Source organism: Nocardiopsis suaedae, from assembly GCF_027706745.1.
GTDB lineage: Bacteria > Actinomycetota > Actinomycetes > Streptosporangiales > Streptosporangiaceae > Nocardiopsis_A > Nocardiopsis_A suaedae.
Genome location: NZ_JAQFWP010000067.1, coordinates 1 through 41,382 on the forward strand (window position 1 = coordinate 1; position 41,382 = coordinate 41,382).

Sequence of the window (41,382 nt, forward strand, 5' to 3'; positions counted from 1 at the left end):
GGATCCCTCGCATCCGTCCCGGCCGGCACGTGCCGATACCGGCGGCACGTCCGACACCCCGGCACCGCCGGCCCGCCCCCTCCGACCCTCCCGGCCCCCGTCCCGCCGACACGCCGACAGCCACACGAGCCGACACACCAGCCGCCACACGCTCCGGGCCGCGGCCCGCCATCCGCGCCCCGGGGCCCCGGCCGCGTCCGCCCGCGGCCCCGCCCGTACCGACGACCCCGAGGACAGGAGAAGGCCACGTACGAGAGCAGCGACCCGAGGCGTTCCAAGGGGGCTGATGGGGGCTGTGCATCCCGCCCGCATCCGCACTGTCGTCCAAGGAGTCGACCCCATGGATCCTGCCGGTAGAGCACCAGGCGGAGTACCCGAGGACGGCGCCGCGAGCGCCGCCGAGCAGCCGCACGCGCCGCAGACCGAGGCGCCCCATGTCCCTCCTCCCCGACCGCCCGCCGAATCCGACGGTGACGGGCACGCGCCCGCGGCCTCCGCGCAGGAGGAGTCCGCGCCCATCCGCCTGGAGGCCCCCGGCACCGGCCTCCGCGACACCTGGAAGGCGATGGGGCCCGGTATCGCCGCGGCGATGACCGGCATCGGCGCCAGCCACATCATGCACGGGCCCACCGCGGGCGCCCAGTTCGGCTACGCCCTGCTGTGGGTGGTGCCGTTCGCCTACATCATGAAGTACTGCGCCTTCGAGTTCGCGCACCGCTACACCCTGGTGCGGGGCGAGAGCATCATGGAGGCCTACGAGCGCGTCGGCAAAGGGCGCGGAATGTGGCCGCTGTGGTACCTGGGCGGCCAATCGCTCGTGAACACCTTCGGCATCGCGGGACGCGCCCTGGGGTGCGCGGCGATGCTGTGGGCGGCGTTCCCGATCATGCCGCTGCCGTACTGGGCGGTGCTGGTGCTGGTGTCCTGCGTCGGCGTGCTGTGGCTGGGCCGGTACCAGGCCCTCGAAGCGGTGGTGAAGGTGGCGATCATCGTCTTCGCCGCCGCGGTGATCGTGGCGTTCCTGCTGCAGTCGCCGCCGCCCGGGGAGTACCTGCTCCGGCTGGCGCCCGCGCTTCCGCCCGCCGGGGCGATGCTGCTGTTCAGCGCCATGTGGGGGTACTTCCCCACCACCGTCGAGGTGGCGCCCATGCAGTCCAACTGGGCGGTGGACAAGAAGAGCGGCATGGTCCGGGTGCGCGAGCTGCGCGCGCAGGGCCACAACGTCGAGGTGGCGCCGGACTACATGCGCAACCACCTCAAGCTGATGCGCCGGGACATGAACATCTCCTACATCATCTCGGCGCTGACCGGAATGGCGTTCGTGATCGTCGGGGCGGTGGTGCTGAACCCGCTCGGCGTGGTGCCCGAGTCGCAGGAGATGGGCTCGACCATCGCGAGCATCTACACCGACACCTTCGGCGCGTGGATCTTCCCGGTGATCATCGCCGGCGGCGTCGCGGCGCTGTGGTCCACGGTGTTCACCTACTTCGACGGCCAGGCCCGGGTGTTCGAGGAGTGCGTCGTGCGGATCCACCGCGCGTGGGACGCCCCGCGCATCCGCAAGGGGCTCTACCGGGGCTTCCAGGTGCTGTGGGTGGTCACGGGCACGGCGATCATCTTCGGCCTGCCCGAGCCGATCCTGGTGGTGCAGATCGCCTCGGTGCTGGCGCTGTTCTTCGCCCCGGTGCTGTACTGGCTGAACATCCGGGCGCTGAAGGACTTCACCGGCGAGGAGCGCGACCACCTGCCGTCCCGGTTCATGCTGGCCTGGGCCTGGGTGGGGATGATCGGCCTGGCGGCGGTGAGCCTCTTCTTCCTGTACACCGAGTTCCTGTCCTGACCCGCCGACCCGGCCGCCGCCCGCCCGGACCCACGGTCCGGGCGGGCGTCCCGGCTGTTCGGGGCGGGGCCGCTCCCGGGCCGGGTCAGCCGCCGTCGGCGCAGTCCCCGGCCGGGCGGTCCTCGATGTAGCCCCATTCGACGAGGGAGTCGGCGCCGAGCCGGCCGTCCCCTTCGGCCTCGGGGACGAGTGCGGGGTCCAGGAGGATCTGCTCACCGCCGCCGGGCTGCTCGAAGGCGGGGGCGATGGGGCCGATCTGGGCCTTGAAGGGCTCGGTCACCACGTAGCACCGGTAGTTGTGCTCGGGGCCGCCCTCCCAGGTGTTGAGCGCGTCGGGCGGCAGGGAGCGCTGCTCGAAGGGGGCGCCCGCGGGGGCGAGGTAGCTGCCCCAGGGGGAGCCGAAGCGGTCCAGGGCCCAGCCTTCGGCGACCTCCTCGACCTCCTTGACGGGTTCGCCGTCCTCGACCTGGAAGCCGCCGTGCGGCGGGTAGTCCCACCCCTCCCAGGGCTCACCGGTGTCGGGGTCGACCCCCCGCTCCCAGTGCCGGGCGAGGAAGGCCACGGGGTTGAGGGGGCCGAGCCGGTCGTAGTCCTCCACGAGGTCGCCCACGACGCCGTCGTCGGGGACCTCGTCGGGCCCCAGGCGCGGGTCGCCGCACAGGTAGGCGTCACGGTCCTCCTCGGACGGCGGCGAGCCGGGCACGGGACAGGGGCTGTCGAAGCCGGGGCCGGGAGGCGCCGCATCGTCACCGGTGACCGCGGCCCCGGCCGGGGCGGCGGCCCCGAGCACGGCCGCCACAGCGGCGGAATCAAGGACATGACGGCGGATCAGGGCCATGCGGTCTCCGTTCGACTACCGATCTCTCAGGACGTAGAGCAACGGTAATACTACTGAGAGTTGCTCACCTCGGTGGCACATGATCGGAATCGGCGCCGGTACCCTCCACTTCCGCAGAACCCCGCCCGCGGTGGACGAATCCCCGCTAATGTCACCGAGCGTGCCATCACAACGACACGACGCGGCCAAAGATCTGGCCGCCGACTCCCCCCAGACCATCGCGCGGCTCGTCCGCATGAAAGCCGACGTCGAGATCCGTCCGGACGCGCCGTTCCGGATGGAGAAGAACGAAGTCAACGACCGACCGTCAAGCGACCTCTTCCCGGACATCGTGTTCTCGCAAGGGTTTCCCTCGCACCCCTCGGGCATCTTCGTGGTGGAGGTCCAGCACGAGAAGGACGAGGGAAAACGCAGGCAGATCCCGCGTTATGCCGCAGCGCTCTGGCTGTTTCACCGGTGCACGACGATCATCGCGGTGTTCAGTCCAGATCAGGCGGCCGCCGACTACTACTCCCAGCCCATCGCGACCGAGCTGCCCGGATATACCTTCCCCCCAGTGGCGGTCGGCCCGAAGGACATCCCTATCGTCGAAGACGTCGACACCGCCGCAGCCGACCCGGCGTTGGCGGCGTTGAGCGTCATGGCGCACGGGTACGCCCCCGGGGTGCTCGACACCTTCATGGAAGGGCTGACGCGGCTCGAAGCCGATGACTCCTCGAAGTACTATGAATACGCGTACCGCCTCGCGTCACAGCAGGTCAAGAACAACCTGGAGGCCGCAATGTCATCATCAGCCTGGCCCGTGTACAGCCCCTTCGCCAAGGAGCACTTCTCCAAGGGACGCGAGGAAGGTGTCATCGAGGAGCGCGCCTCCGCGATCCTCGACATCCTGCATGCGCGGGGCAAGGCGGTCGACGACGGCGTCCGTGACCGCATCACGGCCTGCACCGACGGTGAGAAGCTGAGGACGTGGCTGTTCGCGGCCGCGACCGTCGAGAAGACCGAGGACATCTTCGAGGCCTGACCCGCCCTTTCGGCGGGCGCCCCGCGTTCGGCAGGGCGCCCGCCGACCGCCGTCAGGACTTCTTCGCCTTCGCCGCCGCTTTCATGGCCTTCTTCGTCTCGCGGACCTCGTTCAGGGTCTGGTCGTCGACCACGTCCGCGATGGACCGGCGCGCACCGTCCTCGCCGTAGGCGCCCGCGGCCTCGCGCCAGCCCTCCGGGCGGGCGCCCATCTGCTTGCCCAGCAGCGCCAGGAAGATCTTCGCCTTCTGGTCGCCGTAACCCGGCAGGGCCTTGAGGCGCTTGAGGACCTCCTTGCCGTCCGGACCGCCCTCGGTCCACACCGCGTCGGCGCGTCCGCCGTACTCCGAGACGATCGCCCCGCACAGCGCCTGCACGCGCTTGGCCATCGCCCCGGGGAACCGGTGCACCGCCGGGGTCTGCGAGAACAGCTCGGCGAAGGCCTCGGGGGCCTGCCCGGCGATCTCGGCGGCGTCGAGGCGGTCGCGGCCCATCCGGTCGGCGATCTTCTTCGGCCCGGCGAAGGCCGTCTCCATCGCCACCTGCTGGTCCAGGAGCATGCCGATCATCAGCGCCAGCGGGTCCGACGACAGCAGCGCGTCGGCGCCGGCGTCCCCGGTCAGGTGAAGCTCGTGTTCCATGGGCCCGATCCTCCCACCGGCCGGTGGGCCGCGCGCGCGGCGGCGCGCGGCGACCGTTCCGTCCCGGCGTGTCGCCGATGCCGTGATTCGGTCCGCCGAAACCTGCGCCTCGCCCGGCGGGGCCGGGGTCCGCAGTGTCCCGATTCGACCACCGCACAAGGCGAGCCGCGACACACCCCCGACCTCCCCCTCTTCACATTGGGTAGTCATTCCGCTACTGTTCGTCGTGACCAAAAGGGGGCCGACCGCCCCTGACCCTGTCTCTCGTATGAGGAGAACCCGTGAAGAAGTTCCTCGCGGTCGCGGCCGTCGCGGCCGGCGCCCTGATGGCCACCGCGCCCGCGGCCTCCGCCGGCGACAGCTACGCGCTGATCAACGGCGACGTGCTGCCCTGCACCGTGGCGCCCTGGAACTGGGAGGGGCCGCTGAACATCCTGTCGCCCAGCGGCGACTACAACGCCTGCCAGAAGATCGGCGTCACCCACGGCGGCTGACCCTCGCACCGAGGCTTCCTCCGCGCGGTGGACGCTGCGAGGTGGGACGAGAGCGGAGCCGGGAGCGGCGCACCCCCTTCCGGCTCCGCGCTCCGCACCCCGGGCGGCCCCGCCGCGCCGACGGCCCGACCGGCCGTGAACGATCCGCACCACCGGACTCGAACGGAGTGACCACCATGAAGAAGGCCTTCGCGGTCGCCGCCCTGACCGCCGCCGCGTTCGGCGCCGCCGCCCCCGCCTACGCGGGCGGCTACGGCGGCGACGGGCACCACCACAACGGCGGCGGTGACAGCTACGCGCTGATCAACGGCGACGTGGCGCCCTGCGCCATCGCGCCCTGGAACTGGGAGGGGCCGCTGAACATCCTCTCGGTGACCGGCGACTACAACGCCTGCCAGAAGATCGGCGTCACCCACGGCGGCTGAACCGCCCGCCGTACCGGCGCGCAGAGGGCCGGGGAGCAGCGCTCCCCGGCCCTCACCGCGTCCGGCGCACCCGGCGGGTCAGGCGTAGCCGCCCTCAAGGCGCGGACGGACCGCCTCGTCGAACGCGGCGGCGAAGGTGTCGCCCGGGCACTCGGTCGCCATCCAGTCGCGGTGGCGCGTCACGCCCATCTGCACCGACGACTCGCCGTTGACCGGGTTGACGTACTCCACCTCGCTGTTGGGCGGTACTCCGGTCCGCTCGCAGAGCAGCCGCAGCACCGTCACCAGCGAGTCCACCGCCGCGTCGGTGGGCATGGCGCCGGTGAAGTCGCCCATCACGCAGATGCCGATGTTGCCGCTGTTCATCAGGTACACGTGGCCCGCGGTCACCGACTCGGCCGACCCCGGCGAGGGCGGCTCGGCGAAGACGGGCAGCCCGTCCCCGCCCGAGTAGCGCCCCTCGTAGACCCGGCCGTCGGGGTCGATCAGCAGGTGGTAGCCGATGTCGCCCCAGTTCTGCGTGACCGCGTGGTAGTGGTAGATGCCGCGCACGTCGGCGGCGTAGTCGCCGCTCAGCTCGGTCGCCGTGTGGTGCACGGTGATCGTCTGCACGGGGTAGTACGCGGTGGGCCACACCTCCTCGCCCGAGTCGTCGAAGCGCAGCGACTCGTCCGCCCCCCAGCCCGCCCGGGTCAGGTAGGCCAGGTCCTGGGCCCCGGCCGCGCCCATGTCGGTGCGGAGCCCGCCGGTGCGGCGGCCCCCGATGCGCACCCGCGGCCCGTCGGTGACGTTCAGGGCCGTGCTGCGGGCGACGCCTCCCTCGCACCGGACCTCATAACCGGTGCAGCCCCGCGGCGCCGCGGCCAGCGCGGCGGTCGCGGGCTTGTCGTCGCGACCGCCCTCGACGCGCACCGGGCGCCACGGGGTCAGGCCCTCTCCGGTCGCGAACCGCACCTCGGCGGCGCCGCCCGACTCCGGTTCCACCGCCACGTAGTCGACCCCGATGCCGGGGCGCACCGTGCCCCGGCCCGCCGGGGCGGCCTCCTCCAGCACCCGGGGCACGCTGTCGGCCCCGGTGTCCGCGGGCGCCCGGCCCTCCTCGGCCTGCGCCGTACCGCCCGCCGCCGCGGCCAGGGCCGCGCCGCCGACGCCCGCCTTGACGAACTCACGCCGTCTCACCTGGTTCTCCGTCCGTGTGGGGAATGCACGGGGTTCCGCGGCCGGGCCGCGGAACGCGCTTACCCTACAGCCGGGCCCCGTGTGGCGGGAGGGGCCCGATCGCGCGCGGCCCCTTGACGGGGCGGGCGCCGCGGGTGAGGCTCCTGGCGTCGGAGCCGCGCGTTCGAGGAGGCACGCGAATGACCGCTGGATGGACCGAGGGCTGCCGCCGGATCGGCGGGGGCGCCCACCCGGTGATCGCCCTGCACGGGTGGTTCGGGTCCGGGGAGGCCTGGGCGCCGCTCTGGCCGCACCTGGACCGGGACGCCTTCACCTACGCCTTCCCCGACTACCGCGGCTACGGCCGCCGCAGGGGCGAGTCCGGGGAGTTCACCCTCGCCGAGGCCGCCGCCGACGTGCTCGCCCTGGCCGACGCGCGGGGCTGGGACCGGTTCTCGCTGGTGGGCCACTCGATGGGCGGCATCGTGATGCAGCGGGTGCTGGCCGACGCCCCCGACCGGGTGCGGGCGATGGTGGGGGTGTCACCGGTGCCCGCCTCCGGGGTGCCGTTCGACGCCGAGACGCGGGCGGTGTTCGACGGCGCCGCCGACGACCCGGCGCTGCGCCGGGCGATCGTGGACATGACCACCGGCAAGAGGCTGACCGGCGTGTGGCTGGACGCGGTCGTGGCGCACTCGCTGGAGAACTCCGACCGCGAGGCCTTCGCCGCCTACCTGCGGGCCTGGGCCGACACCGACCTGCACGAGGAGATCGAGGGCAGCCCGGTGCCGGTGCTGGCGGTCGCCGGGGAGCACGACCCCGCCCTGGGCGCCGACGCCCTGCGGCCCACCTTCGGCGCCTGGTACCCCTCGGCCGAGATCGAGGTGCTGGGCAACGCCGGGCACTACCCGGCCGACGAGGTGCCGGTGGCGCTGGCCACCTCCATCGAGCGGCACCTGGCGGGCCGCACGTGAGCGCTCCGGCGCCCGCCCCGGACGTGTTCGACCCGCGGGTGTTCGCCCGCGGCGTCCCGCACGCCGCGCTGCGGCGGCTGCGCGAGGACGACCCGGTCTCCTGGCAGTCCGAGCACGAGGTGGGCGGGTGGCCGGCGGGCCCCGGCTTCTGGGCGGTCACCCGGCACGCGGACGTGCGGCACGTGCTGCGCACCCCGGAGGTGTTCTCCTCGCACGCGGGCGCCACCCAGATCCGCGATCCCGACCCGGACGACCTGCCGTTCATCCGCCGGACGATCCTGAACATGGACCCGCCCGAGCACATGCGGCTGCGGCGGCTGGTGACCCCGGCGTTCACCCGCAGGCGGCTGGAGCGCTTCACCGACACGGTCACCGCGCGCGCCCGCGCCCTGTTGGAGCCGGTCGCCGAGCGCGGCCGCTGCGACCTGCCGGTGGAGGTGACCGACGACTTCCCGCTGAGCAACCTGGCCGACCTGCTCGGCATGCCGCCGGGCGACCGGCACCTCATGCTGGAGTGGACCAACCGGGTGATCGGCTACCAGGACGATGAGCACGCCGAACCGGTCCTGGACGCGGACGGGCGCCCGGTCGACCCCCGCTCCCCCGCCCGGCTCCGGGACATGTTCGACTACGCGGACGAGCTGGCCGCGGCCAAGCGCCGCCGCCCGGGCGAGGACCTGGTGACGGCGCTGGTGAACGCCGAGGTGGACGGGCGCGGGCTGGCCCCCGAAGAGCTGCGGATGTTCTTCTTCCTGCTGGTCATCGCGGGCAACGACACGGTGCGCAGCGCCCTGCCCGGCGGGGTGCTGGCGTTGGCCGACCACCCCGGCGAGCACGCCCGGCTGGCGGCCGACCCGGGCCTGGTGCCGTCGGCGGTCGAGGAGATGCTGCGCTGGCACCCGCCGGTGCTGACGTTCCGGCGCACGGCGGTGCGCGACACCGAGCTGGGCGGTCGGCGCATCCGGGCCGGGGACAAGGTGGTGGTGTACCACTGCTCGGCGCACTTCGACGAGCGGGCGTTCGCCGCCCCCGACCGGTTCGACGCGGGGCGCTCGCCCAACGACCACCTGGCGTTCGGCGACGGGCCGCACCTGTGCCTGGGCGCGCACTTCGCACGGCTGCAGATGCGGATCTTCCTCACGGAGATGCTGCGCATCCTGCCGTGCCCGCAACGCGACGGCCCGGTGAAGCGCCTGACGTCGAATTTCATCAACGGCATCTCGCACCTGCCGCTGCGCTGGGAGGGAGTGGGGTAGCGGCGGGGGCGGCCCGTGGGTCGCCCCCGGCTCGATCCGGTCGCGGGGGATCACGCCGCCCCCAGCGGTGCGGCCGGGCGCGACATGGCCGCCGCTGCCCCGATGAAGGCCTGGCAGCGGGCGAACTCCACGGCGGTGAACGGCACCCGCTCGCGCCGAAGCAGGATGTGGCCTCCCCCGGGGACGGACAGGCACAGCGCGGTCCCGGCCGGCTCGTCGGGGGCCGTCCCCTCCGGGGGCGCGGCCACGTGCTCGGCCCCGTCCGCGCCGCACAGGTCGGCCAGCGCCTCCGCCAGCGGCACCCCTCCGGCCACCGCCGCCACCAGGGAGAGCGCGCGTCCGGTGGTGTCGCGCAGGTCGCGCACGTCGGCGGGCTCGACCACGGGCGCGTGCCCGCCCGCGCGCGCCACCGCCGCGCGCAGCCGCTCCGGCCCGACCGGTCCGGGCGCGGTGAGGAAGAAGTCGTCCAGGGCCTCTCCCGCTCCCGGGTGGACCTGCACCAGCCGGATGTCCGCGCCCAGCTCGGCCATGCGGCCGGTGAGCGCGGCCAGACCGCCGGGCAGGTCGTCCACGGCGACGCGGAGCCGCCACAGCCGCTCGCCCGGAGGGCGCGCGCCCGTTCCCGGTGCGGCGCGGCCGCGGCGGGCGCGGCCCGCACGGGCCTGTCGGCGGTGGCGCAGCCAGCGGTGCATCGAGGCCCCCGCCACGAGGGCGGCCCCCAACGCGATGAGCAGCGCTCCCCCGCCCTCGCTGTGCCCGAGTGAGAGCACCAGCAGGTGCGCCGCTCCCCCGGCGAGCAGGAGCGCGCCCAGTTCCAGCGCCTCTCTGCCCATGAAGCCGAAGAGGCCGTGCGGAGTTCCGCCGCGCGCCCCGTACGGAGTGCGGTCGGGATCAGGTGCGTGTGCCGTCTCGACTGCGTCCATGACGGCGATGGTGCCCGCCGCAGGTTGCGCCCCGTCGACGCCCGGTGACGCCGCTGTTACCCCTGGCTGTGAGGCCGCTCACCCCGCCTCGGCCGCACCGGGCGCCGCGGCCTCCTCCGCCGTGGCGGTCTCCAGGTCCGCCCGCAGCCACCGCTCGACCTCCATCACGTGCATGGTGGCCGCCGCGCGCGCCGCGTCGGGGTCGCGGGCCAGCAGCGCCTGGTAGATGCGCTCGTGGTCCTGGCGCAGCCGGGCCGCCTGGCCGTCGGCGCAGTGCCCCCGCCACACCCGCGCGTTGAAGGTGCGCGAGGACAGCCCCTCGTTGATCGCCGCCAGCGTGGCGTTCCCCGTGATCTGCACGATCGCCTGGTGGAAGGTGAGGTCGGCGGCGACCGTCTCGCGCCCGCCGCTGCCCGAGGAGATCCGGTCCAGGATGGCGCCGACCCGCTCCAGCTGGGCGTCGGTGGCGCGGGCGGCGGCCAGCGCGGTGGCGGCCGGCTCCAGCATCCGGCGCACCTGCAGCACCTCGATCAGGGTGTCGCCCTGGGAGATCTCGGCCAGCACCGAGAAGGTCTCCAGCAGGTCGGCCGGGCGCAGCGAGGACACGTACACCCCCGCGCCGTGCCGCACCTCCAGTACGCCCAGGGTGGTCAGCGTGCGCACCGCCTCGCGCATGGAGCTGCGCGAGACCTCGAACTCGTGCGCCAGGTCCCGCTCGGTGGGCAGGCGGTCGCCGGGGCGCAGCCGCCCCTCGGCGATCATCGCCTTGATCCGCTCGATGGGGCGCCGGGTCACCGGCATGCGCGTCGCGGGCGGCGCGGCGCTCGGGCCGTCGGTCGGGCTCACGCGGGGTCCTCTCAGGGGCGGCGGGCCGGGTCGGCCCGCGCGGATGCGTTCTCCTCCGCCCATCTTGACACCTTCGCACCCCTGCACGTAGAAGTGATCCGACCACTTCGCCCACATGACGCCGACCACACCGTCATCTACCGGCCCGATCCCGGGACATCGGCGGACGGACAGCACCGAACTGATCAGACCAATCGACGCGACCGCGCGCCGCCCCCCGGCCGCGGTCGCCGCCGACGGAAAGGCCTGCACCGTGAAGCTGCTGAGAATCGGACCGCCCGGGGCCGAACGGCCCGCCGCCCTGTCCCCCGAGGGCGTCCCCCTCGACCTGTCCGCGATCGCCCCCGACATCGACGGCGACTTCCTGTCCGGAGGCGGCCTGGAGCGGGCCCACGCCGCGCTGGAGGCCGGGGAGCTGCCGGTGCTGCCCGGGGCCGCCGGCGCCGGGACCCCGGAGGGGCCCCGTGTGGGCCCACCGGTCGCCCCGCACGGCAAGATCATCGGCATCGGCACCAACTACGCCGACTACGCGGCCGCCACCGGCGCCGAACCCCCCGAGCGGCCCATCGTGTTCATCAAGCCCACCGACACCGTGGTGGGCCCCTACGACCCGGTGCGCATCCCCCGCGGCTGCGCGGCCACCGACCACGAGGTGGAGCTGGCCGTGGTGATCGGGCGCACCGCCCGCTACCTGGAGACCGACGCCGAGGCCGAGGCGGCGGTGGCCGGGTACGCGGTCGCCAACGACGTCACCGAGCGCGAGCACCAGTTCGGCCACGGCGGCCAGTGGGGCAAGGGCAAGTCCTTCGAGACGTTCACCCCGCTGGGCCCGTGGCTGGCCACCCCCGACGAGCTGGGCGCGGGCGGCACCGCCTCGCTCGGGCTGCGCACCCGGGTCAACGGGGAGCTGGTCCAGGACGGCTCGACCGCGAAGATGCTCTTCGGCGTGCCCTACCTGGTGCGGCACCTGAGCCGCTTCATGGCGCTGCGCCCGGGCGACGTCGTCATCACCGGCACCCCCGCCGGGGTGGCCATGACCCGGCCGGACACCCCCTACCTGCGCCCCGGCGACGTGATGGAACTGGAGGTGGACCTGCTGGGCGGCCAGCGCCAAGTGCTGGCCGCCGCCTGAGCGGGGGCGGGCAGGACGGGCCGACACGCCCTCCCGCCGCCGGGCCGGCGCCCGGGCCCGCGTCTAGGGTGAGCCCGGCGGACGCCTCCGCCCGCCCGGTCCCGTTCAGGGGCCGGGCGGGCGGGCGCGGGGGTCCGCACAGGCCCACGCCCGAGTGTCGGCACCGAACCGACCCCGCGGGCCGTCCCACCGGAGCGGCCCTGGAGATGAGGGAGCGCATGCGGATCGCCCTTTTCGTCACCTGTGTCAACGACACGCTGTACCCGGGCACCGGGCGCGCGGTGGTGAGGCTGCTGGAGCGGCTGGGCCACGAGGTCGTCTTCCCCGAGGACCAGACCTGCTGCGGCCAGATGCACTACAACTCCGGGTACCGGCGCGACGCCCAGCGCCTCGCCGTGCGCTTCGTGCGCACGTTCGAGGACGCGGACGCCGTCGTCGCCCCGTCGGGTTCCTGCGCGGCGATGATCCGCGACAACTACCCGCGCCTGGGCGAGGACGGCAGCCGCCTGCAGCGCGCCACCGCCGAGCTGGGGCCGCGCGTGTACGACCTGTCCGAACTGCTGGTGGACGTGCTCGGCGTCACCGACGTGGGCGCCTACTTCCCGCACACCGTCACCTACCACCCCACCTGCCACGGGCTGCGGATGCTGCGCCTGGGCGAGCGGCCCTACCGGCTGCTGCGCAACGTGCGCGGGCTGACGCTGGTCGACCTGCCCGGGTCCGCCGAGTGCTGCGGCTTCGGCGGCACGTTCGCGGTGAAGAACCCCGACGTTTCGGCGGCCATGGGCTCGGACAAGGCCCGCAACGCCGCCTCCACCGGCGCCGAAGTGCTCTGCGCCGTCGACAACTCCTGCCTGATGCACATCGGCGGGACGCTCAGCCGTGAGCGCGCGGGCATGCGCGTCGTGCACCTGGCAGAGATCCTCGCCTCGACCGAACGGGAGCCCGCCCTCGCATGAGCAGCGCGACATTCGTAGGGATGCCCGCCTTCCCCGACGCCGCACGCGGCGCCACCGCCGACGCCCAGCTCCGGCACAACCTGCGCAAGGCCACCGGCACCATCCGCGGCAAGCGCGGCGAGGTGGTGGAGGAGCTGGACGACTGGGCCGAGCTGCGCGAGGCCGGCCGCGCGCTCAAAGACCGAACCCTGCGCCACCTGGACCGGTACCTGGAACGCCTGGAGGAGTCGGTGACCGCCGCGGGCGGCACCGTGCACTGGGCCTCGGACGCCGATGAGGCGCGCGCGATCGTGACCCGGCTGGTGCGCGCCACCGGCGAGCGCGAGGTGGTCAAGGTCAAGTCGATGGCCACCCAGGAGATCGAGCTCAACAACGCCCTGGAGGCCGAGGGCATCACCGCCTACGAGACCGACCTGGCCGAGCTGATCGTGCAGCTCGGCGAGGACCTGCCCTCGCACTTCCTGGTGCCGGCCATCCACCGCAACCGCGCCGAGATCGGGCGCGTCTTCCGCGAGCGGATGGGCGAGTGGGGGGTGCCCGCCCCCGAGGGGCTCGGCGACGACCCGCGCGAGCTGGCCGAGGCCGCCCGGCGGCACCTGCGGCAGAAGTTCCTGGACGCCAAGGTCGCGGTGTCCGGGGCGAACTTCGCCGTGGCCGACACCGGCAGCCTGGTGGTGCTGGAGTCCGAGGGCAACGGGCGGATGTGCCTGACGCTGCCCGAGACGCTGATCTCGGTGGTGGGCATCGAGAAGCTGGTGCCGAGCTGGTCGGACCTGGAGGTGTTCATGCAGCTGCTGCCGCGCTCCTCCACCGGCGAGCGGATGAACCCCTACAGCACCGTGTGGACGGGGGTGACCCCCGGGGACGGGCCGCAGGAGTTCCACCTGGTGCTGCTGGACAACGGGCGCACCGACACCCTCGCCGACGAGGTGGGGCGCCAGGCGCTGCGGTGCATCCGCTGCTCGGCGTGCCTGAACATCTGCCCGGTCTACGAGCGCACCGGCGGCCACGCCTACGGGTCGGTCTACCCCGGTCCGATCGGAGCGATCCTGACCCCGCAGCTGCAGGGCGTGCAGGGGCCGGTGGAGAAGGCGCTGCCGTTCGCCTCGTCGCTGTGCGGGGCGTGCTACGAGGTGTGCCCGGTGGCCATCGACATCCCCGAGGTGCTGGTGCACCTGCGCGAGAAGGTGGTCGACGGCAAGCGTCCGGGCCCGGAGAAGGCGGCCATGGCGGCGGCGGAGTGGGTGCTGGAGGGGCCCAAACGTCTGCACGCGGCCCAGCGCGCGGCTTCGGCGCTGCGCGGGGCGGTGCCCCGGAGGCTGCCCGGCCCCGGGGCGGCCTGGACCGACACCCGGGACGTGCCCGACATCCCCGAACGGCCCTTCCGCGACTGGTGGCGGGAGCGGTCCCGGGACGGCCGGGGCGGAGAGGAGCGGCGATGAGCGGCCCGCAGGGTTCACTGGGTTCGCGTGAGCGCGTATTGGCCAAGGTGCGCGCCGCGCTGGCGGACGTCCCCCGGGGCGAGGACCCCGGTGACGTCCCGGTGCTGCGCCGGTACGACAGGACCCACCGCCAAGGGCCCGCGCTGGACCTGTTGGTGGACCGGCTGGAGGACTACAAGGCGCAGGTGCACCGGGTGGCCGAGGACGGGCTCCCCGGGGCGGTCGCCGAGGCGCTGGCGCGGCGCGGCGCCGCCCGGGTGGCGGTGCCGGGGGACGCGCCCGCGGAGTGGTTCGCCGACAGCGCCGTGGAGGTGCTGCGGGACTCCCCGTGGGAGGAGCGGGTGCTGACCGTGCCCGAGCTGGACGCGGTGGACGGCACGGTGACCGGGTGCGCGGTGGCGGTGGCCGAGACCGGCACCATCATCCTGGACACCGGCGAGCACCAGGGGCGCAGAGCCCTGACGCTGGTGCCCGACTACCACCTGTGCGTGGTGCGGGCCCGCCAGGTGGTGGACTCGGTGCCCGAGGCGGTGGAGCGGCTGGAGCCCGCGCTGCCGCAGACGTGGATCAGCGGCCCGTCGGCGACCAGCGACATCGAGCTGGAGCGGATCGAGGGCGTCCACGGGCCCCGGACGCTGGAGGTGCTCCTCGTCGAGTAGGCGCTCCCCTTCCCTCCCCGCTCAGGCGGGGCGGGAAGGGGCCCCGCGCCGGGCGCCGTCACGGTACGCGTGCGGTCCAGTCCCGCGACCCGAACTTGGTGACGGCCAGTTCGTGGGCGGTCTCCAGCTCCTCGCCGGTCAGAGTGTCCTCGGTCAGGCCGTTGCGCTCGCGGAACGTCGCCACCATCGCGTCCATCACCTGCTCGCGCGAGAGCCCCGTCTGCCGCCGCAGCGGGTCCACCCGCTTCTGGGCGCTCCTGGTGCCCTTGTCCGACAGCTTCTCCCTGCCGATGCGCAGGACGTCGGTCATCTTCTCGGCGTCGATGTCGTAGGCCATCATCACGTGGTGCAGCACGGCCGACCCGTGCGCCGACACCCGTTTCTGGGCCGCTCCGGCGATCTTGCCGCCCTTGGAGGCGATGTCGTTCAACGGCTGGTACCAGGCGTCCACGCCCAGGTCGCCGAGCGCCCCCAGCACCCAGTCGTCCAGGTAGGCGTAGCTGTCGACGAACGGCATGCCGTGCACCATCGCCTCGGGAACGTACAGCGAATAGGTGATGCTGTTGCCCGGCTCCTGGAACATGGCGCCCCCGCCGCTGATGCGCCGCACGACCGTCACGTCGTGGCGCCGGGCCCCGTCCGGGTCGACCTCGTTGCGCAGGGACTGGAAGCTGCCGATGACCACCGACGGGCGGTCCCATTCCCAGAACCTCAGGGTCGGGTCGCGGCGACCGGAGGCCACCTCCCGGGTGAGGACCTCGTCCAGGGCCATGTGCACCTCGGGGGCGTGCGGCCCGTCCTTGATGAGCTGCCAGTCGTAGTCGCTCCAGGTGGTGGCGTGGGCCAGCGCGCGGCGCACGGCGACGCCCACGGCCTCGGCCGAGAACCCGAACATGACCGTGCCCTCGGGCAGGGTGCTCTCGATGCGCCCGGCGAGCGCCTTGGCGTCGGTGTCGGCCGGCGCCCCTTCGAGCGCGCGGTCGATCTCCTCGAGCGCCTCGTCGGGTTCGAGGAAGAAGTCCCCCGCGACGCGGACGTGCCGCAGCCGCCCGTCCTCCACCTCGAAGTCGACGACGACGAGCTTTCCGCCCGGAACCTTGTACTCTCCGTGCACTGGCCACTCTCCCGTGCCGCGGCGCGCGGCCGCCCCATTGCGACTGGGCAAAGACTATGCGCCCCGCCCGCCGGGGCAGGGGCGCCGCGACGTGAGGTCTCTCGCTCCCTCAGCGGGAATCGGCCGGGGGTTCGGCGCCGATGCTGCGGAGGACCGCCGCCGCCTTCAGGAGGGTCTCGCGGTGTTCCTCTTCGGGGTCGGACATCGCGGTGATGGCTCCGCCGGTGCCCAGGCGCGCCCGGTCCCCGTCGCACACCAGGGTGCGGATGACGATGCTCAGGTCGGCCGTCCCGTTGAAGCCGAGGTAGCCCAGGCAGCCCGCGTAGGGGCCGCGCGGGCGGTGTTCCAGGGCGTCGAGGAGGGCGACGGTGCGCTCCTTGGGGGCGCCGGTCATCGATCCGCCGGGGAACAGGGCGCGCAGGCAGTCGACGGCGCCGCGGTCGGCGCGCAGGCGCCCTTTGACCGAGGTCACCAGCTGGTGCACGGTCGCGTAGGACTCCACGCCCATCAGGCGCGGCACCTGGACGCTGCCGGGGCGGCACACGCGGCCCAGGTCGTTGCGGATGAGGTCGGCGATCATCAGGTTCTCGCCGCGGGTCTTGGTGTCGGCGGCCAGTTCGCGCGCGGCCTGCGCGTCGTCGCCGGGGTCGGCCCGCCGGGCGGCGGTGCCCTTGATGGGCTTGCTCTCGGCCCAGCCGTGCGCGTCGACGTCCAGGAACCGCTCCGGGGAGGCGCTGAGGACGGTGCGGTCCCCGCTGCGCAGGTAGGCCGCGTAGGGGGCGGGGTTGTCCCGGCGCAGGCGCCGGTAGGCGGCGAGGAGTCCGCGGGGCTCGCCGGGGGCGGCGGCCTCCATGGCGTAGGTGTAGCAGGCCTCGTAGCTCTCGCCGTCGAGGAGCCAGGAGCGGACGGTGTCCAGGTCGTCCAGGTAGCCCCGGCGGGTGACGGAGGCGGCGGCCGCCCCCTGGGGGGCGGGCGGCGGCGGGGGCGGCGCGGGGCTCACGGCGCGCAGCCGCGCCTCGTAGCCGTCGAACCAGGCGGCGGCCTCGGCCGCGGTCCCGCCGGTGTGCACGAGCCAGGCGGCCCCGGTGAGGTGGTCGGCGGCCAGGAAGCGGCGGACGGTGAGGAACTCGGCGTCGGGGCCGCGCGGGTCGGGGCGCACGGGCCCGGCCGAGGAGGTGCCGTCGGCGGCGCCGTACCCCAGGTAGCCGACGAGGCCGCCGAGGAAGGGCAGCGGGAAGGCGGCGGGGTCGACGCGGTCGGCGGCGGTGCGGCGGGCCAGCTCGTCGAAGAGGCCGCCGTCGAGGGGGCGGGCGGTTCCGCCGCGCACCTCCTCCAGGCGGGGCGCGCCGGGCCCCGCGCTGTAGCGGAGTAGAGGGTCACGGCGGGTGTCGACGGAGCCGAGGAAGCTGTAGCGGCCCATGCCGTAGGCGGTGCGGGCGCTGTCGAGCCAGAAGGCGTGGTCGTCGTCGGCGTGCAGGGCGGTGAAGACGTCCTCGGCGGCGACGTGCAGGTCGACGGCGCGCACGTGGACGTCGTGGACGGGGGCGGGAGCGGGGGCCTCCGACGCGCGGGGCGCCGCCTGCGGCCGGGGCCGCTCCTCCGGTGGGCGCGCCGCCCCCGCGGCCGCGGTGTGTTCCGTCGGGGCCGCGGGCAGGGCGAGGAAGTTGGCGATGAGCTCGCGTCCGTACTCGGTCTCGACCGATTCGGGGTGGAACTGGACCCCGTGCACGGGCCGGGTCCGGTGCCGCAGCCCCATCAGGACGCCGTCGGAGGCGCGCGCGGCGGCTTCGAGGCCGGACGGCAGCGGCTCGGGGACGGCGAGGGAGTGGTAGCGCACACACCGGAACCCCTGGGGCAGCCCGGCGAAGACCCCGCGCCCGTCGTGGGCGACCTCGTCGACGCGGCCGTGCATGACGCGGGGGGCGTGCTCGGCCTTGCCGCCCGCGAGCGCGGCGAGGAGCTGGTGGCCCAGGCACACCCCGAGGACGGGGCCGGGGAAGGCCTCCAGCAGCTCGGGAAGGCGGCCGATGTCGCCGGGCACGTGCGGACTGCCGGGGCCGGGCGAGACGACGAGGTGGGTGTGGCCCCCGGCGAGGACGTCGGCCGGGTCGAAGGCGTCGTTGGGCACGGTGTGCGGCTCGGTCCCGGCGACCTGCCAGATGAGCTGGTGCAGGTTGAAAGTGTAGGAGTCGTGGTTGTCCACGAGCAGGACGCGCGGCGCCGCGTCGGGAGGCGCCCCGCTCCCGGACGGATGGTCGCGCATGCCGGGCCTTTCGGTGCGGCCGCGCAGCGCGCGGCCGGGTCGCTATCGGGCGGTTGGGAGGTGTTTCCACGATATCGACCCGGAACGGGCGCCCGGGAGTCGGCTCGGAAACGTCGGCGCCGGGGGGCGGCACGCGGGCTGATCGGCGCCCTTACGGCGAACGTGCCGCCGACCGCCGCACGGGTCCGGCGACGGCCATCATGGCCGTATGTGCGAGAAGAGCGGAACGGGCGGCGACACCGACGGCGCGTCCGAGGGGGCCCAGGCCGGGCGGGAAGGGACGAGCTTCCGCCTGGCGGCGTATGCGCTGTGCATCGACGGCGGGAAGGTGCTGCTCACCCGTCATGTGTCGGGGAACTGGACGCTTCCGGGCGGCAGGGTCGAGCACGGCGAGGACCCGTTCGACGCGGTGACGCGGGAGGTCGAGGAGGAGACCGGATACGGCGCGCAGGTCGAGCGCCTCCTGGGCGTGGATTCGCGGGTGATCCCTCCGGCCGTGGCACGGGCGGGGGTGGCGCACCAGAACGTCGGCGTCTTCTACCGGGTCCGGGTCGGCGGCGACGGGCAGCGCTCAGGGACGGGCTCGGGGCCGTCTCCGGTGGAAGACGCGGACACCGTCGAGACGGCGTGGACTCCCTTCACCGATGTCCCGAGCCTCCCCCGTTCGTCGCTGGTGGACGTCGGGATCGAACTCGTGCGGACCCTTCCGGCGTCCGGACACGTTCCTCCCGTCCCCGTCGGCGGACTCGTCGACCATTGACGCCGCGGAATCCGCGCACGGCGTGGGCCCCGGGCACCGTGCGGTGTCCGGGGCCCCTCCGCGTTGATCTCGGGAGAAACGACGCTACCGGCCAACTTTTAGGGGCGTTTTCCCCGAGATCAACGATGCAGGGCCGCCGATCCGCGCTGGGTCTTTAGAGCAGGGACACCGCCTCGGTCAGGACCGAGCGCAGGATCTGCTCGATCTCGTCGAACACCGCCTGGTCGGCGACCAGGGCCGGGGCGAGCTGGATGACCGGGTCGCCGCGGTCGTCGGCGCGGCAGTACAGGCCCGCGTCGAAGAGCGCGCCCGACAGGAAGCCGCGCAGGATGCGCTCGGACTCGTCGGCGTCGAAGGTCTGCCGGGTCTCCCGGTCCTTCACCAGCTCGATGCCGTAGAAGTAGCCGTCGCCGCGCACGTCGCCGACGATCGGCAGGTCCTTGAGCTTCTCCAGGGTGGATCGGAACGCCGCCTCGTTCGCGCGCACGTGCCCCGTCAGCCCCTCGCGCTCGAACACGTCGAGGTTGGCCAGGGCGACCGCCGAGGAGACCGGGTGGCCGCCGAAGGTGTAGCCGTGGGTGAAGGCGGTGGAGCCCCCGCGGAACGGCTCGAAGATCCGGTCGGAGGCGATGGCCGCGCCGATGGGGGCGTAGCCGGAGGTCATGCCCTTGGCGCAGGTGATGATGTCGGGGGTGTAGCCGTAGCGCTCGCAGGCGAACATGTGGCCCACCCGCCCGAAGGCGCAGATGACCTCGTCGGACACCAGCAGCACGTCGTACTTGTCGCAGATCTCGCGGACCGCCTGGAAGTAGCCGGGGGGCGGCGGGAAGCAGCCGCCGGAGTTCTGCACGGGCTCCAGGAAGACGGCGGCGACGGTCTCGGGCCCCTCGTTGAGGACGGCCTGCTCGACCTGGCGGGCGGCCCAGCGGCCGAACGCCTCGGGGTCCTTGGACATCCCGGTCTCGCCGGTGATCTCGTCGGCCCGGTACAGGTTGGTGTTGGCCACCTTGCGGGCGCCGGGGACGAGCGGCTCGAAGACCTTCTTCAGGTCGGGGACGCCGGTGATGGACAGGGCGCCGTGGGTGGTGCCGTGGTAGGCCACCGAGCGGCTGACGACCTTGCGCTTCTCGGGGCGGCCGGTGAGCGAGAAGTACTGCTTGGCGAGCTTCCAGGCGGTCTCCACGGCCTCGCTGCCGCTGGTGGTGAAGAAGACCCGGTTCAGGTCGCCGGGGGTCTGCGCGGTGAGGCGCTCGGCCAGCTCGATCGCGGCGGGGTGGGCGTAGCTCCACAGCGGGAAGTAGGCGAGGTCGGCGGCCTGGCGCGACGCCGCCTCGGCGATCTCGCGCCGCCCGTGCCCGGCCTGGACGACGAAGAGGCCGGCCAGGCCGTCGATGTAGCGGCGGCCCTCGGCGTCCCAGATGTGGACCCCGTCGCCGCGGGTGATGACGGGGACGCGGGCGCCGTCCTCGAAGGTCGAGTGGCGGGTGAAGTGCATCCACAGGTGGTCCCGGGCGGCGTCCGAGAGTCTCCGGGCGTCGCCTGGGGTCGCTTCCTGCGCGGTGTTCGTGCTCATGGCCCCTTGCCCATTGTCCGATTCGGGTGCGGTGCCCCATGATCAGCACGCACACCCCGATTCGTCAACTGTTTCAGGGGTGAATCTTGAGATAGGCAACTGATAACGAAGACGATCAGCGAGTTCTTAACGGTTTTCGCACTCCTAGCCGGAAGGAGGCCCGGGGTGCTCCGGGCCCGGGGCCGCGACCTCGGCGACCGCGAACGCGTGCCCGTCCAGGCCGACCCGGCCGCCCCGCACCCGCGGGTCCGAGGAGGCCAGCAGCACCCGCTCGACCGGGGCGTCCAGCACCGCATCGGCCGGATGCGGCCGCAGGTTGCACGCCACCCGCAGCGGGCCGCGGTGCAGCACCAGCACCCGGCCGTCGTCGGAGGCGCGCACGGTGAACCGGTCCAGGCGCGGGTCGGCCAGCTCCGGGCGGGCGCGGCGCAGCGCGATCAGCTCCCGGTAGGCGTCCAGCACCGCGCGGTGGGGGTCGGCCCCGCGCTCGGCCCAGTCCAGGACGGAGGACTCGCGCGCGGCCGGGTCCATGGGGTCGGGCACCGCGTCGGTCCACCCGTGCGCCGCGAACTCCCGGCGCCGCCCCCGGCGCACCGCCTCGGCCAGGCCGGGGTCGGGGAAGGAGGCGAAGAACCGCCAGGGGGTGGAGGCCGCCCACTCCTCCCCCATGAACAGCATCGGCGTGTAGGGCGAGCACAGGACCAGCGCCGCCCCGCACACCAGCAGCGCGGGCGGGACCGACGCGGACAGGCGGTCGCCCAGGGCGCGGTTGCCGACCTGGTCGTGGGTCTGCAGGTAGGCCAGGAAGCGGGCACCGGAGTCGGCGGAGGGGTCGACGGGGGCGCCGTGGCAGCGGCCCCGGAACGACGAGTACCCGCCGTCGTGCAGGAAGGTGCGGCGCAGCGTGCGCGGCAGCGCGGCGGGGCCGGCGAAGTCGGCGTAGTAGCCGTGGGTCTCCCCGGTGAGCGCGGTGTGCAGGGCGTGGTGCAGGTCGTCGGACCACTGGGCGTCCATGCCCAGCCCTCCGGCGGAGCGCGGGCGCACCGTGCGGGGGTCGTTGCGGTCGGTCTCGGCGATCAGCGACAGCGGGCGGCCGAGCCCGGCGGCGAGCGCCTCCACCTCGGCCGACAGCTCGGGCAGGAGCGGGAGGGCGCGGGTGTCGTGCAGCGCGTGCACCGCGTCCAGGCGCAGTCCGTCCAGGTGGTAGTGGCGCAGCCAGCCCAGGGCGTTGTCGAGGACGTAGCGGCGCACCTCGTCGGAGCCGGGTCCGTCGAGGTTGAGGGACGGCCCCCAGGCGGTGGCACCGGTCGAGAAGTAGGGGCCGAAGCGGGGCAGTGTCGCCCCGGAGGGGCCCAGATGGTTGTAGACGACGTCGAGGACGACGCCCAGGCCGCGGGCGTGGCAGGCGTCGACGAAGCGCTTGAGCCCGTCGGGGCCGCCGTAGGGCTCGTGGACGGCGTACCACAGGACGCCGTCGTAGCCCCAGCCGCGCTCGCCGTCGAAGGCGTTGACCGGCATCAGCCCGACCAGGTCGACCCCCAGGTCGGCCAGGTGGTCGAGGCGCCCCACGGCGGCGTCGAAGGTGCCCTCGGCGGTGAAGGTGCCGACGTGCAGCTCGTACAGGACCGACCCGGGCAGGGCGCGGCCGCGCCAGCCGCCGTCGGTCCAGGGGAAGGCGGAGTGGTCGTAGGCGCGGGAGGGGCCGGTGACGCCGTACGGCTGCCACGCCGACCGCGGGTCGGGCAGCGGATCGGTGTCGTCGCCCAAGAGGAAGGCGTAGTCCGTGCCGGGGGCGGGAGGCGGGCCGCCGAGCACCCACCGGCCTCCCGGCCGCGGTTCCATGTCCCGGTCCTGCCCGTCGGCCCGCAGGCGGACCCGGTCGTACTCCGGGGCCCACACACCGAGCCGGTCACCAGCGCCGTTGTCCACGGGGTGCCCGTACCCGCCGACGAGCGCGGCCACGCGGGGCCGGCGCCCCCTACCGGGGCCGGTACACCCCGATGCGGAAGGAGGCGGTGACCTCGACCGGGTCGGGCAGCGCGTCGGCGCGGCGCTCCAGCTCGCCGGGGGCGAGGTGGCGGGCGCTGGGGCCCATGCCCGCGACGGTCAGGGCGTCGGGGCGGGGCAGGCGCATGGGGTAGGCGACGTCCTCGCCGCCGGTGCGCTCGAACCGGGCCGAGAGCGTGTCCTCCAGGCGCTCCTCCTTGCGGGCGTCGACGGAGACGAGGCCGAGGGCGCCGACGAGCTCGCCCAGGTGGTCGGCGCCCGGGGTGACGACGACGAGGGCGCCGCCGGGGCGCAGCACCCGGTGGAACTCGTCGGCGCCGCGCGGGGCGAAGACGTTGAGCAGGACGGACACGGTGCCGTCGCGCAGCGGCAGGCCGCGCCAGGCGTCGCAGGCGGCGGCCCCGGCCCGCGGGTGGGCCTTCGCGGCCCGGCGCAGGGCGTATTTGGACAGGTCGAGCCCGATGCCGAGGGCGTCGGAGGAGCGGTCGAGGACGCGGGAGAGGTAGTAGCCGGTACCGGCGCCGACGTCGGCGGCCAGCCCGCCGCCGACCAGGGCGGGGGCGGCGGCCTCGGCGATGCGGGAGGCGAGGGGGGCGTAGTGCCCGGCCTCCTGGAAGCCCTGCCGGTCGCGCACCATGTCGGCGGTGTCGGCGGTCCCGGTGGGCCGGGCACCGGTGAGGAGCCCGGCGTACCCCTCTTTGGCGACGTCGAAGGAGTGCCCCGAGGCGCAGCGCAGGGCGTTGCCCTCCGGGCGGATCGGGTGCCCGCAGTGAGGGCAGGCGAGGGAGCCGAGGACCGCCGGGGGCATCCGGAGCCGGTCCAGGACAGGGTGGTGCCGGTCGTCGTCGCGCGAGGTAGCCATGATCGCCGTCCACTGTAGAGCGTGGAGGCCGGGGCCAGGCCCACCCGGCGGCGCCGGGGTGGGCTGGGTCCCGCTCACGGAGCGTGGCCAGGAGGCGGGTCGGCGAGGTGCCAGGCGGAGGGCAGCGACGACGAAGGGGAGCGGCCCGTGCGGCAGCGCTGTCGGATGGCGGGCGTGTGCGGAGTCACCGGAGGGGCGGCGACCACGCGTCCTCCGTGCGATCGACAACGCAGCGGATAGGGCCGCCGACCTCTGTCGTCGCCGCCCCGCGCCCTGGCGCCCACCATCCGGCCGGAGACAGTGGGCGGGGCACCCGCTGGTCCGTCGCCGTCTTCGCCCCTGGCGCTGAGGACCCGACGGCCGGGGAGCAAGGCCCGGGAACCGCCCGTGTCCGGCTTCGCCCGGCCCTCCGCTCACTCCCTGCGTTCCAGCAGGGCGACCGGGTACTCGGCCAGCACGTCCGCCAGCCTCGGGGCCGCGGGGCGGCTCCCGGCCGGGGACTCCACCTCGCGCCCGCTCAGCAGGTCCCTCCACCGGCCCGGCCCCGACGGGAGGGGCAGGACCGTGTCGCCCCATCCCCCCGCCTCCGCCAGCCCGGCCGGGAGCCGCGTGGCCACGGCCGCGACCGCGCCGCCCGGCCCGCGCGCGAAGGCGACCGCGTGGCCCGCCGCCGCGCCCTCCGTGCGCAGGGGCAGGTAGCCGCGCAGGTCCCTGCGGCGGCGCAGGCGCAGCGCCTGGCGGACCACGTGCATCTTCGCCTCGCCCGACGCGTCCACCGGGGGCCGCCTGCCCGACTCCAGCCGTTCGAGCACCACCTCCCGGGCGGTGAAGTCGACCGGCCGCCGGTTGTCCGGGTCGACCAGCGACATGTCCCACAGCTCCGTGCCCTGGTACACGTCCGGCACCCCCGGCATGAGCAGGTGCACCAGCTTCTGCCCCAGCGCGTTGGCCCACCCGTGCGCCCTGATCCGGGCCACGAACCCCTCCACCGCGCAGGCGGTGCGCCCGTCCGACATCACCCGCTCCGGCCAGGTCCGCACCTCCTCCTCGAACGCCGGGTCCGGGTCGGTCCAGGACGTGGCCAGCTTCGCCTCCCGCGCCGCCTTGAGCAGGTGGTCGCGCAGGCGCGCCGCGCTGATCGGCCACGCCCCCACCAGCGTCTGCCAGGCGAGCAGGTTCAGCGAGGGCTCGCTCAGCCCGCACCGGGCGGTCCCCTCGCGCACCAGGTCCGCGAAGGCATCGGGGACCTCGGCGATCACCGCCAGGCGCGCCCGCACGTCCTCCGACCGCTTGGTGTCGTGCGTGGACAGCGCGGTCATCGCGTGCGGGCGGGACGCCTCCCGGCGGGCCTGGGCGGCATGGAAGGCGTCCACGGACACCCCGAACTCCGACGGGTCGCCGCCGACCTCGTTGAGCGCGATGAACCGCGTCGCCCGGTAGAAGGCGGTGTCCTCCACCCCCTTGGCCATCACCATGCCGCTGGTCTGCTGGATCCGCACGGCCGCCTCGCCGCCGGGGTCGGCGCGGACGACGCGGTCGATCCGGCCCACCTCCGCGGCGGCGTCCGGGGCGCGCTCCCCGGCGCGCCGCACCGCCTCCGCCCAGCGCCCCTCCCCCTCGGGCAGGTAGGTGCGGTAGACGGGGAAGGCGGCGAGCAGCTCGGCCACCGCACGGAAGGCGGCGGGCGAGGGGGCGGGGGCCGGAGCCGACGGGCCGCCGGAGCCCACGCGCCCGTCGGCGCGGTCCAGCGCACCGGCGATCCGGCGCGTCTCGGCCGCCAGCGCCTCCACGGCGGCGCGGCGCTTGCACTCCTCCTCCACCGGCCCCGGGTCCCCGGGCGCCCCCAGCTCCTCCGCGAGCCGGGTGAGCGGCGCCTCGCCCTCCGGGTCGACGAACACCCCGCACACCTCGCGCAGGGCGTCGTATCCGGTGGTCCCCTCGACCGGCCAGGTCGGCGGCGGGTCCTCCCCCGGCGCCAGGATCTTCTCCACCGCGATCCACCCGCCGAAGCGCGCCCGCAGGCGGCGCAGGTACCCCCCGGGGTCGGCCAGCCCGTCGGGGTGGTCCACCCGCAGCCCGGCGACCTCCCCCTCGTCGGCCCAGCGCAGCACCTCCCGGTGGACCCGCTCGAACACCCACGGGTCCTCCACCCGCAGCGCCGCCAGCTCCGAGACGTCGAAGAAGCGCCGGTAGGACATGGCCTCGCGGGAGCGGCGCCAGGACACCAGGCGGTAGTGCTGGGCCTCATGCACGCGCGCCGGGTCCGACCGGTCCCCCTCCGGCGCCGTCCCCGGCGCCACCGGGTAGCGGCGCCCGTCCAGCTCCAGGGCGCCGTCGCGCAGCTCCAGACGGTCCAGGGCGGCGGCACCGCCGTCGCCGTCGTCGGGCAGCACCGGCAGCTCCAGCGGGCCGCGCCGCCAGTCGATGTCGAAGCAGCGGGCGTGCCCGGCTCCGGGCCCGTCCCGCAGCACCTCCCACCACCAGGCGTTGGCCTCGGGCACGGCCACCGACATGTGATTGGGCACGATGTCCACCACCAGGCCCAGCCCCAGGGCGCGCAGCCGGGCCGACAGCGCCGCGCGCGCCTCCTCCCCGCCCAGGTCGGGGCAGACCCGCCGGGGATCGGTCCAGTCGTAGCCGTGCGTGGAGCCGGGGGCGGCCAGCAGCGGCGCGGTGTACAGCGCGCCCACGCCCAGCCGGTGCAGGTAGGGGGCGGTGTCGGCGGCGTCGCGGAGACCGCCTGCCGGGCGCATCTGCAGGCGGTAGGTGGAGGACGGCGCGGTGTGCGTGCTCATCTGCACTCCTACGTGCCCCGGCGCGCGCCCCCGGTAACCGTCCGTACGGCCCCGCGGCTAGGGTGTGTTCATCGGAGGCTTTTCGATCAGCGAGCGGCCGTCGCCCCTATTGCGCCGGCTTCGCCACCATGGCGAAGCCGGCGCAATAGGGGCGTGGCCGCGAGCCGAAAACGATCCAAGAAACACACCCTGCGCTGGCCGCACCGGCCGGCGCCGCCGGCCCCAGCCCGACCGACCGCCCGCACGGAAGGCCGCACGTTGCCCGACGCATCCGACCGCCTCAGCCCCACCGTCCTGCTGCTGAACGGCCCCAACCTGAACCTGCTGGGCCGCCGGGACCCCGCGCACTACGGCTCCACGACGCTGGCCGACATCGAGCGCCGGGTGACCGGGCTCGGCGCCGAGCTGGGGGCGCGGGTGCGGTGCGCGCAGAGCAACCACGAGGGCGAGCTGGTCGACCTGGTGCACGGGGCCGCCGAGCTCGACGGGATCGTCATCAACCCGGGCGCCTTCGCCCACTACAGCATCGCGCTGCGCGACGCGGTGGACGCGGTGGACACCCCCTGCGTCGAGGTGCACATCTCCAACGTGTACGCCCGCGAGGAGTTCCGGCACACCTCGGTCACCGCGCCGGTCATGCAGGGCTACATCGCCGGGTGCGGGGTGGTCGGCTACGAGCTGGGCCTGCGGGCCGTCCTGGCCCGGATCGCCGAGGCCGCGGACGCCGGTTGACCCGCGCCCGGACGGGGTGAGCCCTTCCCCACACCGGCCCGGTTCGGCAGCACGCGCCACCTGTTGTTAAATTCTTCGACGTCGTTCGTTCAGCCGCGCCCGCGCACCGTACCCGGGGCCGCCCGGCGGGCCGTACCGTGCCCGCAGGGGCGGCCGCCGGGACGCCGCCCCGCCGAGGCGCCCACCTGTGGGGAGAAGAGCACAGCCATGCGCATGCGCCCGTCCACCCGCCGCGCCTGCCTCGCGGCCGCCGCCTCGGGGGCCCTCGCCCTCACCGCGGCGTGCGGCAGTGACAACGCCGTGCGCGGCAACAACCCGATCCCCGTCCCCGACGACCTGTCCTGCTTCGAGGGCACCCTGGACGGGGCCGGCTCCAGCGCCCAAGAGAACGCGATGACCACGTGGATCGCGGGCTACCAGACGGCCTGCCAGGACTCGCTGGTCTTCTACGACGCGATCGGCTCGGGCGGCGGGCGCAGCCAGTTCCTCGACAGTGCCGTGGCCTTCGCCGGGACCGACGCCGCCCTGGACCCCAAGGAGCACGAGGAGGCGGTGGCGCGCTGCGACTCCTCGGCGGCGGTGAACATCCCCGCCTACGTGGTCCCGATCGCGGTGGTGTTCAGCCTGGAGGGCGTCGACGAGCTGGACCTGTCGCCGGACACCATCGCGGGCATCTTCAAGGGCGACATCACCCGGTGGGACGCGCCGGAGATCGCCGAGGACAACCCGGACGCCGACCTGCCGGACAAGCGCATCACCCCGGTGTCGCGCTCCGACGAGTCCGGCACCACCGAGAACTTCACCGAGTACCTGCACAGCGCCGCGCCGGACGTGTGGACCTACGAGCCCGGCGGCCAGTGGCCGCTGCCCCCGGTCGAGGCCGCGCAGGGCAACAGCGGCATCGCCGAGGCGGTGGAAGGCGGGAACGGCACCATCGGCTACGTGGAGGCCTCCCACGTGGGGCACATGTCGGCCGCGCGGGTGGGCGTCGGCGAGGAGTTCGTGGAGCTGGCGCCGGAGTCGGCGGCCAAGGTGGTGGCCGAGGCGCCCCGGCGCGAGGGCTCGGGCCGCTACGACTACGCGCTGGAGCTGGACTACGGCACCACCGAGTCGGGGGTCTACCCGATCGTGCTGGTCAGCTACCAGGTGGCGTGCCTGGACTACGAGGACCCCGACCAGGGCGAGCGGGTCCGGGACTTCCTGAGCTACGTGATCAGCCCCGAGGGCCAGCAGGCGGCCTCCGACGAGACCGGGTCGGCGCCCCTGCCCGAGGACATCCGCTCGGACCTGCAGACGACGCTGAACGCGATCAACACGGGCGCGGGCCGGACGTCCGACTGAGGCGCGTGCCGCCCGGCCCGGGTCCCGCCCCCGGGGGGGGCGGAAGGGCCCGTGGGCGGGCTCAGCGCATGAACCGGAGCGGGGCCGCGCATGCGGCCCCGCAGGCGCGGGCCGCCCTGGCCGCTGACGCGCGCGCGGCGGCGAAAAGCGCGCGGATCCGTCCGTCACCCGATTCCGCGTCCGCGCTCTGCTCGCCGTCGTCCCCCTCGTCGAACTCGTCCCGGCCGGGTCCGACCACCGGCCCGTCGCCCTCCCGCTGGCGCCGGGGGCGGGCGTCCGCGCTCTGCTCGCCGTCGTCCTCGTCGCCGTACGCGTCCTGCTCGGCGGCCCCGACCCCCGTCCGCAAGGGCTCCGAGCGGTAGTGGCAGGCCTCGGGGTCGGTGAGGTCCACCAGCGTCCCCTCCCCGGCCTGGATGCGGTAGCGGCCGTACACCTCCGCGACGGCGTCGGCCAGCCGCTCCCCCTGGCACCGCTCCCGAAGGGCGCGGGCCAGCGCGCGGGTGCGCCACAGCCGGACCCCGGCGCCGGGCGTGGGCGCCGACTCGGGGACCAGTTCGACGACGCCGGCGTGCGCGCGCTCGGCGCGGTCGGTCAGCAGCCCCAGCGTGTCGGGGGACAGTCCCCAGGCCACGGGGAGCTGCAGCAGGTAGGGCGAGGGGAAGCCGGTCCGGGGCGGGTCGGGGACGAACCGGACCCGCGCATCCGCGAGGTAGGCGGCCTGGACCAGGCGCAGTTCCAGCAGCGCCTCCTCCGAGACGCGCTCCCCCTCCCAGTCGGCGACCAGGTCCACGCCGATGTCGGGCTCGCCCGCGTCCAGGAGGCGGTCGACGCACCCGCGCACCATGTCGTAGTCGGCGCCGCCGATGTCGACGACCGCGCGGACACGGGGCGGGCGGGTGCGGTCCGCGTCCGCGGCGGGCAGCGCGGTCCCGGCCTCGCCCGTCGACCAGGCGGGCGCATCGCGGTCGGGCAGGAAGAGGGCTCCGGCGGTCCAGAGGCGGTCGGCCAGCTCCGCCTCGCCGAGCGGGCCGTCTCCGGCGGCGGCCCGGAACAGGGCGGTGCGCACGGCGCAGGCCGAGCGGGTGAAGGCCCGGCAGGCGCGGTCGTCGGCCCCGGCGAGGTCGCCGGTGGCGTCCAGCAGGGCGTCGCGGTCGGCGCAGGCGCCGTCGCCGCCCAGGGCGTCGGCCATGCCGCCGGACAGGGCCATGACCGCCGTGTCGGCGGCGTCGGCGGGGACCTCGCGGGCGCTGAGCACGTCGGCGAGGGTGACGCAGTCGGGGCGCATGTGGTGCCAGCGGGCGTGGGTCTCGGCGTAGAAGGGGTCGACGATCATGCCGGCGTCGAGCAGGCAGAGGATGTCGCCCCCGGCGAGGCGGGTGCCCAGGGCGCACGCGGCCGCGGCCCCGGTCCCGGCGGGGACCCGTTCGACGCGGACGCTCTCCCCGGGGTCCTCGGGCAGGGCGACGCCGTCCGCGGCGATGACGAGGACGTCGAGCAGGTGCGCGGGGTAGGTCTGCACGGACAGCGCCGCGAGCGTCAGGTCCAGGCGTTCCCCGCCCAGGGCGGTGACGACGGTGCTCACGGACAGGCGCGGCGTCCAGCACCCGGGATCGGGCGGGTGGAGGCCGGTCCAGTCGTTGCGGTGGACCCGCGCCGGGCCCCGCCGGCCACCTTCGGCGGGGCGCACACCGGCGGGCTGCGACTCGGAGTGGCGATGCGGCAACACATAGTCACTATACCGGCACGGAGCGTCATATTCGCAGAAGGCACGGAAGACATGCCCCGATTCCCGCCCATTCGCAGCCCCGAGCACCGCCCCATCGCATTCGCCCCGCCCGTCCGGGACGGTCGCGCCCTCTGGAGTAGGACCCCCGATGATCTCGGGAAAAACGACGCTACCAGCGCGTTTTTGGCGTCGTTCCTCCCGAGATCAACAACGGGAGGGGACCGACCGCGTCGACCTGGCCGAACGGACACCACACCGCTCCGGAGGACACCCCCGGACGACCGCGCCCGATCGGCCGGAGGGGTATTCCGGCCGGTCCTTCTCCGATGTTCCGGGCCGTCTTGGGCGGACGTCGGACAAAAAGCTGGAATTCCACGTGGCAACGGAGGGTGTCCGCGCCCTCTGTACAGGTGACGGGTGCGGCGCCGCGCCGCCTCCCCGCTCCCGTCGGTGTCCGAGAGGAGCCGGAATTGCCACGACCGCACCCGCCCCGGCGTCCGTCCGCGATCCGCCACCACCGCATCCAGGGCGCCTGGTCACCGCACCAGGTGGTCCGTCTGGCCCAGCTCACCGCCGAGGTCCTGGCGGGAGAGCGCGCGCCCGTCCAGGTGGAGCCCCTCCTCGAACCGCGGCCGTTCTCGATGCTCTGCCGGAGGGCGGGCGCCTTCCGCGAACGTACCCGGCCGCGGGTGCTGCGGACGTGGGTGCGCCCTCAGGGTCCGTCGGTGGCCGAAGCGGCGGCCCTGATCGGGTGCGGCCGGCGCCGCCGCGTCCTGGCCTTCCGCGTCGCGCGCAAAGAGGGCATGTGGGTGTGCACCGACCTGGAGACCGACGTCGGTAAGAGCTAGGCGGCCCACAGCACGCGATACAAAAGGGGCCGCCCCCGGTCCATGGAGCCGGAACCGGCCGACGGCGGCGGCGCGTACGTCGATGCGCGCCGCCGGGCCACCACGCATCGAACGGAGAAGGCCGCAGGCCGTGTCCTCTGGCGCGGTGCCGTTTCCCTCGGGCCGGGCCGGCACCGCCGGCCCGCCCCCTTCCGTTGTCGATCTCGGGGGAAACGACGCCACAACCGCGCTCGCAGCGTCGTTTCCCCGAGATCATCGGGGCTTCGGGCCAGAGGGTGCCCGCACCGGCGGCCACGGCCGCCGAAAGTTCCACCGCTCCAGAGGACACCACCGGGCCGCGCCGCATCAGCGGCGCGATGCTCCCGGCCGGGCCTTCCCGTGTTCGGCTTCGCGGGTGGGGCGGGTCACCGGGCGGTGGTGCCCGTGTCGCCGCCGAACGGCATACTGCTGGGTGTGACTCACCGCTACCTCGACCTCCCCGTCCCCATCGGCCTTGCCCACCGGGGCGGCTGGCTCCGTGACGCCTCCGGGAACGTGCGCACCGAGCTGGAGAACACCGCGGCCGCCTTCCGGTACGCGGTCGAACTGGGCTACCGCTACCTGGAGACCGACGTGCACGCCACCCGCGACGGCGTGCTCGTGGCCTTCCACGACGAGACCCTCGACCGCGCCACCGACCGCGGGGGCGCCATCGCCGACCTGCCCTACGCCGAGGTCGGGCGCGCGCGGGTGGGCGGCAGCGAGCCGGTCCCGGTGATGGAGGAGCTCCTGGACGCCTGGCCCGAGGCGCGCTTCAACATCGACGTAAAATCCGACGCCGCCGTGGAGCCCCTCGCCGACGTGCTGCGCCGCACCGGCGCCGGGGACCGCGTCTGCCTGGGCTCGTTCGACCAGCGCCGCCTCGACCGGGTCCGGAGGGTGATGGGCCCCCGCGTGGCCACCTCCTGCGGCCCCGTCGACGTGGCCCGCCTGCGCGTCGCCTCGCTCCATGCCGCCCTGGCCCCGCTCGCCCGCCGCGGCGTGCAGTGCGTGCAGATCCCCCTGCGCATGCGCGGCTTCCCCGTGCTCAGCCGCGACCTGATCGCCACCGCACACCGCCTCGGCATGCAGGTGCACGTGTGGACCGTCAACGACACCGCCGTCATGGAGCGCCTCCTGGACGCCGGGGTCGACGGCATCGTCACCGACAACACCACCGGGCTGCGCGACGTCCTGGCCGCCCGCGGCGCCTGGCCCGCCCCGCGGCCCAACGGGGCGGCCGCCGTGCCCGCCGCCCCCGCCGCCGACCAGGACGGACCCCGCCCCAGATGACGACCGCCTCCCCCGACCCCGCCCCCGGGAACACCCCCTCCCCCGACCCCGCCCAGCGCAAGCGGGAGCAGCGGGGCTGGTACATGTACGACTGGGCCAACCAGGTGTTCATCACCTCGGTGGTCACCGTGCTCATCGGCCCCTACCTGAGCGGCCTGGCCTGCGCCGCCGCCGGGGCGCCGGACACCACCGTGTGCACCGGCGGCCCCTACTACGTGTATCCGCTGGGCATCAAGCTGCACGCCAACGCCCTGTACCCGGCGGTCACCACCACCGCGATCCTGCTGCAGATCATGCTGCTGCCGGTGGTCGGCGCGATGGCCGACCGCTCCCGGCACAAGAAGCGGTGGCTGTTCTGGCTCGCCTTCACCGGCTCGGTCGCCGTGAGCGCCCTCTACCTCGCCGGGGACCGGTGGCTGCCGGCCGCGGCCCTGTTCCTGGTGGCCAACGTGGTCTACGGCGCCTCGCTGGCGGTCTTCAACTCCTTCCTGCCCGAGATCGCCACCCCCGACGAGCGCGACCGGGTCTCCAGCACCGGGTGGGCCCTGGCCTACCTGGGCGGGGCCACCATGCTCGCCGCCCACCTGGCCCTCGTGCTGATGGCCGACGACCTGGGCCTGGGCCAGGCCGACGCGGTGCGCATCGCCTTCGCCTCGGCCGGGGTGTGGTGGGCCGGGTTCACCGTGCTGGCGCTGCGCCCGCTGCGCAACCGCTACACCGACCTGGCGCTGTCGGCCCGCCGCCCCACGCCGAAGCTGACCGTGGTGCAGTTCGCCCGGACGGTCAAGGGGATGCGCCGCTACCCGCAGACGCTGCTGTTCCTGCTGGCGTTCATCCTCTTCAACGACGGCATCCAGGCGGCCGTGCGCTACGCCGCCCCGTTCGCCACCCAGGACCTGCGCATCGGCCAAGAGGTCATGATGGGCACGATCCTGATGATCCAGTTCGTGGCGTTCGGCGGGGCGCTGGCGGTGGGCCGCCTGGCGCGGGTGACCGGTCCGAAGAACGCGGTGCTGGCCACGCTGGGCGTGTGGTGCGTGCTGGTGACCCTGGGGTACCTGCTGCCCGCGGGCGAACCGGTGCTGTTCATGGCGCTGGGCGTGGGCATCGCCCTGGTGCTCGGCGGCTCCCAGGCGCTGGCGCGGGCGCTTTTCTCCCAGCTCATCCCGCACGGCCGGGAGGCCGAGTACTTCGCGGTGTACCAGATCAGCGACCGGGGGTCGACGTTCCTGGGGTCGCTCGCGGTGACGGTCGCGGTGACCCTCACCGGCGGCTACCGGGTGGCGATCTTCTCCCTGATCGCCTTCTTCATCCTGGGCGGGTTCCTGCTGTGGAGGACCGACTTCCGCAAGGGCATCCGCGACGTGGGCAACGAGGAGCCCGAGCGGGTCTGAGGCGCGCCGCGTCCCCGGGCCCGGCGGGGCCCGGGGACGCGGGCGGTGCTGGCGGTGCTACTGCTTGACGGCGCCCCTGGTGATGCCCTCGACGAAGCTGCGCTGGAACACCACGTAGACCACGACGATGGGGGCGATCACGATCAGGCTCGCCGCGGCGAGCAGCGGCACGTCGGTGCCGTACCGGCCCACGAACAGCCCGAGCCCGGTGGGCGCCGTGCGCATGGACGGGTCCTGCAGCATCACCAGCACCAGCAGGAACTGGTTCCACGACCACATGAACACCAGCACCGTCAGGGTGGTCACCGCGGGCCGGGACACCGGCAGCAGCACCCGCCACAGCACCGTGCCGTCGCGCGCGCCGTCCATGCGCGCCGACTCCACCAGCTCGCGGGGCACCCCGGCGAAGTGGGACTGCATCCAGTACACGCCGAAGGGCAGGAAGAGCGCCACCTCGGCCAGCACCACCCCCGTGTAGGCGTCGGTCAGGCCGACCTCGCGCAGGTTGTAGTAGAGCGCGATCACCAGCAGCTCGACCGGGACGGTCAGGCCGAGCACGAACCCCAGGGACAGGACCCGCCCGCCCCACACCCCCAGCACCGACAGCGCGAACCCGGCCATCGTCGCCAGCAGCACGGTCAGCGGCACCACCGCCCCGCTGACGATGAGGCTGGAGAGCATCAGGTCGCCGAACCCGCCCTCCCGCCAGGCCAGGCCGAAGTTCTCCCAGGACCACCGGTCGGGCACCGACACCCCGTCCACCCGGCTCCCCGACGGGTGCAGCGCCGCCAGCACGATGCCCGCGAAGGGCAGCAGCACGGCCAGCGCCATCAGGTTCAGCAGCGCGTAGCGCAGGGCCTGCCCCGCGGCGCTCGGCCTCATGCGTCCTCCTTGGCCAGTAGCCGGATCCCGCCGACGAACACCACGACGAGGACGGTGAGCACCACGGCCAGCGCCCCGGCCGCGCCGATGTCGCCCTCGTTGAACGCCAGCCGGTACACCAGCAGCCCGGGCACGTTCGTCGCCCCCGCCGGTCCCCCGTTGGTGGTGACGAACACCAGGTCGAAGCTGGCCAGCGCCGCGATGGTGGTGATGACGCCCGCGATGGAGACCTCCCTGCGCAGCCCCGGCAGGGTGATGCTGAGGAAGCGCCGGGCCGGGCCGGCCCCGTCGATGGCGGCCGCCTCGTGCAGGGCGGGGTCGACCCGCTGCGCGCCGCTCATGAAGAGCATCATGCACAGCCCGCTCATGATCCAGGTGCCGACCACCCCCAGGGCGGCCAGGGCGAACCTCTCGTCCCCCAGCCACGCCCGGGTGAGGTGGTCGAGACCGGCCAGCGCGAAGGCCTGGTTGACCATCCCGTCGTCGCTGTACATCCACCGCCAGGTGGTGCCCACCACCACCAGCGGCAGGACCTGCGGCAGGAAGAACACGACCCGGTAGAAGGCGGTCCCGCGGCGCACCCCGCCCGCGAGCAGGGCCGTCATGAGCAGTCCCAGCAGGATGGGCAGGACGGTGAAGAAGACGATGAGCACGAGGGCGTTGAGGACCGCCCGCCCCAGCATCGGCTCGGCCGCCACACGGGCGAAGTTGTCCAGGCCCGCCCAGGCCGGCGGCGCCACTCCGTCCCATTCGAGGAAGGAGAACTGCAGCGTGCTGACCGCCGGGTAGACGGTGAAGGCCAGGTACACGGCCACGGCCGGGAGCAGGAAGAGCCACCCGCGGCCGCGCCCGCCGCGGCCGGTCCGGCGCGCACCGCCCGGGGCGCGGGCGCCGGTCACGGCGGGGTCACCCATGTTCGCCCTCCCATTCCTCCTGGAGGGAGCCGAGGAACTCCTCCTCGGTCCTGACCCCGGCCACCAGCCCCTGGACTCCGGGGGTGAGCCGGTCCAGCATGCCGGGGGCGGCGTAGTCGGGGAACGGCACCAGCCCCTCCTCTTCGATGACCCGGGCGAAGCCCGCGTCGATGTCGCCCATCACGCCGCCTCCACCGCCCGCGGCCTCCGGGTCGACGGGCATGAACCCGCTCTCGGCCTGGATCCGGGCGGCCTCGGGCGAGCCGAGGTAGTCGAGGAACGCCGCGGCGGCGTCGGGGTGGTCGCTCTGGGAGGAGACGGCGTAGGAGACGCTGGAGCCGGACGCGACCGGCACCGGCCCCTCGGGGCCGGGCATGAGGAAGAAGCCGACGTCCTCGCCCATCTCCTCGGCCAGCGCCGCGGCGGCCCAGTTACCGGTGATCAGGAAGGCGCTGCCGCCCGCGGCGAAGTCGGCCTGGGCGTCGATGTCGGAGGTGGCGTTGGCCCCCTCGGACAGGTAGCCGCGCTCCGCCCAGCGGGTCAGGGTGGCGGCCGCCTCTTCGGCCGCCGGGGTCTCGATGGTCGCTCCCGGGGCGCCGTAGACCCAGTCCCGGTAGTCCTGTTCGTCGCCGGTCACGTTGAGCAGGGCGTTCCAGATCTGGAAGCCCCCGACCTCCAAGGCGCCGTTGCCGATGGGCGTGGTCCCCTCGGCGTGCACCTCCTCCAGGGCGTCCTCGAACGCGCCGAGGGTCCGCGGCGGCTCCTCCACCCCGGCCTCGGCGAGGAGGTCCCTGTTGTAGAAGACGCCCAGGACCGACAGCGACCCGGGAACGGCGTACAGGCTGCCGCTGCCGAACCGCTCGGCGTCCGGGTCGGTGCGCAGCGGGTCCATGGCGCTGGAGGGGAACGCCTCCTCCCACCCGTAGGCCGCGGAGTGCTTGTCGAGGTTGAGGATGAGCCCGGCCGGGACCAGGGAGTTCATCGCGCCGGTGTTGTACTGGGCGATGTCGGGCGGGTCGTCGGAGGACATGGCCAGCTTGACGGTCTTCACGTAGTCGCTGAACTGGGTGCGCTCCAGCTCGACGGTGACGCCGGGGTGGCGCCGGGTGAAGCCGTCCACCAGGGCCTGGGTGGGCGGGTCGTCGGTGTAGGCGAGCCTGAGGGTGACCGGTTCGCCGGTGAGGGCGGTGGAGACGGTGTCGGGCACGTCGTCCTCGCGCACGCTCGTGGACAGCACGGCGCACGAGCCGGTGAGGACCAGGACCGCCGCTCCCGCGGCGGCGGAGGCCGCCGGGTGCCGCCGGCGACGGGTGATGGGCATGCTCCCCCTCCCTGCGGATCCCCCCTCTTACCCGCTCGTCGTTCGGATCGATTACGTACCGTACGAAACCCGTTGCACCGCCGACAAGGGCGCTCCCCTGGCCGGGAGCGGCGGCCGGATCCGTTCGGCGCGGGCGGTGGTTCCGACCGGGGCCCATGGGGTAACAGGAGGGCCAGGTGGCCCTCCGCCACCGACAGGACCGACGACGGGACCACTGGGGGAAGGGACGGCGAATGCTGTTCGGCAAGGAGCATGTGGAGCGGTACCAGGAGACCGACGGCGCCGAGGGCCATGACTGGAACGGCACCACGGTCCTCATCCTGACCACCACGGGGCGGTCGTCGGGGCTGCCCCGCAGCACCCCGCTGATCTACCGGTCCTCCGGGGACGCCTACGCGGTGGTCGCCTCCAACGGGGGCGCGGCCGACCACCCGCAGTGGTACAAGAACATCCAGGCCGACCCCGAGGTCGGGGTGCAGGTGCTCGGCGACCGCTTCACGGCGCGCGCCCGCACCGCCGGCCGGGAGGAGAAGGAGCGGCTGTGGCCGGTACTGGCGGCCACCTGGCCCGACTACGACAACTACCAGGCCAAGACCGACCGGGACATCCCCGTGGTGATCCTGGACCGCGTCTCCTAGCGCCCTGCGGGGCGGCGCCCCGCTCCTCCGCGCGCGAAGGCGGCCCCGGTGTGCGCGTCGACGGCCGACCCTTTATCATCGCACGGTTGGACCGCGGTCGTCCGGGGAATCTTTGAGACGGACCGGAGCGTTACATCCACGAAGACCGCTAGAGCGCCTGGAGGCATGTACACGATGGCCGAGCGAGCACTTCGCGGCACGCGGCTCGGGGCGACGAGCTACGAGAACGACCGCAACACCGACCTGGCACCGCGCCAGGAGGTGACCTACGACTGCCCTCGGGGTCATCGCTTCTCCGTCACCTTCGCGACCGAGGCCGAGATTCCGTCCAACTGGGAGTGCCGCTTCTGCGGCGACACCGCCCTGATGGTCAACGGCGAGGAGCCTCAGGAGAAGAAGGCCAAGCCCGCCCGGACGCACTGGGACATGCTGCTGGAGCGCCGCAGCATGGAAGAGCTCGAAGAGGTCCTGGCCGAGCGCCTTGAGCTCCTGCGGGCGCGCCGGCGCGAGGAGCGGGAGCACATGGAGACGGTGGCGGCGCAGCGCAAGAGCGCCTGAGGAGGGAGTGCCGAAAGGCGCACGGCGGCGGATGCGCCGCCTGTCGTTCCGCGTGAAGGGGCGGCGGCCCGGTGGACCGGGCCGCCGCCCCTTCACGTGCCCTGCGGACCGGGGCGGGGGCCCGGTCAGCCGGTGCCGTCGCTCCCCGCCCCGAAGGGGTCGGCGGTGATGCCCACCAGGTCGGCCACCGAGTCCATCACCTTCGTGGGCCGGTAGGGGAACAGGTCGGCGGTGTCCCGGTCGGAGATGCCCGACAGCACCAGCACCGTCTTCAGGCCCGCTTCGAGCCCCGACCGCACGTCGGTGTCCATCCGGTCGCCGATCATCAGCGTGGACTCGGAGTGGGCGCCGATGGCGCGCAGCGCCGAGCGCATCATCAGCGGGTTGGGCTTGCCGACGTAGTAGGGGTCGCGCCCGGTGACCCGCTCGATCAGGGCGGCGATGGCGCCGGTGGCCGGGAGCGAGCCCTCCTGGCTGGGGCCCTTCTCGTCGGGGTTGGTGGCGATGAACCGCGCCCCGTTCTCCACCAGCCGGATGGCGCGGGTGATCGCCTCGAAGCTGTAGGTGCGGGTCTCGCCCAGCACCACGTAGTCGGGGTCGCGGTCGGTCAGCACGTAGCCGACGTTGTGCAGGGCCGTGGTCAGCCCCGACTCCCCCACCACGTAGGCCGACCCGCCGGGGCGCTGCTCATCCAGGAACCGGGCGGTGGCCAGCGCGGAGGTCCAGATCGACTCCTCGGGGATGTCCAGGCCGGTGCGCTTGAGCCGCGCCCGCAGGTCCCGAGGCGTGTAGATGGAGTTGTTGGTCAGCACCATGAAACCGATGCCGCTGTCGCGCAGCTCGGAGACGAAGGCGTCGGCGCCGGGGACGAGGTGCTCCTCGCGCACCAGCACCCCGTCCATGTCCATGAGGTAGTTCCACCGCGGTTCGTTGCTCACGCCTCAATTGTCCCCCGAGCCACGAGTGGATGCGCCGGGGACACCCCGAAAGGCCTGGTTCGCCCGATTGGCGGGCGGTGGGGGCGGCCTCAGCCGGCGGTGCCGGGCTCCTCGGTGGGGTCGACGACGCGGCCCTGGATGACCCTCCCCTTGCCGGGGCGGCCGGCCCCCTCGCCCGGGGCGCCGGACGCACCCGAGGCGCCGGACCCGTCGGAGGGGGCGGTCACCACGGTCACGCCCATCGCGCGGGCGCGGCGGTCGGCCCAGGCGGAGAAGGCCCAGCGCAGCGCGGGGCGGGTGAACGGCAGCGCCAGCAGCCCGCCCACGGCGGCGGTGATGAACCCGGGGATGAGCAGGAGGATGCCGCCGACCATGAGCATCAGGGCACTGAGCATGCCCTCGCGGGAGCGGGACGACTCCCCCTCGCGCAGGGCCTTGGCCATGGCCTGCGGGTCGCCCCCGGCGTCCCGGTAGGCCTGGGCCTGCACGCGCAGGGACTCCTCGAACTCGCGGAAGGCGCGGGTGCCGGCGCGGCGCAGCACCAGCACGCCGACGACGGTGAAGGCGAACAGCAGCGCGATGGTCCAGGGCACGCCGATCCGGCCGCCGACCGCGATCATCAGCCAGATCTCGGCGAACGGCAGCGCCATCAGCGCCAACACGATCAGCAGGGGCATGGGCACCATCCTCGGCGTCGCGGTCTTCGTCCGTGACAACGCATGCGGGCGGCGCGGCGTTCCCGCTCCGGGCCGCCCCCTGCCCGTTCACACCCGGTTCTCACCCTGCGGCGCGGCCGCCCGGCCGGCGGACCGGCGGCGGCGCGCCGCCACGGCGGCCGCGGCCAGGGCCCCCAGGGCCAGGGCGGACAGGGCCGCCTCGGGCAGGGCGCCCAGCCGGGTGGCGGGTGTCAGCCCCTCCTTGGCGGGCAGCTCGGCGACCTGCCAGGCGCGTTCGGCTTCGGGCGAACGGTAGGCCACCGTGCCGTCCGGGTCGACGAAGGCGCTCACCCCGCTGGTGGAGGCGACCACGGCGGGGCGGCCGTGCTCGACGGCCCGCAGCCGGGTGATGGCGAGCTGCTGGTCGGACTGGCCGGTGAAGTTGTAATTGGCGTTGTTGGTGGGCACGGCGATGATCTGCCCGCCCCCGGCGACCGCCTCGCGCAGCGGCCGGTCGAAGGCCACGTCGAAGCAGATGGCGGTGGCCAGCGTGGTCCCGCCGATGGGCAGGTCGCCCGGCTCGGTGCCGGGGACGCCGTCGCTGCCGACCTGCCGCAGGCGGCTCACGAAGCGGGTGAAGAACTCCCGGTAGGGGATGTACTCGCCGAAGGGCACCAGGTACCGCTTGGTGTAGTAGGCGCCCGGCCCCTCCCCGGGGGTCCACACCACGCTGCGGATCTGCCGCTCGGTGCCGTCCTGGCTGTAGCGGGTGATCCCGAACAGCAGCGGCGCGCCGATGCGCTCGGCGGCCCGGTCGATGAGCGCGGCCGCCTCGGGGTCGGCGTAGGCGTCCAGGTCGCTGGCGTTCTCGGGCAGGACCACCAGGTCCGGCCGCTCGGCCTCCCCGGCGTCCACGGCCTCGGCGAGCTCTTCGACGGTGTCCACGTGGTTCCGCAGCACCTGCATGCGCTCGCCGAGGATGTCCATCTCGCCGACGTTGGGCACGTTGCCCTGGATCAGGGCGACGGTGACGGTGTCGCCGGTGTCCGGGGCACCGATGCGGGGCGCCGCCATACCGGACAGGGGGACGGCGACCGCACCGGCCAGCAGGGCGGCGGGCACCGCGAGGGCGCGTGGGCCCACCCCCCGGGTTCGGGCGCGGATCGCGCCCAGAACGGCGGCCAGCAGCAGCGTGCCGCTCAGCGCCACGGCGAAGGAGGCCAGCGGCGAGGACCCCAGGGCGGCGTAGCCGGAGAAGGGGGTGTCGGGCTGGGCGAAGGCGAGCTTGCCCCAGGGGAAGCCGCCGAGCGGGAAGCGGGCGCGCACCGCCTCTTGGAGCACCCACATGGCGGCGGTCCACACGGGCCATCCGGGCAGCCGGGAGAGGGCGGCGATGCCCATGGCCATGGGGGCGAAGTAGACGGTCTCGGCGGCGGCGATGAGCAGCCACACGTCGGCGCCGAAGACGTTCTGCCACTGGATGAGCGGCACCATGAGCACGGCGCCGGAGAGCAGGCCGAGCCAGGCGGCGCGGCGGAGGCGGACGCCGATCAGCGCCGCTCCGAGCAGGGCGACGGCGAGGGGGCCGAGCCACCACAGCCCGTAGGGCGGCAGGGAGAGGAGCTGGGCCAGTCCGGCCGCGGCGGCGGCCGCGGCGCGCAGCAGGGTGGTGCGGCCGGGGCGGGGGCGGCGCGCGGAGGGGGCGGGGTCCGGGGCGGTCCCGGCGCCCTCGGCGTCTCCGGCGTCGGAGCGGGTGCCCTCGGCTACCACGTGCGGCTCGCTTTCCACCTGCGTCCCCGGGGCCCTGCGCCGGGGCGGGGAGGGCGCGCGGCCGGTCGGCCGTCGGCGCCGGGACGTCTGCTCTGCGGGGAGGGGGATGGCGCACCGGGGCCTATGTCCCGGTACGGCGCAACAGTACCACTCGCCCCCGCGGGGCCTCGGTGGGCGCCGCAGGCCCGGCGGGCTCCGGGCGGGGCTCGGGAGGGGGTGCGGGTCCGGCCGGGGTGCGCCGCGGGGAGGACCAGGGACCGCCGGCCCGGAGGGACGCCCGGCGCGGGGGTGCCGCGGCCCGGAGTCCTCTGGCCTCCCCGCGCCTTCCGCCGTGCGGCGGGCGTCCTCCCGGACGGCCGCCCCGGCGGG

Annotated in this window: 36 protein-coding genes; 18 read left to right on the forward strand and 18 right to left on the reverse strand. The window is 74.4% G+C overall.

Annotation, left to right across the window (positions count from 1 at the left end; all coding sequences use genetic code 11):
• The first annotated feature begins 340 nt into the window (after positions 1-340).
• Positions 341-1,840, forward strand: a complete 1,500-nt coding sequence (locus O4U47_RS25675) for an Nramp family divalent metal transporter (protein ID WP_270680548.1) — start codon at positions 341-343, stop codon at positions 1,838-1,840.
• Between the two features lie 85 nt (positions 1,841-1,925).
• Here O4U47_RS25675 and O4U47_RS25680 read toward each other — a convergent pair whose 3' ends face one another.
• Positions 1,926-2,678, reverse strand: coding sequence for a TNT domain-containing protein (locus O4U47_RS25680; protein ID WP_270680549.1), 753 nt, complete (start codon positions 2,676-2,678; stop codon positions 1,926-1,928).
• Between the two features lie 160 nt (positions 2,679-2,838).
• Here O4U47_RS25680 and O4U47_RS25685 point away from each other — a divergent pair, with 160 nt between their 5' ends.
• Complete coding sequence (locus O4U47_RS25685; protein WP_270680550.1) at positions 2,839-3,702, forward strand: hypothetical protein; 864 nt, start codon at positions 2,839-2,841, stop codon at positions 3,700-3,702.
• Between the two features lie 52 nt (positions 3,703-3,754).
• Here the strand turns inward: O4U47_RS25685 and O4U47_RS25690 are convergent, their stop codons facing one another.
• The gene (locus tag O4U47_RS25690; RefSeq protein ID WP_270680551.1) at positions 3,755-4,342 is read right to left on the reverse strand and encodes an HhH-GPD-type base excision DNA repair protein; all 588 of its coding nucleotides are present in this window, start codon (positions 4,340-4,342) and stop codon (positions 3,755-3,757) included.
• Between the two features lie 281 nt (positions 4,343-4,623).
• Here O4U47_RS25690 and O4U47_RS25695 point away from each other — a divergent pair, with 281 nt between their 5' ends.
• Together O4U47_RS25695 and O4U47_RS25700 are read left to right on the forward strand one after the other, a co-directional pair.
• Positions 4,624-4,836 carry a hypothetical protein gene (locus O4U47_RS25695; protein WP_017625397.1) on the forward strand — a complete coding sequence of 71 codons (213 nt, stop codon included), beginning with the start codon at positions 4,624-4,626 and terminating at the stop codon, positions 4,834-4,836.
• A 176-nt stretch (positions 4,837-5,012) separates the two neighbouring features.
• The gene (locus O4U47_RS25700; RefSeq protein ID WP_270680552.1) at positions 5,013-5,261 is read left to right on the forward strand and encodes a hypothetical protein; all 249 of its coding nucleotides are present in this window, start codon (positions 5,013-5,015) and stop codon (positions 5,259-5,261) included.
• Positions 5,262-5,339: 78 nt separating this feature from the next.
• Here the strand turns inward: O4U47_RS25700 and O4U47_RS25705 are convergent, their stop codons facing one another.
• Entirely contained in the window at positions 5,340-6,440 is a 1,101-nt protein-coding gene (locus O4U47_RS25705; RefSeq protein WP_270680553.1) for a peptidoglycan recognition protein family protein, read from the reverse strand.
• Between the two features lie 179 nt (positions 6,441-6,619).
• On the opposite strand from O4U47_RS25705, the gene O4U47_RS25710 reads away from it, so the two are divergent.
• Both O4U47_RS25710 and O4U47_RS25715 read left to right on the forward strand, forming a co-directional pair.
• Complete coding sequence (locus tag O4U47_RS25710) at positions 6,620-7,393, forward strand: alpha/beta fold hydrolase (RefSeq protein WP_270680554.1); 774 nt, start codon at positions 6,620-6,622, stop codon at positions 7,391-7,393.
• Positions 7,390-8,649, forward strand: coding sequence for a cytochrome P450 (locus O4U47_RS25715; protein WP_270680555.1), 1,260 nt, complete (start codon positions 7,390-7,392; stop codon positions 8,647-8,649). Before O4U47_RS25710 ends, O4U47_RS25715 begins: the two co-directional genes overlap by 4 nt.
• Positions 8,650-8,699: 50 nt before the next feature.
• On the opposite strand, the gene O4U47_RS25720 is transcribed toward O4U47_RS25715, so the two are convergent.
• The gene (locus O4U47_RS25720) at positions 8,700-9,572 is read right to left on the reverse strand and encodes an ACT domain-containing protein (RefSeq protein WP_270680556.1); all 873 of its coding nucleotides are present in this window, start codon (positions 9,570-9,572) and stop codon (positions 8,700-8,702) included.
• Between the two features lie 78 nt (positions 9,573-9,650).
• Positions 9,651-10,373, reverse strand: a complete 723-nt coding sequence (locus O4U47_RS25725; RefSeq protein ID WP_270680579.1) for a FadR/GntR family transcriptional regulator — start codon at positions 10,371-10,373, stop codon at positions 9,651-9,653.
• A 298-nt stretch (positions 10,374-10,671) separates the two neighbouring features.
• On the opposite strand from O4U47_RS25725, the gene O4U47_RS25730 reads away from it, so the two are divergent.
• The 4 genes from O4U47_RS25730 to O4U47_RS25745 all read left to right on the forward strand — a co-directional run bounded on the left by O4U47_RS25730 (position 10,672) and on the right by O4U47_RS25745 (position 14,610).
• Entirely contained in the window at positions 10,672-11,550 is an 879-nt protein-coding gene (locus O4U47_RS25730) for a fumarylacetoacetate hydrolase family protein (RefSeq protein ID WP_270680557.1), read from the forward strand.
• A gap of 218 nt (positions 11,551-11,768) precedes the next feature.
• Positions 11,769-12,509: a (Fe-S)-binding protein gene (locus O4U47_RS25735; RefSeq protein WP_270680558.1), complete on the forward strand. Its 741-nt coding sequence runs from the start codon at positions 11,769-11,771 to the stop codon at positions 12,507-12,509.
• A complete protein-coding gene (locus O4U47_RS25740) occupies positions 12,506-13,951 on the forward strand; it encodes a LutB/LldF family L-lactate oxidation iron-sulfur protein (protein WP_270680559.1) in 1,446 nt (481 codons plus the stop codon). Before O4U47_RS25735 ends, O4U47_RS25740 begins: the two co-directional genes overlap by 4 nt.
• The gene (locus O4U47_RS25745) at positions 13,948-14,610 is read left to right on the forward strand and encodes a LutC/YkgG family protein (RefSeq protein ID WP_270680560.1); all 663 of its coding nucleotides are present in this window, start codon (positions 13,948-13,950) and stop codon (positions 14,608-14,610) included. The genes O4U47_RS25740 and O4U47_RS25745 overlap by 4 nt, the downstream gene beginning before the upstream one ends.
• Before the next feature lie 58 nt (positions 14,611-14,668).
• On the opposite strand, the gene O4U47_RS25750 is transcribed toward O4U47_RS25745, so the two are convergent.
• A complete protein-coding gene (locus O4U47_RS25750; RefSeq protein ID WP_270680561.1) occupies positions 14,669-15,724 on the reverse strand; it encodes a lipoyl protein ligase domain-containing protein in 1,056 nt (351 codons plus the stop codon).
• A gap of 109 nt (positions 15,725-15,833) precedes the next feature.
• Complete coding sequence (locus tag O4U47_RS25755) at positions 15,834-17,987, reverse strand: chorismate-binding protein (protein ID WP_270680562.1); 2,154 nt, start codon at positions 17,985-17,987, stop codon at positions 15,834-15,836.
• 208 nt (positions 17,988-18,195) lie between these two features.
• Here O4U47_RS25755 and O4U47_RS25760 point away from each other — a divergent pair, with 208 nt between their 5' ends.
• Complete coding sequence (locus tag O4U47_RS25760) at positions 18,196-18,747, forward strand: NUDIX hydrolase (RefSeq protein ID WP_270680563.1); 552 nt, start codon at positions 18,196-18,198, stop codon at positions 18,745-18,747.
• 154 nt (positions 18,748-18,901) lie between these two features.
• Here O4U47_RS25760 and O4U47_RS25765 read toward each other — a convergent pair whose 3' ends face one another.
• The 4 genes from O4U47_RS25765 to treY all read right to left on the reverse strand — a co-directional run bounded on the left by O4U47_RS25765 (position 18,902) and on the right by treY (position 25,984).
• Positions 18,902-20,320 (reverse strand): aspartate aminotransferase family protein, encoded by a 1,419-nt coding sequence (locus O4U47_RS25765; protein WP_270680564.1) that lies wholly within the window; start codon positions 20,318-20,320, stop codon positions 18,902-18,904.
• Positions 20,321-20,464: 144 nt separating this feature from the next.
• On the reverse strand, positions 20,465-22,282 hold the full coding sequence (gene treZ / locus O4U47_RS25770) for a malto-oligosyltrehalose trehalohydrolase (RefSeq protein WP_408639029.1): 1,818 nt from the start codon (positions 22,280-22,282) through the stop codon (positions 20,465-20,467).
• A 16-nt stretch (positions 22,283-22,298) separates the two neighbouring features.
• Positions 22,299-23,135, reverse strand: coding sequence for a putative RNA methyltransferase (locus O4U47_RS25775; RefSeq protein ID WP_408639030.1), 837 nt, complete (start codon positions 23,133-23,135; stop codon positions 22,299-22,301).
• 467 nt (positions 23,136-23,602) lie between these two features.
• The gene (gene treY / locus O4U47_RS25780) at positions 23,603-25,984 is read right to left on the reverse strand and encodes a malto-oligosyltrehalose synthase (RefSeq protein WP_270680566.1); all 2,382 of its coding nucleotides are present in this window, start codon (positions 25,982-25,984) and stop codon (positions 23,603-23,605) included.
• 258 nt (positions 25,985-26,242) lie between these two features.
• Here treY and aroQ point away from each other — a divergent pair, with 258 nt between their 5' ends.
• Positions 26,243-26,716: a type II 3-dehydroquinate dehydratase gene (gene aroQ, locus O4U47_RS25785; protein WP_270680567.1), complete on the forward strand. Its 474-nt coding sequence runs from the start codon at positions 26,243-26,245 to the stop codon at positions 26,714-26,716.
• 207 nt (positions 26,717-26,923) lie between these two features.
• Positions 26,924-28,057 carry a phosphate ABC transporter substrate-binding protein PstS gene (pstS, locus tag O4U47_RS25790; RefSeq protein WP_270680568.1) on the forward strand — a complete coding sequence of 378 codons (1,134 nt, stop codon included), beginning with the start codon at positions 26,924-26,926 and terminating at the stop codon, positions 28,055-28,057.
• Between the two features lie 61 nt (positions 28,058-28,118).
• Here the strand turns inward: pstS and O4U47_RS25795 are convergent, their stop codons facing one another.
• Positions 28,119-29,783: a glycosyl transferase family 2 gene (locus O4U47_RS25795; protein WP_270680569.1), complete on the reverse strand. Its 1,665-nt coding sequence runs from the start codon at positions 29,781-29,783 to the stop codon at positions 28,119-28,121.
• A gap of 470 nt (positions 29,784-30,253) precedes the next feature.
• Between O4U47_RS25795 and O4U47_RS25800 the strand changes: the two genes are divergently transcribed.
• The 3 genes from O4U47_RS25800 to O4U47_RS25810 all read left to right on the forward strand — a co-directional run bounded on the left by O4U47_RS25800 (position 30,254) and on the right by O4U47_RS25810 (position 33,336).
• Complete coding sequence (locus O4U47_RS25800) at positions 30,254-30,631, forward strand: Rv3235 family protein (protein ID WP_270680570.1); 378 nt, start codon at positions 30,254-30,256, stop codon at positions 30,629-30,631.
• A 453-nt stretch (positions 30,632-31,084) separates the two neighbouring features.
• Complete coding sequence (locus O4U47_RS25805) at positions 31,085-31,942, forward strand: glycerophosphodiester phosphodiesterase (protein WP_270680571.1); 858 nt, start codon at positions 31,085-31,087, stop codon at positions 31,940-31,942.
• On the forward strand, positions 31,939-33,336 hold the full coding sequence (locus O4U47_RS25810; protein ID WP_270680572.1) for an MFS transporter: 1,398 nt from the start codon (positions 31,939-31,941) through the stop codon (positions 33,334-33,336). The genes O4U47_RS25805 and O4U47_RS25810 overlap by 4 nt, the downstream gene beginning before the upstream one ends.
• A gap of 57 nt (positions 33,337-33,393) precedes the next feature.
• Here O4U47_RS25810 and O4U47_RS25815 read toward each other — a convergent pair whose 3' ends face one another.
• From O4U47_RS25815 to O4U47_RS25825, 3 genes are read right to left on the reverse strand one after another with little or no spacing between them, the layout of a single operon-like run.
• Positions 33,394-34,218 carry a carbohydrate ABC transporter permease gene (locus O4U47_RS25815; protein WP_270680573.1) on the reverse strand — a complete coding sequence of 275 codons (825 nt, stop codon included), beginning with the start codon at positions 34,216-34,218 and terminating at the stop codon, positions 33,394-33,396.
• Positions 34,215-35,132, reverse strand: a complete 918-nt coding sequence (locus O4U47_RS25820; RefSeq protein WP_270680574.1) for a carbohydrate ABC transporter permease — start codon at positions 35,130-35,132, stop codon at positions 34,215-34,217. The genes O4U47_RS25815 and O4U47_RS25820 overlap by 4 nt, the downstream gene beginning before the upstream one ends.
• Positions 35,125-36,453, reverse strand: coding sequence for an ABC transporter substrate-binding protein (locus O4U47_RS25825; protein WP_270680575.1), 1,329 nt, complete (start codon positions 36,451-36,453; stop codon positions 35,125-35,127). Before O4U47_RS25825 ends, O4U47_RS25820 begins: the two co-directional genes overlap by 8 nt.
• 233 nt (positions 36,454-36,686) lie before the next feature.
• On the opposite strand from O4U47_RS25825, the gene O4U47_RS25830 reads away from it, so the two are divergent.
• Positions 36,687-37,091, forward strand: coding sequence for a nitroreductase family deazaflavin-dependent oxidoreductase (locus O4U47_RS25830; protein WP_270680576.1), 405 nt, complete (start codon positions 36,687-36,689; stop codon positions 37,089-37,091).
• A gap of 174 nt (positions 37,092-37,265) precedes the next feature.
• On the forward strand, positions 37,266-37,649 hold the full coding sequence (locus O4U47_RS25835) for an RNA polymerase-binding protein RbpA (RefSeq protein ID WP_026123636.1): 384 nt from the start codon (positions 37,266-37,268) through the stop codon (positions 37,647-37,649).
• Positions 37,650-37,774: 125 nt separating this feature from the next.
• On the opposite strand, the gene O4U47_RS25840 is transcribed toward O4U47_RS25835, so the two are convergent.
• From O4U47_RS25840 to lnt, 3 genes are all read right to left on the reverse strand, one after another.
• A complete protein-coding gene (locus O4U47_RS25840) occupies positions 37,775-38,557 on the reverse strand; it encodes an HAD-IIA family hydrolase (RefSeq protein WP_270680581.1) in 783 nt (260 codons plus the stop codon).
• 119 nt (positions 38,558-38,676) lie between these two features.
• Complete coding sequence (locus tag O4U47_RS25845) at positions 38,677-39,264, reverse strand: FxsA family protein (RefSeq protein WP_270680577.1); 588 nt, start codon at positions 39,262-39,264, stop codon at positions 38,677-38,679.
• 87 nt (positions 39,265-39,351) lie between these two features.
• Positions 39,352-41,013: an apolipoprotein N-acyltransferase gene (lnt, locus tag O4U47_RS25850; protein ID WP_270680578.1), complete on the reverse strand. Its 1,662-nt coding sequence runs from the start codon at positions 41,011-41,013 to the stop codon at positions 39,352-39,354.
• Between the last annotated feature and the right edge of the window lie 369 nt (positions 41,014-41,382).

Coding starts and splice junctions, on each gene's coding strand:
- O4U47_RS25675 (WP_270680548.1), top strand. CDS start 341: ATGGATCCTGCCGGTAGAGCACCAGGCGGAGTACCCGAGGACGGCGCC.
- O4U47_RS25680 (WP_270680549.1), bottom strand. CDS start 2,678: ATGGCCCTGATCCGCCGTCATGTCCTTGATTCCGCCGCTGTGGCGGCC.
- O4U47_RS25690 (WP_270680551.1), bottom strand. CDS start 4,342: ATGGAACACGAGCTTCACCTGACCGGGGACGCCGGCGCCGACGCGCTG.
- O4U47_RS25700 (WP_270680552.1), top strand. CDS start 5,013: ATGAAGAAGGCCTTCGCGGTCGCCGCCCTGACCGCCGCCGCGTTCGGC.
- O4U47_RS25710 (WP_270680554.1), top strand. CDS start 6,620: ATGACCGCTGGATGGACCGAGGGCTGCCGCCGGATCGGCGGGGGCGCC.
- O4U47_RS25720 (WP_270680556.1), bottom strand. CDS start 9,572: ATGGACGCAGTCGAGACGGCACACGCACCTGATCCCGACCGCACTCCG.
- O4U47_RS25725 (WP_270680579.1), bottom strand. CDS start 10,373: ATGCCGGTGACCCGGCGCCCCATCGAGCGGATCAAGGCGATGATCGCC.
- O4U47_RS25735 (WP_270680558.1), top strand. CDS start 11,769: ATGCGGATCGCCCTTTTCGTCACCTGTGTCAACGACACGCTGTACCCG.
- O4U47_RS25740 (WP_270680559.1), top strand. CDS start 12,506: ATGAGCAGCGCGACATTCGTAGGGATGCCCGCCTTCCCCGACGCCGCA.
- O4U47_RS25745 (WP_270680560.1), top strand. CDS start 13,948: ATGAGCGGCCCGCAGGGTTCACTGGGTTCGCGTGAGCGCGTATTGGCC.
- O4U47_RS25755 (WP_270680562.1), bottom strand. CDS start 17,987: ATGCGCGACCATCCGTCCGGGAGCGGGGCGCCTCCCGACGCGGCGCCG.
- O4U47_RS25760 (WP_270680563.1), top strand. CDS start 18,196: ATGTGCGAGAAGAGCGGAACGGGCGGCGACACCGACGGCGCGTCCGAG.
- O4U47_RS25765 (WP_270680564.1), bottom strand. CDS start 20,320: ATGAGCACGAACACCGCGCAGGAAGCGACCCCAGGCGACGCCCGGAGA.
- O4U47_RS25775 (WP_408639030.1), bottom strand. CDS start 23,135: ATGCCCCCGGCGGTCCTCGGCTCCCTCGCCTGCCCTCACTGCGGGCAC.
- treY (WP_270680566.1), bottom strand. CDS start 25,984: ATGAGCACGCACACCGCGCCGTCCTCCACCTACCGCCTGCAGATGCGC.
- pstS (WP_270680568.1), top strand. CDS start 26,924: ATGCGCATGCGCCCGTCCACCCGCCGCGCCTGCCTCGCGGCCGCCGCC.
- O4U47_RS25810 (WP_270680572.1), top strand. CDS start 31,939: ATGACGACCGCCTCCCCCGACCCCGCCCCCGGGAACACCCCCTCCCCC.
- O4U47_RS25815 (WP_270680573.1), bottom strand. CDS start 34,218: ATGAGGCCGAGCGCCGCGGGGCAGGCCCTGCGCTACGCGCTGCTGAAC.
- O4U47_RS25820 (WP_270680574.1), bottom strand. CDS start 35,132: ATGGGTGACCCCGCCGTGACCGGCGCCCGCGCCCCGGGCGGTGCGCGC.
- O4U47_RS25825 (WP_270680575.1), bottom strand. CDS start 36,453: ATGCCCATCACCCGTCGCCGGCGGCACCCGGCGGCCTCCGCCGCCGCG.
- O4U47_RS25830 (WP_270680576.1), top strand. CDS start 36,687: ATGCTGTTCGGCAAGGAGCATGTGGAGCGGTACCAGGAGACCGACGGC.
- O4U47_RS25835 (WP_026123636.1), top strand. CDS start 37,266: ATGGCCGAGCGAGCACTTCGCGGCACGCGGCTCGGGGCGACGAGCTAC.
- O4U47_RS25840 (WP_270680581.1), bottom strand. CDS start 38,557: ATGGACATGGACGGGGTGCTGGTGCGCGAGGAGCACCTCGTCCCCGGC.
- O4U47_RS25845 (WP_270680577.1), bottom strand. CDS start 39,264: ATGCCCCTGCTGATCGTGTTGGCGCTGATGGCGCTGCCGTTCGCCGAG.